At 72.4% G+C, this 52,122-nt stretch carries 58 protein-coding genes and 1 pseudogene; 24 read left to right on the forward strand and 35 right to left on the reverse strand.

Translation table 11 applies throughout. The features are described 5' to 3' along the window. The 4 genes from L332_RS30005 to L332_RS0114640 form a co-directional block, all read left to right on the forward strand. A partial coding sequence (locus L332_RS30005; protein WP_235045054.1) for a hypothetical protein occupies window positions 1-673 on the forward strand: 673 nt, incomplete at its 5' end. Continuing rightward, the gene (locus tag L332_RS17430) at window positions 667-1,215 is read left to right on the forward strand and encodes a hypothetical protein (protein WP_021009516.1); all 549 of its coding nucleotides are present in this window, start codon (window positions 667-669) and stop codon (window positions 1,213-1,215) included. The genes L332_RS30005 and L332_RS17430, both read left to right, overlap by 7 nt. A gap of 133 nt (window positions 1,216-1,348) precedes the next feature. Continuing rightward, entirely contained in the window at window positions 1,349-2,074 is a 726-nt protein-coding gene (locus L332_RS17435; RefSeq protein ID WP_021009517.1) for a maleylpyruvate isomerase family mycothiol-dependent enzyme, read from the forward strand. A 35-nt stretch (window positions 2,075-2,109) separates the two neighbouring features. Beyond that, on the forward strand, window positions 2,110-2,736 hold the full coding sequence (locus tag L332_RS0114640) for a DUF805 domain-containing protein (RefSeq protein ID WP_021009518.1): 627 nt from the start codon (window positions 2,110-2,112) through the stop codon (window positions 2,734-2,736). A gap of 33 nt (window positions 2,737-2,769) precedes the next feature. Here L332_RS0114640 and L332_RS17440 read toward each other — a convergent pair. The 5 genes and pseudogenes from L332_RS17440 to L332_RS17460 form a co-directional block, all read right to left on the reverse strand. Further along, a pseudogene (locus L332_RS17440) lies at window positions 2,770-3,753 on the reverse strand (NAD(P)/FAD-dependent oxidoreductase); the annotation flags it as partial. A gap of 31 nt (window positions 3,754-3,784) precedes the next feature. Then, on the reverse strand, window positions 3,785-4,222 hold the full coding sequence (locus L332_RS17445) for a methyltransferase domain-containing protein (RefSeq protein ID WP_021009520.1): 438 nt from the start codon (window positions 4,220-4,222) through the stop codon (window positions 3,785-3,787). Window positions 4,223-4,298: 76 nt separating this feature from the next. Then, window positions 4,299-6,824 carry an ATP-dependent Clp protease ATP-binding subunit gene (locus L332_RS17450; protein WP_021009521.1) on the reverse strand — a complete coding sequence of 842 codons (2,526 nt, stop codon included), beginning with the start codon at window positions 6,822-6,824 and terminating at the stop codon, window positions 4,299-4,301. Between the two features lie 95 nt (window positions 6,825-6,919). Then, window positions 6,920-7,429 (reverse strand): iron chaperone, encoded by a 510-nt coding sequence (locus tag L332_RS17455; protein ID WP_021009522.1) that lies wholly within the window; start codon window positions 7,427-7,429, stop codon window positions 6,920-6,922. A 30-nt stretch (window positions 7,430-7,459) separates the two neighbouring features. Beyond that, window positions 7,460-8,890, reverse strand: a complete 1,431-nt coding sequence (locus L332_RS17460) for a dicarboxylate/amino acid:cation symporter (RefSeq protein ID WP_021009523.1) — start codon at window positions 8,888-8,890, stop codon at window positions 7,460-7,462. Between the two features lie 168 nt (window positions 8,891-9,058). Here L332_RS17460 and L332_RS17465 point away from each other — a divergent pair, with 168 nt between their 5' ends. Next, entirely contained in the window at window positions 9,059-10,081 is a 1,023-nt protein-coding gene (locus tag L332_RS17465) for an LLM class flavin-dependent oxidoreductase (RefSeq protein WP_021009524.1), read from the forward strand. 60 nt (window positions 10,082-10,141) lie between these two features. On the opposite strand, the gene L332_RS17470 is transcribed toward L332_RS17465, so the two are convergent. Next, complete coding sequence (locus L332_RS17470; protein WP_021009525.1) at window positions 10,142-10,681, reverse strand: type 1 glutamine amidotransferase domain-containing protein; 540 nt, start codon at window positions 10,679-10,681, stop codon at window positions 10,142-10,144. A 94-nt stretch (window positions 10,682-10,775) separates the two neighbouring features. Here L332_RS17470 and L332_RS17475 point away from each other — a divergent pair, with 94 nt between their 5' ends. From L332_RS17475 to nrdF, 5 genes are all read left to right on the forward strand, one after another. Continuing rightward, window positions 10,776-11,492, forward strand: a complete 717-nt coding sequence (locus tag L332_RS17475) for a DNA alkylation repair protein (protein WP_021009526.1) — start codon at window positions 10,776-10,778, stop codon at window positions 11,490-11,492. 327 nt (window positions 11,493-11,819) lie between these two features. Continuing rightward, complete coding sequence (gene nrdH / locus L332_RS17480) at window positions 11,820-12,047, forward strand: glutaredoxin-like protein NrdH (RefSeq protein WP_021009527.1); 228 nt, start codon at window positions 11,820-11,822, stop codon at window positions 12,045-12,047. 25 nt (window positions 12,048-12,072) lie between these two features. Then, complete coding sequence (gene nrdI, locus L332_RS17485) at window positions 12,073-12,471, forward strand: class Ib ribonucleoside-diphosphate reductase assembly flavoprotein NrdI (protein ID WP_021009528.1); 399 nt, start codon at window positions 12,073-12,075, stop codon at window positions 12,469-12,471. Then, complete coding sequence (gene nrdE / locus L332_RS17490) at window positions 12,459-14,609, forward strand: class 1b ribonucleoside-diphosphate reductase subunit alpha (RefSeq protein WP_021009529.1); 2,151 nt, start codon at window positions 12,459-12,461, stop codon at window positions 14,607-14,609. The genes nrdI and nrdE overlap by 13 nt, the downstream gene beginning before the upstream one ends. A gap of 40 nt (window positions 14,610-14,649) precedes the next feature. Continuing rightward, the gene (nrdF, locus tag L332_RS17495) at window positions 14,650-15,765 is read left to right on the forward strand and encodes a class 1b ribonucleoside-diphosphate reductase subunit beta (RefSeq protein WP_021009530.1); all 1,116 of its coding nucleotides are present in this window, start codon (window positions 14,650-14,652) and stop codon (window positions 15,763-15,765) included. 70 nt (window positions 15,766-15,835) lie between these two features. Here the strand turns inward: nrdF and L332_RS17500 are convergent, their stop codons facing one another. From L332_RS17500 to L332_RS17515, 4 genes are read right to left on the reverse strand one after another with little or no spacing between them, the layout of a single operon-like run. After that, on the reverse strand, window positions 15,836-16,597 hold the full coding sequence (locus L332_RS17500; RefSeq protein ID WP_031223221.1) for an SDR family NAD(P)-dependent oxidoreductase: 762 nt from the start codon (window positions 16,595-16,597) through the stop codon (window positions 15,836-15,838). A gap of 57 nt (window positions 16,598-16,654) precedes the next feature. After that, on the reverse strand, window positions 16,655-17,866 hold the full coding sequence (glsA, locus tag L332_RS17505) for a glutaminase A (RefSeq protein WP_021009532.1): 1,212 nt from the start codon (window positions 17,864-17,866) through the stop codon (window positions 16,655-16,657). 58 nt (window positions 17,867-17,924) lie between these two features. Then, window positions 17,925-18,149: a helix-turn-helix domain-containing protein gene (locus tag L332_RS17510; protein ID WP_021009533.1), complete on the reverse strand. Its 225-nt coding sequence runs from the start codon at window positions 18,147-18,149 to the stop codon at window positions 17,925-17,927. Then, a complete protein-coding gene (locus tag L332_RS17515; RefSeq protein WP_021009534.1) occupies window positions 18,149-18,628 on the reverse strand; it encodes a DUF2975 domain-containing protein in 480 nt (159 codons plus the stop codon). The genes L332_RS17510 and L332_RS17515 overlap by 1 nt, the downstream gene beginning before the upstream one ends. Before the next feature lie 112 nt (window positions 18,629-18,740). Here L332_RS17515 and L332_RS17520 point away from each other — a divergent pair, with 112 nt between their 5' ends. From L332_RS17520 to L332_RS17540, 5 genes are all read left to right on the forward strand, one after another. Further along, window positions 18,741-19,820 carry a DUF998 domain-containing protein gene (locus tag L332_RS17520; protein ID WP_235045055.1) on the forward strand — a complete coding sequence of 360 codons (1,080 nt, stop codon included), beginning with the start codon at window positions 18,741-18,743 and terminating at the stop codon, window positions 19,818-19,820. Beyond that, a complete protein-coding gene (locus tag L332_RS17525) occupies window positions 19,817-20,374 on the forward strand; it encodes a hypothetical protein (RefSeq protein WP_021009536.1) in 558 nt (185 codons plus the stop codon). The genes L332_RS17520 and L332_RS17525 overlap by 4 nt, the downstream gene beginning before the upstream one ends. A gap of 3 nt (window positions 20,375-20,377) precedes the next feature. Further along, window positions 20,378-20,941 carry a DUF998 domain-containing protein gene (locus tag L332_RS17530; protein WP_081645972.1) on the forward strand — a complete coding sequence of 188 codons (564 nt, stop codon included), beginning with the start codon at window positions 20,378-20,380 and terminating at the stop codon, window positions 20,939-20,941. Further along, on the forward strand, window positions 20,938-21,150 hold the full coding sequence (locus tag L332_RS17535; protein ID WP_021009538.1) for a DUF5302 domain-containing protein: 213 nt from the start codon (window positions 20,938-20,940) through the stop codon (window positions 21,148-21,150). The genes L332_RS17530 and L332_RS17535 overlap by 4 nt, the downstream gene beginning before the upstream one ends. 64 nt (window positions 21,151-21,214) lie before the next feature. After that, window positions 21,215-22,039, forward strand: coding sequence for an SDR family oxidoreductase (locus L332_RS17540; protein ID WP_021009539.1), 825 nt, complete (start codon window positions 21,215-21,217; stop codon window positions 22,037-22,039). A gap of 3 nt (window positions 22,040-22,042) precedes the next feature. On the opposite strand, the gene L332_RS17545 is transcribed toward L332_RS17540, so the two are convergent. Next, window positions 22,043-22,774, reverse strand: coding sequence for an MBL fold metallo-hydrolase (locus L332_RS17545; RefSeq protein WP_021009540.1), 732 nt, complete (start codon window positions 22,772-22,774; stop codon window positions 22,043-22,045). A gap of 50 nt (window positions 22,775-22,824) precedes the next feature. Between L332_RS17545 and rmuC the strand changes: the two genes are divergently transcribed. The 3 genes from rmuC to L332_RS17560 all read left to right on the forward strand — a co-directional run bounded on the left by rmuC (window position 22,825) and on the right by L332_RS17560 (window position 25,644). Continuing rightward, complete coding sequence (gene rmuC, locus L332_RS17550; protein ID WP_021009541.1) at window positions 22,825-24,276, forward strand: DNA recombination protein RmuC; 1,452 nt, start codon at window positions 22,825-22,827, stop codon at window positions 24,274-24,276. A gap of 4 nt (window positions 24,277-24,280) precedes the next feature. Then, window positions 24,281-24,928 (forward strand): NUDIX hydrolase, encoded by a 648-nt coding sequence (locus tag L332_RS17555; protein ID WP_021009542.1) that lies wholly within the window; start codon window positions 24,281-24,283, stop codon window positions 24,926-24,928. Between the two features lie 89 nt (window positions 24,929-25,017). Next, window positions 25,018-25,644: a MarR family winged helix-turn-helix transcriptional regulator gene (locus tag L332_RS17560; RefSeq protein ID WP_021009543.1), complete on the forward strand. Its 627-nt coding sequence runs from the start codon at window positions 25,018-25,020 to the stop codon at window positions 25,642-25,644. Here the strand turns inward: L332_RS17560 and L332_RS17565 are convergent. The 9 genes from L332_RS17565 to idi are packed head-to-tail and all read right to left on the reverse strand — an operon-like array spanning window position 25,601 to window position 33,145. After that, complete coding sequence (locus L332_RS17565) at window positions 25,601-26,020, reverse strand: pyrimidine dimer DNA glycosylase/endonuclease V (protein ID WP_021009544.1); 420 nt, start codon at window positions 26,018-26,020, stop codon at window positions 25,601-25,603. The genes L332_RS17560 and L332_RS17565 overlap by 44 nt on opposite strands. Next, entirely contained in the window at window positions 26,017-27,546 is a 1,530-nt protein-coding gene (locus L332_RS17570; RefSeq protein WP_021064859.1) for an SDR family oxidoreductase, read from the reverse strand. The genes L332_RS17565 and L332_RS17570 overlap by 4 nt, the downstream gene beginning before the upstream one ends. Next, window positions 27,543-28,442, reverse strand: a complete 900-nt coding sequence (locus L332_RS17575; protein ID WP_021064860.1) for a prenyltransferase — start codon at window positions 28,440-28,442, stop codon at window positions 27,543-27,545. The genes L332_RS17570 and L332_RS17575 overlap by 4 nt, the downstream gene beginning before the upstream one ends. Beyond that, on the reverse strand, window positions 28,435-28,767 hold the full coding sequence (locus tag L332_RS17580) for a lycopene cyclase domain-containing protein (protein ID WP_021064861.1): 333 nt from the start codon (window positions 28,765-28,767) through the stop codon (window positions 28,435-28,437). Before L332_RS17580 ends, L332_RS17575 begins: the two co-directional genes overlap by 8 nt. Continuing rightward, window positions 28,764-29,102 (reverse strand): C50 carotenoid epsilon cyclase, encoded by a 339-nt coding sequence (locus L332_RS17585; protein WP_021009546.1) that lies wholly within the window; start codon window positions 29,100-29,102, stop codon window positions 28,764-28,766. The genes L332_RS17580 and L332_RS17585 overlap by 4 nt, the downstream gene beginning before the upstream one ends. Next, the gene (gene crtI / locus L332_RS30525; protein WP_021064862.1) at window positions 29,099-30,679 is read right to left on the reverse strand and encodes a phytoene desaturase family protein; all 1,581 of its coding nucleotides are present in this window, start codon (window positions 30,677-30,679) and stop codon (window positions 29,099-29,101) included. Before crtI ends, L332_RS17585 begins: the two co-directional genes overlap by 4 nt. Next, on the reverse strand, window positions 30,676-31,584 hold the full coding sequence (locus L332_RS30530) for a phytoene/squalene synthase family protein (protein WP_021064863.1): 909 nt from the start codon (window positions 31,582-31,584) through the stop codon (window positions 30,676-30,678). Before L332_RS30530 ends, crtI begins: the two co-directional genes overlap by 4 nt. Continuing rightward, a complete protein-coding gene (locus tag L332_RS17600) occupies window positions 31,581-32,600 on the reverse strand; it encodes a polyprenyl synthetase family protein (RefSeq protein ID WP_021009547.1) in 1,020 nt (339 codons plus the stop codon). Before L332_RS17600 ends, L332_RS30530 begins: the two co-directional genes overlap by 4 nt. After that, window positions 32,597-33,145: an isopentenyl-diphosphate Delta-isomerase gene (idi, locus tag L332_RS17605; RefSeq protein ID WP_021009548.1), complete on the reverse strand. Its 549-nt coding sequence runs from the start codon at window positions 33,143-33,145 to the stop codon at window positions 32,597-32,599. The genes L332_RS17600 and idi overlap by 4 nt, the downstream gene beginning before the upstream one ends. Before the next feature lie 61 nt (window positions 33,146-33,206). On the opposite strand from idi, the gene L332_RS17610 reads away from it, so the two are divergent. Next, complete coding sequence (locus L332_RS17610; RefSeq protein WP_021009549.1) at window positions 33,207-33,779, forward strand: MarR family winged helix-turn-helix transcriptional regulator; 573 nt, start codon at window positions 33,207-33,209, stop codon at window positions 33,777-33,779. Here L332_RS17610 and L332_RS17615 read toward each other — a convergent pair. After that, window positions 33,776-35,179: an ATP-dependent DNA helicase gene (locus L332_RS17615; protein ID WP_021009550.1), complete on the reverse strand. Its 1,404-nt coding sequence runs from the start codon at window positions 35,177-35,179 to the stop codon at window positions 33,776-33,778. The genes L332_RS17610 and L332_RS17615 overlap by 4 nt on opposite strands. Window positions 35,180-35,354: 175 nt before the next feature. Between L332_RS17615 and L332_RS17620 the strand changes: the two genes are divergently transcribed. Then, complete coding sequence (locus L332_RS17620; RefSeq protein ID WP_158316682.1) at window positions 35,355-36,167, forward strand: class II glutamine amidotransferase; 813 nt, start codon at window positions 35,355-35,357, stop codon at window positions 36,165-36,167. A 129-nt stretch (window positions 36,168-36,296) separates the two neighbouring features. Here the strand turns inward: L332_RS17620 and L332_RS17625 are convergent, their stop codons facing one another. The 6 genes from L332_RS17625 to L332_RS17645 form a co-directional block, all read right to left on the reverse strand. Beyond that, the gene (locus L332_RS17625) at window positions 36,297-36,515 is read right to left on the reverse strand and encodes a DUF3618 domain-containing protein (RefSeq protein WP_021009552.1); all 219 of its coding nucleotides are present in this window, start codon (window positions 36,513-36,515) and stop codon (window positions 36,297-36,299) included. Further along, the gene (locus L332_RS0114650; RefSeq protein WP_021009553.1) at window positions 36,512-36,991 is read right to left on the reverse strand and encodes a phage holin family protein; all 480 of its coding nucleotides are present in this window, start codon (window positions 36,989-36,991) and stop codon (window positions 36,512-36,514) included. The genes L332_RS17625 and L332_RS0114650 overlap by 4 nt, the downstream gene beginning before the upstream one ends. Continuing rightward, a complete protein-coding gene (locus tag L332_RS17630) occupies window positions 36,988-37,290 on the reverse strand; it encodes a hypothetical protein (protein WP_021009554.1) in 303 nt (100 codons plus the stop codon). The genes L332_RS0114650 and L332_RS17630 overlap by 4 nt, the downstream gene beginning before the upstream one ends. A gap of 129 nt (window positions 37,291-37,419) precedes the next feature. Continuing rightward, window positions 37,420-39,360 (reverse strand): M13 family metallopeptidase, encoded by a 1,941-nt coding sequence (locus L332_RS17635; protein WP_021009555.1) that lies wholly within the window; start codon window positions 39,358-39,360, stop codon window positions 37,420-37,422. A gap of 36 nt (window positions 39,361-39,396) precedes the next feature. Next, a complete protein-coding gene (locus tag L332_RS17640; protein WP_021009556.1) occupies window positions 39,397-39,834 on the reverse strand; it encodes a type II toxin-antitoxin system VapC family toxin in 438 nt (145 codons plus the stop codon). Window positions 39,835-39,858: 24 nt separating this feature from the next. Then, the gene (locus L332_RS17645) at window positions 39,859-40,110 is read right to left on the reverse strand and encodes a hypothetical protein (protein WP_021009557.1); all 252 of its coding nucleotides are present in this window, start codon (window positions 40,108-40,110) and stop codon (window positions 39,859-39,861) included. A gap of 77 nt (window positions 40,111-40,187) precedes the next feature. Between L332_RS17645 and L332_RS17650 the strand changes: the two genes are divergently transcribed. Next, on the forward strand, window positions 40,188-41,504 hold the full coding sequence (locus tag L332_RS17650; RefSeq protein ID WP_021064864.1) for an MATE family efflux transporter: 1,317 nt from the start codon (window positions 40,188-40,190) through the stop codon (window positions 41,502-41,504). 13 nt (window positions 41,505-41,517) lie between these two features. Here the strand turns inward: L332_RS17650 and L332_RS17655 are convergent, their stop codons facing one another. Both L332_RS17655 and L332_RS0114660 read right to left on the reverse strand, forming a co-directional pair. Next, entirely contained in the window at window positions 41,518-43,152 is a 1,635-nt protein-coding gene (locus L332_RS17655; RefSeq protein WP_021009559.1) for a hypothetical protein, read from the reverse strand. 4 nt (window positions 43,153-43,156) lie between these two features. Further along, on the reverse strand, window positions 43,157-44,215 hold the full coding sequence (locus L332_RS0114660; RefSeq protein WP_021064865.1) for an ABC transporter ATP-binding protein: 1,059 nt from the start codon (window positions 44,213-44,215) through the stop codon (window positions 43,157-43,159). Between the two features lie 77 nt (window positions 44,216-44,292). Here L332_RS0114660 and L332_RS17660 point away from each other — a divergent pair, with 77 nt between their 5' ends. Continuing rightward, window positions 44,293-45,471, forward strand: coding sequence for an MFS transporter (locus tag L332_RS17660; RefSeq protein ID WP_021009561.1), 1,179 nt, complete (start codon window positions 44,293-44,295; stop codon window positions 45,469-45,471). Further along, the gene (gene nucS / locus L332_RS17665; protein ID WP_021009562.1) at window positions 45,468-46,163 is read left to right on the forward strand and encodes an endonuclease NucS; all 696 of its coding nucleotides are present in this window, start codon (window positions 45,468-45,470) and stop codon (window positions 46,161-46,163) included. The genes L332_RS17660 and nucS overlap by 4 nt, the downstream gene beginning before the upstream one ends. A 27-nt stretch (window positions 46,164-46,190) precedes the next feature. Here nucS and L332_RS17670 read toward each other — a convergent pair whose 3' ends face one another. From L332_RS17670 to L332_RS17690, 5 genes are all read right to left on the reverse strand, one after another. Next, window positions 46,191-46,892, reverse strand: coding sequence for a hypothetical protein (locus tag L332_RS17670; protein ID WP_021009563.1), 702 nt, complete (start codon window positions 46,890-46,892; stop codon window positions 46,191-46,193). Window positions 46,893-47,055: 163 nt separating this feature from the next. Then, window positions 47,056-48,360, reverse strand: coding sequence for a glutamate-1-semialdehyde 2,1-aminomutase (gene hemL / locus L332_RS17675; protein ID WP_021064866.1), 1,305 nt, complete (start codon window positions 48,358-48,360; stop codon window positions 47,056-47,058). After that, on the reverse strand, window positions 48,357-49,361 hold the full coding sequence (gene hemB, locus L332_RS17680) for a porphobilinogen synthase (protein ID WP_021009564.1): 1,005 nt from the start codon (window positions 49,359-49,361) through the stop codon (window positions 48,357-48,359). The genes hemL and hemB overlap by 4 nt, the downstream gene beginning before the upstream one ends. Window positions 49,362-49,469: 108 nt before the next feature. After that, window positions 49,470-50,501, reverse strand: coding sequence for a serine hydrolase domain-containing protein (locus L332_RS17685; protein ID WP_021009565.1), 1,032 nt, complete (start codon window positions 50,499-50,501; stop codon window positions 49,470-49,472). A gap of 32 nt (window positions 50,502-50,533) precedes the next feature. Then, window positions 50,534-51,064 (reverse strand): AAA family ATPase, encoded by a 531-nt coding sequence (locus L332_RS17690; RefSeq protein ID WP_021009566.1) that lies wholly within the window; start codon window positions 51,062-51,064, stop codon window positions 50,534-50,536. 290 nt (window positions 51,065-51,354) lie between these two features. On the opposite strand from L332_RS17690, the gene L332_RS30955 reads away from it, so the two are divergent. Continuing rightward, window positions 51,355-51,681 (forward strand): recombinase family protein, encoded by a 327-nt coding sequence (locus L332_RS30955; RefSeq protein WP_021009567.1) that lies wholly within the window; start codon window positions 51,355-51,357, stop codon window positions 51,679-51,681. On the opposite strand, the gene L332_RS0114665 is transcribed toward L332_RS30955, so the two are convergent. Further along, the coding region (locus L332_RS0114665; RefSeq protein WP_041203775.1) for an IS3 family transposase at window positions 51,633-52,122 on the reverse strand (490 nt) is incomplete at its 5' end. The two genes, L332_RS30955 and L332_RS0114665, sit on opposite strands and share 49 nt — an antisense overlap.

Here is a 52,122-nt window from a genome sequence, read left to right on the forward strand (position 1 = left end):
GCGCTCAAAGAAGCTGAGGCACGTCGTTCCGTTGCCTCCGGGACGATTCGGGTTTAGGCTGACCACACCGAGCAAAGAGGCTATCGTGCGTCGTCGTCGTGTTGTAAGCGTCTTCGCGGGCTCTGCAGTGTTGCTTTTGCTTCTCACCGGAGGCGCCCTCGCGCCTACTGCCGATCCAGCCGGTGTTGCGGATGTTGGTACTCGTTCGACTACAACACCGATGGTTGTTCGTGGCTTCGACCGGGAGGTCGCCGCGGATCATGGCTTCGTGATACGCGAGGAGAATGGCACGCTCGTTTCTGCTCGCTCAAGCACGGATTCTGCCGCAGGCGCCGACGCGACCTCGTCGATGGCCCTGAATTCGTTTTGCGGCACGGCCTCTCTGGTGATCGCGCGGAATACTGGAAGCAAGATACGCATCACCACGGGATACGGCGTTTACGCAACCTCCGTGTATCACCGCTGGAATGTCGCGGGAGCAAGCAGCACCGGCACTTTCACCGAGCCCTTCAGCGGACTCAACGCTTCGACGACATGGACTGCAACCCACTACTACCAGTTCACTTACGGGGCCGCGCATGGCTTCGGCGAAGTCGCAACAAACTCGTACGTTCAACTGTGGAATGGCGCTCAGTGCTACATCTATGATCCACCTCCATACGACACATGGTGACCAAGATTGCAGTCGGTCCGCGCGGGAGCGGTGAGCCGCTAACAGTGGACGAGCGCTGTCCTGACGTCATCGTGCTGTTCTACGTGCGGCACGCGTGGGGCCTCGGAGACCGCCAAGTACCGATGGCGGACCCGGCGCCAGATACGACAAGGGTTCGCGCGCTGACCCCCGAGAACTCCTCGCTATGGGACGAGCGCTGGTGGAGCGTCTGGAAGTCCTTCCATCGATACGGTGCCATGCGCGACCGGTTCGGCAGCACATGGCAGGACCGCTTCGGCAGCGCCGGGATCGACATCGATGCGGTGCACCGCTGGAGAGACGCCCTGACGACGTGGCCGCCTCCGCCGTTGCGGCGGGCGCCGGAGTGGCTGGCGAGAGAGGCGGTACGGGCGGCACAGGCTCGGGGACTGACGCGCATCCTCATCGTGCCTTCATCTCAGCCCTGGTTCGAAACGCGCGATCACGGGGTACTGCTCGTCAGCCGCACACTGCGCACCGAACCGAGCGCCTTCCAAGAAGCGATCGACGCGTTCGGCCGATGAGCTCGCGTCTAGCGCCGCTCTCGAACGCCGCGTCCGCCTCGACGCTTTCACCAGCATTGGCTCGTCTCCACCGTTCGAACCTGGACCGCGTCGGCAGCCGAACGGCGTGTGCACTGTCGCGTAGCGTGCGGCCATGGACCACTTGAGCGCCCTCGCCGACCTGCAGGAGCAGTTCCTCGAGACGGCGCTGCGCGCGGATCCCGCGACGCCGGTGCCGTGGCTCGGCCGCTGGACGGTCGAGAAGCTCGTCGTCCACCTCGCGCGCATCCACCACTGGGCCGCGGGCCAGGCGCGGCGGCAGCAGGAGACCCCGCTCGGCCGCGGCCCCTTCGACGCGCCCGCGCTGTACGCCGAGTGCGCGGCGGAGCTGCGCGAGACGCTCGCGGAGCTCGACCCCGACGCGCCGGCGTGGACGCTGCTCGACGACGGGGTGCCGCGCGACGAGCGCACCGGGCCGCAGCCCGGCAGCACCGTGCGGTTCTGGCACCGCCGGCAGGCGCACGAGACGCTCGTGCACCTCTGGGACCTGCGCGCCGCGATCGGCGAGGACGTCGCGGCGCCGCCGGAGCGCTGGCTCGACTGCCTCCACGAGGTCGTGACCGTCATGCATCCCCGGCAAGTGCGCCTCGAGCGCGTCGCGCCGCCCTCGGCGGCGATCTCGTTCCAGCCCGAGGGCGCGGGGGCATCCCTCGCGCTCGCGGGAGCGCCCGCAGGCGCCGAGGCGGTCACGATCGCCGGGTCGTCGAAGTCGCTCGCGCTGCTCGCGTGGGGCCGCCTCCCGCTCGACGCACCGGGCATCGGCGTGCGCGGCGACCGCTCGCTCGCCGCGGCCGTGCTCGCGCAAGGGCTCACGCCGTAGGCGCGACGGCAGCCCTCGTGCGCCATGATGGCTGCGTGACGAGCACCACCACGAGCACCGCGGGCCTCCCGCCGGTCGGCCAGCCGCTGCACGGCGCCTCCTTCGGTCAGGCGATCAAGCGCTTCTTCCAGGGCTACGTGCAGTTCTCGGGCCGTGCGAGCCGCAGCGAGTTCTGGTGGGCGATGCTGTTCACGGGCCTCGTCTCGCTCGTCGCGCAGATCCCCTTCTGGATCGCGTACGTGCAGCTCATCGTGCGCACGATCGAGCTGCAGGAGCGCGGCGTGACCGCGAGCGCGGACCAGGTCGCGGGACCGCTCGGCGCGATGCTCGGCTGGCTCGCCCTCCTGCTCGTCGTCGGGCTCGCGCTGCTGCTGCCGACCTACGCGGCCATGTGGCGGCGGCTGCAGGACGCGAACTTCCACGGCGCGTTCGCGCTGCTGAGCATCGTCGGCTTCGGCATCGTGCCGCTCATCATGTGCATCCTCCCCTCCAACCCGGCGGGCGTGCAGTACGACCCCGCCTACCGGGCGATGTACGGGCAGGGCTACGCCCAGCCCGGACAGCCCGGGCAGCAGCTGTACGGACAGGAGCCGTACGGACAGGAGCCGTACGGACATCAGCAGCCGGGCCGGGGCTACGGCCCGCCGCCGGCGCAGGGATAGCGCCGACCGCCGCAGCCCTGAGCCGGACTGCGCTCACGCGAGCAGCGCAGCGACGCGCTCGGCGGTGCCCCACGAGAGCGTCATGCCCGAGCCGCCATGGCCGTAGGCCGCGATGGTGCGCAGCGCGCGGCCGGGCACCTCCTCGACGCGGAGCCGCTCCCGGCCCGGCCTCAGGCCGACGCCGCGCGACACGATCCGCTGCCCCGCGACGGCGGGCACGAGCCGCGCGCAGCGCTCGAGGATCGCCGCCTCCGTCGCGGGGTCGGGCTCGAGCGACGTCGCACCGAGCTCGTGCGTGCCGCCGAGCACGAGGCAGTCGCGGCGCGGCAGCACGTAGGTGAGGCCCGCCGGGTCCTCGTCGTCGATCACGAACTCGGTCACCCCGGGGTTCTCGACCCGCACGACCTGCCCGCGGATCGGCACGACGCTCGCATCGTCGCCGAGCAGCGAGCCCGACCGCACCCCCGCGGCGACGACGGCGACGTCGAAGGCGCGCGCGAGCGCATCCACGTCGTCGATCGCGCGCCGCTCGAACCGCACGCCGAGCCCGACGCAGCGCTCGCGCAGCCACGGCAGGTAGAGCGACATCGTCGCGAGCGGCACGGTGGTGCGGAGGCCCGTCGCCCCATCGGGAAGCCGGAACACGGGAAGCTCGGATGCGTCGACCTCGGTCGCGTCGACCCAGGCGGTCCAGGAGCGGTCGGGCTCGGGCGAGCGCTCGACGATGACGCCGGAGCGGAGGTCGATGCCCGCCGCCGGGTGATCGGCAGCGATCGCGAGGAAGCGCTCGAGGGTAACGGCGAGCATCGCGTCGACGGTCGCCGAGCGCTCCGCCGCGTAGGGGAACCAGACGGCGCCGGCGACCGCGGAGGTCGTCTCGAGCGGGTCGGCATCGGCGAGCACCGTCACGTCGCGCCCGGCGACCGCGAGCTCGTGGGCGATCGAGAGGCCGATGACGCCCGCGCCGATCACCGCGACACGATCGCTCATGCTGCGCTCCCGAGCCCCGCCGACGGATTCGGCTCGACGATACCTCGGCCGCGAAGCCTCACGCGGCCGGAGCGGGCTCGCTGTGGAGCCCGATCTCCTCGAGCGGGTCGCCGCGGTCGATGAAGAGGGATGCGCCGGGCACCGTCGCCGCGCGGAGCCGCTCCAGCGCCGCGGCCTCGAGCTCGGGGTGGCGCCCGTCGAGCGCGCCGACGCGGATCGCGACGACGAGATCGAACGGCTCCTCCCCCGCCTTGAGGTGGAAGCCCTCCGCGTTCACGACCCGGAACTTGAGGTTGCCCGCATCGGACTGCCGCTCGGCCGCCTGCACCGCCATCATCGAGCGGTCGACGCCGAGCACGAAGCCCTCGGGCCCGACGCGCTCCGCGATCGCGCGCGCGAGCGCGCCGGGGCCGCAGCCGAGCTCGAGCACGCGCATGCCGGGGCGTAGCGGCAGCGCGTCGAGCACCGCGGCGAGCCGGGCGGAGAGAGCGGCCATGGCGCCTCCTTCGTGTCAGGAGAGCATGGCGGGGGACACGCCGGGTGGCAAGCCCCCCTGCGGCCCGCGGTGCGGGTCAGGCCGCGGTCACCGCCAGTCCGTCGCCCTCCACATCGACCCGGATCGTGCCGCGCTCGAGGCCGCCGACGATGAGGTCCGCGACGCGGTCCTCGACCTCGCGCTGGATGAGCCGGCGCAGCGGCCGCGCACCGAACTCCGGCTCGTACCCGTGCTCCGCGAGCCAGCCGAGGGCCGCATCCGTCACCTCGAGCTCGAGCTCCTGCGCCGCGAGCCGCTCCCGCACGCGATCGAGCAGCAGCGTCACGATCTGCCGCAGCTCCTCCGGCTCGAGCTTCTGGAACAGCACGATCTCGTCGATGCGGTTGATGAGCTCCGGCCGCATCTGCTCGCGCAGCTTGCCCATGACCTTCGCGCGCAGCTCGTCGCTCGAACCCGTGCCGTCGCCCGCCTGGAAGCCGATCGGGCCGGCCTTCGACGCGAGGAACTCGCTGCCGAGGTTGGAGGTCATGATGACGACCGTGTTGCGGAAGTCGACCGTGCGACCCTGGCCGTCGGTGAGCCGGCCGTCCTCGAGCACCTGCAGCAGCAGGTTGAAGACATCCGGATGCGCCTTCTCGATCTCGTCGAGCAGCACGACCGAGTAGGGCTGGCGCCGCACCTTCTCGGTGAGCTGGCCCGCCTCGTCGTAGCCGACGTACCCGGGAGGGGCGCCGATGAGGCGCGCGACCGTGTGCCGCTCGCCGAACTCCGACATGTCGAAGCGCACGAGCGCGCGCTCCGAGCCGAACAGGCTCGACGCGAGCGCCTTCGCGAGCTCGGTCTTGCCGACGCCCGTCGGGCCGAGGAAGAGGAACGAGCCGATGGGCCGCGACGCGTCGCCGAGCCCCGAGCGCGACCGGCGGACGGCCTTCGCGATCGCGCTCACCGCATCCGTCTGCCCGACGACCCGCTCGTGCAGCTCCTGCTCGAGGCGGGCGAGCCGCTCGCGGTCGCCCTCGGTGAGCCGCGACGCGGGGATGCCCGTCGCTCGCGCGACGACCTCGGCGATCTCCTCCTCGTCGACCGTGCCGTCCTCGCCCGAGCCGGAGTCGATCGCGGCCTGGATCGCCGCGATGCGGTCGCGGATGCGGGTCGCCTCCTCGAACTCCTCGGCCTCGACGGCCTGCCGCTTCTCGTCCTCGAGGTGCTCGCGCTCCTTGACGAGCGCATCGACGTCGACCTTCGTGCCGAGCCGCAGCCGAAGCCGCGCGCCCGCCTGGTCGATGAGGTCGATCGCCTTGTCGGGCAGGAAGCGGTCGCTGATGTAGCGGTGCGAGAGCTCGACCGCGGCGCGGATCGCCTCGGGCGTGTACGTCACGCGGTGGTGCTCCGCGTAGGCGGGCGCGAGCCCCTCGAGGATCCGCACGGCGTCCTCGACGCTCGGCTCGGCGACGAGCACGGGCTGGAAGCGGCGGGTGAGCGCCGCGTCCTTCTCGATGCGGCGGAACTCGGCGAGCGTCGTCGCGCCGATCATGTGCAGCTCGCCGCGCGCGAGGCGGGGCTTCAAGATGTTCGCGGCGTCCATGCCGCCCTCACCGCCGCCGCCCGCGCCGAGGATCGAGTGCAGCTCGTCGATGAAGACGATGAGCTCGTCCTTGTGGGCGCTGATCTCCTCCATCGCCTTCGTGATGCGCTCCTCGAAGTCGCCGCGGTAGCGCGTGCCGGCGACCATCGCGGTCATGTCGAGGGCGACGACGCGCTTGCCGAGCAGCGACTTCGGCACGGTGCCGGCCTCGGTCTCGCCCTCGACGATCGCGCGCGCGAGCCCCTCGACGATCGCCGTCTTGCCGACGCCCGCCTCGCCGATGAGCACGGGGTTGTTCTTCGTGCGGCGCGAGAGGATCTCGATCGTCTGCTCGATCTCGTCGGCGCGACCGATCACGGGGTCGAGCTCGCCCGCGCGGGCGCGCTCCGTGAGGTCGGTGCCGAACTCGTCGAGCGTCGGCGTGGTCGAGCTCGGGTCGACCGCCTTCGACGGCCGCGCCTGCTGGGCCTCGATCGCGTCGCGCTGCGCCTGCGCGGCGGCGCGCTGCAGCGCATCGGGCGTGATGCCCGTCTCCTGCAGGAGCGCGCCGACGGCGCTGTCGCCCGCGACGATGAAGGCGAAGAAGAGGTGCTCGGGGTCGATGTAGCTCGAGCCGTTGGCGCGCGCGATCTGGTAGGCGTCGCGCAGTGCGCGTTGGGCGGATGCGGTGAGCGACGGCGGAGAGGGCATCTCACGATCCCCGTCGGCCGGCATCCGCTCCTCGACCGTCGTGCGCAGCGCATCCGTGTCGACGCCGACGCCCGCGACGGTCGCGCCGACCTGCGGCAGCTCGAGGAGCGCGTGCAGCAGGTGCAGCGCGTCGACCTCGGCGTGCCGGTGCTCGCGCGCGTACTCGACGGCGCTCGCCATGACCGAGCTCATGCGCCGCGAGACGAGGCGCGAGAGGTCGATCGAGCGCTGCGCCGGGACGCGCTGTCCTTGCAGGATCCGCGCGATGAAGTCATCGAAGGACCCGTCGCCGCCGAACCCGTAGCTCGGCCCGTAGATCGCGGCCATGTGCATCTCCCTGAAGTCGTCGTGTCGGACTTGAGTGTGCCCGACTCAAGTTTAGACAACGCTGCTGGGCGATGCGCATTCCCGACCGACCGGGATCAGCTGACCGCCTTCGCGACCAGCTCGGCGATCTGCTTGCGCACCTTCGGGGTGTCGGCCACGACCGCGTACGAGGTCGGCCACATGTCGCCGTCGTCGAGGTTCGCGATCGTCTGGAATCCGAGCGTCGAGTAGCGCTCGTCGAACTTCGACGCCTGCTGGAAGAACACGAGCACCTTGCCGTCGCGCGCGTAGGACGGGAAGCCGTACCAGGTCTTCGGGTCGAGGTCGGGCGCCGTCTCGGAGACGACCTCGTGCACCATCTGCGCGAGCGACTTGTCGGGCTCGGGGAGCCCCTCGATCGCGTCGAGCACGTCCTGCCGGTCGCGCTCCTTCTTGTTGCCGCCCTTGGACTGCCGCCGCAGCTCGGCGGTGCGGGCCTTGAGCGCCTCGCGCTCCTCCTTCGAGAGCGTGCCGTCCTCGGTCTTCGCCTCGGTCTTCGCCATGGGGATCCTCCGATCGTCGTCGATCGCGCGAGCCGCGATGCGCACCATCTTGCCGGTGCGCATCGCGGCTCGCTTCTCCGATCCTGCCCGGGCTCAGCGCGCCGGCACCGGCTCCCGGCGCTCATCGGGCTCCGCGCCCGACGGCGTCGACGCATCCGCCTCGGCCGCCTCGTCGGAGTCGTCGAGGAACGGGCCGTCGCCGCGCGGGCCGTCGTAGATCGCGCGGTCGAGGATGCCCTCGCGCTTCGCGACGATCGTCGGCACGAGCGCCTGGCCCGCGACGTTGACCGCGGTGCGGCCCATGTCGACGATCGGGTCGACGGCGAGCAGCAGGCCGACGCCCTCGAGCGGCAGGCCGAGCGTCGAGAGGGTCAGCGTGAGCATGACGGTCGCGCCGGTCGTGCCCGCGGTCGCGGCCGAGCCGACGATCGAGACGACCGCGATGAGCAGGTACTGGATGAGCGTCAGCTCGATGCCGAAGAACTGGGCGACGAAGATCGCGGCGATCGCGGGGTAGATCGCGGCGCAGCCGTCCATCTTCGTCGTCGAGCCGAACGGCACGGCGAACGACGCGTACTCGCGCGGCACGCCGAGGTTGCGCTCGGTGACGCGCTGCGTGAGCGGGAGCGTGCCCATCGACGAGCGGCTCACGAACGCGAGCTGCACCGCGGGCCACACGCCCGAGAAGTACTGGCGGATCGAGAGGCCGTGCGCCTTGACGAGCGCCGGGTAGACGACGAACAGCACGAGCGCGAGCCCGAGGTAGATCGCGCCGACGAACCACGCGAGCGTGCCGAGCTTCTCCCAGCCGTACTGCACGACGGCGTTGCCGAGCAGGCCGACCGTGCCGATCGGGGCGATGCGGATGACCCACCACAGCGCCTTCTGGATCACCTTGAGGGTCGACTCGGTGAAGTCGAGGAAGGGCTGCGCCTTCTTGCCGAGCTTGAGCGCGGCGATGCCGACGACGGTCGCGACGACGATGACCTGCAGCACGTTGAAGCCGACGGTCGAGCTGATGACGCCCTCGGCCGACTCGCGCGTCGAGACGGTGAGGCCGAGGAAGTTCTGCGGCACGAGGCCCGTGAGGAAGTCCCACCAGCCGCCGACGCGGCTCGGCTCGCCAGGCTCGAGCCCCGAGCCGTCGACGCGGGCGCCGGGCTGCAGCGTCACGCCGAGGGCGATGCCGATCGTGACCGCGATCGCCGCGGTGATCGCGAACCACAGGAGCGTCTGGCCCGCGAGCCGCGCGGCGTTCTGCACGCGGCCGAGCCGCGCGATCGAGGCGATGATCGCGGTGAGGATGAGCGGGACGACGGCGGTCTTCAGCAGCGCGACGTAGCTCGAGCCGATCGTGGCGAGCGTCTCGGCGAGCGGGTTGTCGGCGCCGTCGGCGCCGGGGCCGAGCTGCAGCGCGACGAGGCCGAGCACGACACCGAGCACGAGCGCGGCAGAGATCTGGAAGCCGAAGGATCCGAGGATCCGGCGAGCGCGCGAGGGCGCGGGCGCGTCAGTGGTGGGCACGGTGCTCCTAGGGATGCGGTGAGGGACTCGCGCGAGCCGGACCGGCTGGTGCGCAGATACAGTTATAGCGGTGATAACGTGCCGTTGTCACGTCGGTTGACACGCGGCGACCCGCGGCGGAGACGGGTCGCGCGGAATGCGCTTCCCCGCGCCGGGGTTCTCCCAAGCGTGCGCAAGCGGATCGGGTTCCTCTCCTTCGGGCACTACCGGAACGTCGTCGGCTCGCGCGTGCCGACGGCCGGCGACTCGCTCCGCATGCACGTCGAGCTCGCCGTCGCGGCCGAGGAGGCAGGCATGGACGGCGCCTGGGTGCGGGTGCACCACTTCGACAAGTCGCTCGCGACGCCCTACCCGCTGCTCGCGGCGATGGCTGCTCGCACGTCGACGCTCGAGCTCGGCACGGGCGTCGTCGACCTGCGCTATGAGCAGCCGCTCGCGATGACGGAGCTCGCGAGCGCGACCGATCTGCTCTCGGGCGGCCGACTGCAGCTCGGCATCTCGCGCGGCTCCCCTGAGCCGGCGATCGACGGGCAGGAGCGCTTCGGGCTCGGCCTCGAGGTCGGCGAGCGCTGGTCGGACGTCGCCCGTGAGCGCGCCGCGCACTTCCGCCGGGCGCTGCGCGGCGAGCCGCAGGCTCGCTCGGAGCGCGCGGCTCAGCTCGGCCAGGGCCCCGACCTGCCCGTCGAGCCGCGCTCGCCCGACCTCGCCGACCGGCTGTGGTGGGGCGCCGGCAACCACGCCTCCGGGCTGTGGGCCGCAGAGCACGGCTACCACCTGCTCTCGTCGACGCTGCTGACGCAGGACGACGGCCGACCATTCCACGTGCAGCAGGCCGATCAGTTGCGCGGCTACCTCGCCGCCTACGCCGAGGCGGGGCACCCGGTGCCGCCCCGCACCGCCGTGACCCGCAGCGCCTTCCCTTTCTTCTCCGACGACGACCGCCGCTACTTCGGGCTCGCCGACGAGCAGCGCGACGGCATCGGGCGACTGGAAGGCGGTGCGGTGCGCGGCGGCCCGACCTATGCGGGCGAGCCGGAGCACGTCGCCCGCCGGCTGCTCGCCGACGAGGCGGTGCAAGCGGCCGACACGCTGCTCTTCGCGCTCCCGAGCCAGCTCGGGCTCGACTACAACGCCCACTTGCTCGGCTCGCTCGCCGCCGTCGCGCGCGAGCTCGGGTGGCAGGAGGACTGACCCTCCCAAAGTGGCAGGAGCCGGCTGCCGCAGCAGGCAGCCGGCTCCTGACCGCTCCGGTCAGCGCTCGTGCGTGCCCTCGGCGAACTCCTCGACGATCTTCGCGTTGAACGCCGGCAGGTCGTCGGGCGTGCGGCTCGAGACAAGCCCCTTGTCCGTGACGACCTCCTCGTCGACCCACTCGGCGCCGGCGTTGCGCAGGTCGGTCTTGAGGCTCGGGTAGCTCGTGATCCGGCGGCCGTCGACGGCGCCCGCCTCGATGAGGATCCACGCGCCGTGGCAGATGACGCCGATGGGCTTGCCCGCGTCGGCGAAGCCCTTGACGAGCGCGACGGAGGCCTCGTCCATGCGCAGGTGGTCGGCGTTCACCACGCCGCCCGGGAGCACGAGGGCGTCGAAGTCGGATGCGCTCACCGACCCGGGTGACGCATCCACCACCTGCTCGTGCCCGTTCTTGCCCTCGATCGAGCCCTCCTTCGGCGAGATGAGCGTCGGCTCGCCGCCGGCGCTCTGCACCGCCTCCCAGGGGCTCGTGAGCTCGGAGTCCTCGAAGCCGTCCGTGAGCACGAACGCGACCTTCTTGCCGGTGATGTCAGCCATGCTGCCTCCTTCTCCACTGGTGTGCATCGGCGACGGTACGGGCCCCGCCTGAGCGGGCCTTGTGCGCGACCTGCACGGGTGCCAGCCTGGGCCCGTGCAGCCGGAGGGGGCGGACGCGCCGATCGCGCTCGTCGAGCGGTTGCGCGCGCTCGCGAGCCCGGAGCAGCGGGCCGCGCTCGAGCGGGCGCTCGCCGACCGCGCCGAGACCGCGATCCTCGGCGTGCGCATGGGCGCGGTGTTCGCCCTCGCGCGCGAGCACCTCGACGCGCCGCTCGACGTGGTGCGGGCGCTGCTGCAGCGTGCCGAGCACGAGGCGCGCGTGCTGGGCCTCAGCATCCTCGGGCAGCGCGCCAAGCGCGCCCGACGGGGCGACCCGTGGCTCGACGAGGCCGCCGCGCTCTACGTCGCCGAGCACGACCGGATCGTCTCGTGGGATCTCGTCGACCTCGCGGCCCCCTCCGTGCTCGGCCGCGCCACGATCGAGCACGGCACCGCGGTGCTCGACGACCTCGCGGCATCGGCCGACCCGCTCAGGCAGCGCAGCGCGCTCATGGGCTCGCTCCCGCTTGTGCGGCGCGGGCGGCCGGCGGAGGCGGTGCGGCTCGCCCTCGGGATGCTCGGCTCCCCCGCGGCGCAGCTGCAGCGCACGATCGGCGCCGTGCTGCGCGAAGTCGGCAAGGTCGATCGCGAGCTGCTGATCGGCGTGCTCGAGCGGGAGGCGCCGCGCATGACGGCGATCGCCCTGCGCTTCGCGACCGAGCGGCTCGAGCCGGCGGAGCGGGAGCGATTGAGGGCCCTGCGCGCGCGCTGAGCGGCATGTGGGCGGCCCGGCGTAGCGTGCCCCTCGAAGCCCCCGGAGGTGCCCGATGCCGACGCCGAACGACACCGGTGTAAGTCGCCGTCGGCGTGTCGCGAAGATCTTCCGGCCGACTCCCCACAGGGCGCGCGCCGACTCTCCACAGGCTTTTCCGCGTCGTTCCGCGGTGGGAATGACACCTGTGGAGTTCTTGTTGACCCAGGTGTGGAGAAACACACCATCTTGTGTCCTTGATCGCCGCCAGACCCCACATATAGTGGGAGCCCGGCCACGGCCGGACCACGAGACCCCAGCACCGGAACCACACCGAGGAGAGCGGCCATGACCGTCACCGTCTATTCGAAGCCCGCTTGCGTGCAGTGCACGATGACCACCCGCGCGCTCGACGCCCAGGGCATCGAGTACGAGATCTTCGACGTGACCGCCGACGACAAGGCGCTGCAGACGGTCAAGGAGCTCGGCTACATGCAGGCACCCGTCGTGATCGCCGACGAGCAGCACTGGTCGGGCTTCCAGCCCGACCGCATCAAGGCGATCATCGCGGCTTGAGCCGCGCCGCCGGCAGGGGGGCGCCGTGAACCAGGTCGTCTACTTCTCGAGCGTGTCGGGCAACACCGCCCGCTTCGTCGAGAAGCTCGGCCGGCCGGCCTCGCGCATCCCCCTGTACGCCTCCGACCCGCCGCTCGAGCAGCGAGAGCCCTACGTGCTCATCGTGCCGACCTACGGCGGCGGCGACGGCAAGGGCGCCGTCCCGAAGCAGGTGATCCGGTTCCTCAACGACGAGGAGAACCGCAAGCACCTGCGAGGCGTCATCAGCGCCGGCAACACCAACTTCGGTGCGGGCTACGGGCTCGCGGGCGACATCATCGCGCGCAAGTGCGACGTGCCGCACCTCTACCGCTTCGAACTCTTCGGAACCCCCGACGACGTGCGCGTCGTCAACGACGGATTGGATGGACTATGGCGACAGTGACGCCCGAGATGACGACGGGCAAGACGTCGGCGATGGACTACCACGCGCTCAACGCGATGCTCAACCTCTACGGACCGGACGGCAAGATTCAGTTCGAGAAGGACCGCGAGGCGGCGAACCAGTACTTCCTGCAGCACGTCAACCAGAACACCGTCTTCTTCCACTCGCTCAAGGAGAAGCTCGACTACCTCGTCGAGAACGACTACTACGAGAAGGAAGTGCTCGACCAGTACTCCTTCGAGTTCATCAAGTCGCTCATGAAGCGCGCCTACGGCTACAAGTTCCGCTTCCCGACGTTCCTCGGCGCCTTCAAGTACTACACGTCCTACACGCTCAAGACCTTCGACGGGAAGCGCTACCTCGAGCGCTACGAGGACCGCGTCGTGAACGTCGCGCTCGCGCTCGCCGCGGGTGACGAGACGCTCGCCGAGCACATCGTCGACGAGGTCGTGAACGGCCGCTTCCAGCCGGCCACCCCGACCTTCCTCAACGCCGGCAAGAAGCAGCGCGGCGAGCTCGTCTCGTGCTTCCTGCTGCGCATCGAGGACAACATGGAGTCGATCGGCCGCTCGATCAACTCGGCCCTGCAGCTCTCGAAGCGCGGCGGCGGCGTAGCGTTCAACCTCACGAACATCCGCGAGTACGGCGCTCCGATCAAGCAGATCCAGAACCAGTCCTCCGGCGTCATCCCCGTGATGAAGCTGTTCGAAGACAGCTTCTCGTACGCGAACCAGCTCGGCGCGCGCCAGGGCGCGGGCGCGGTGTACCTGCAGGCGCACCACCCCGACATCATGCGGTTCCTCGACACGAAGCGCGAGAACGCCGACGAGAAGATCCGCATCAAGACGCTCTCGCTCGGCGTCGTGGTGCCCGACATCACGTTCGAGCTCGCGAAGAAGGGCGAGGACATGTACCTGTTCTCGCCGTACGACGTCGAGCGCGTCTACGGCGTGCCCTTCAGCGACATCTCGGTGACCGAGAAGTACCACGAGATGGTCGACGACCCGCGCATCACGAAGACGAAGATCAACGCGCGCGAGTTCTTCCAGACGCTCGCCGAGATCCAGTTCGAGTCGGGCTACCCGTACATCATGTTCGAGGACACGGTGAACCGGGAGAACCCGATCGACGGCCGCATCAACATGTCGAACCTCTGCAGCGAGATCCTGCAGGTCAACACGCCGTCGACCTACGACGACGACCTCGACTACGTCTCGGTCGGCAAGGACATCTCCTGCAACCTCGGCTCGATGAACATCGCGCTCTCGATGGACTCGCCCGACTTCGGCAAGACGGTCGAGACGGCCATCCGGGCGCTCACCGCGGTCTCCGACCAGTCGAACATCGGCTCGGTGCCGTCGATCGCGCGCGGCAACGACATGAGCCACGCGATCGGCCTCGGTCAGATGAACCTCCACGGCTACCTCGGCCGCGAGCGGATCTTCTACGGCTCCGAGGAGGGCATCGACTTCACGAACATCTACTTCTACACGGTGCTGTTCCACGCGCTGCGGGCCTCCAACCGCATCGCGCAGGAGAAGGGCCGCACCTTCGAGGGCTTCGAGCGCTCGAAGTACGCGACCGGCGAGTTCTTCGACAAGTACACCGAGCAGGAGTGGAAGCCGGCGACCGCGCGCGTGCAGGAGCTGTTCGACAAGGCCGAGATCCACATCCCGACGCAGGACGACTGGCGCGAGCTCAAGGCGCTCGTGCAGCAGCACGGCATCTACAACCAGAACCTGCAGGCGGTGCCCCCGACCGGCTCGATCTCGTACATCAACAACTCGACGTCGTCGATCCACCCGATCGCGGCGAAGATCGAGATCCGCAAGGAGGGCAAGCTCGGGCGTGTCTACTACCCGGCGCCGTTCATGACGAACGACAACCTCGAGTACTTCCAGGACGCCTACGAGATCGGCCCCGAGAAGATCATCGACACCTACGCCGCGGCGACGCAGCACGTCGACCAGGGCCTCTCGCTCACGCTGTTCTTCAAGGACACGGCGACGACGCGCGACATCAACCGCGCGCAGATCTATGCGTGGCGCAAGGGCATCAAGACGATCTACTACGTGCGACTGCGCCAGCTGGCGCTCGAGGGTACGGAAGTGGACGGCTGCGTCAGCTGCATGCTGTGATTTCCTCACTTTTAGCGCGACAACGATGAAGGAACAGGACATGGACACCCAAGAGACGCAGGCGTCGGTCTTCGACGACCCCATCGACGCCCCGGCCCTCGCGGAGGAGGCCGGCCCGGCGATCGAGGCCGACCGCGCCGAGATCCAGGAGGCGCTCGACGGCGCCGTGCAGACCGAGGCGCAGAAGCGCCAGCACCGCCACAACCACCTCGTGCGGGCGATCAACTGGAACCGCATCGAGGACGAGAAGGACCTCGAGGTGTGGAACCGCCTCGTGAACAACTTCTGGCTGCCCGAGAAGGTGCCGCTGTCGAACGACATCCAGTCGTGGGCGACGCTCACCGAGGACGAGAAGCTGCTCACGATGCGCGTCTTCACGGGCCTCACGCTGCTCGACACCATCCAGGGCACGGTCGGCGCGGTCTCGCTCATCCCCGACGCGGTGACACCGCACGAGGAGGCGGTGCTCACGAACATCGCCTTCATGGAGAGCGTGCACGCGAAGTCGTACTCGTCGATCTTCTCGACGCTCGCGTCGACGAAGGAGATCGACGACGCCTTCCGCTGGTCGACGGAGAACCCGTACCTGCAGCGCAAGGCCGAGATCATCATCGGCTACTACGAGGGCGACGACCCGCTCAAGCGCAAGGTCGCCTCGACGCTGCTCGAGTCGTTCATGTTCTACTCGGGCTTCTACCTGCCGATGCACTGGTCGAGCCGCGCGAAGCTCACGAACACGGCCGACATGATCCGCCTCATCATCCGCGACGAGGCCGTGCACGGCTACTACATCGGCTACAAGTTCCAGAAGGGCTACGAGCAGCTCACGCCCGAGAAGCAGGCCGAGCTCAAGGACTACACGTACTCGCTGCTCTACGAGCTCTACGAGAACGAGTCGAAGTACTCGGCCGAGCTGTACGACCCCGTGGGGCTCACTGAGGACGTCAAGAAGTTCCTCCACTACAACGCCAACAAGGCACTGATGAACCTCGGCTTCGAGCCGCTGTTCCCGTCGACGGTCACCGACGTCAACCCAGCGATCCTGTCGGCGCTGTCGCCGAACGCCGACGAGAACCACGACTTCTTCTCGGGCTCCGGCTCCTCCTACGTCATCGGCAAGGCCGAGGCGACCGAGGACGAGGACTGGGACTTCTAGTCCACGACGATGGAGGGGCGGCGCTGCGGCGCCGCCCCTCCATCGTGCGCGCCGCGCATCCGCCGGCGGCTCAGGAGCGCAAGTACGACGCACCGTTGAAGTCGAGCACCCCGCCTGACGACCATGTCGCCGCCGGCGAGCTCAGGAAGAGCACCGCCGCGGCGACCTCCTCCGGCGTCCCGACGCGCCCGAAGGGGCTCTGCGCGCGCAGGTCCTCGCCCGCGGCGCCTTCGAGCTTCGCGCTCTGCCGCTCCGTGCTGACGAATCCCGGCGCGATCGTCGTCACGACGATGCCGTGCGGCGCAAGAGCCACCGCCATCGACTGCCCGAACGCGTGGAGCCCCGCCTTCGCAGCCCCGTAGGCGGGGAACTCCGGTTCGCCCCGATACGCGCCTCGGGATCCGACGTTGACGACGAAGCCAGGCGCTCCGCGGTCGATCAAGCGGCGCGCGACGAGGAAGGTCAGGTTCGCAGCGCCGAGGAGATCGACGTCGACGATCCTCCGCCAAGCAGCCTGCCACTGCTCGAAGCTCGCCTCGTCGACCCGATGGCGGACGTCGTCGGCGGGCGCCACAGCGGCGTTGTTGATGAGGATGTCGATCCCACCGAGCGCATCGTCGGCGGCCCGCAGCACCTCGGCAGCGCTCTCGGGATCGCCGATGTCTCCACCGACCGCGATGTGGCCGACGCCGGTCATCGAGCGGAGCGTCTCCTCCGCCGCGACGCTGTCGGAGCCGTAGTGGACCGCCACGCGGTCTCCTCGCTCGGCGAGAGCCCGAGCGATCGCACGTCCGATCCCGCGCGAAGCTCCTGTGACCAATGCGGCACCCATGGTTCCCCTCCTGCTCTCCGGATCGCGGTCACCGGCTCACGGCCTGCGCGCCTCGCGTCATCCGCCGAGCACGCTGTCGGGGTCGGTGACCCGCACGTCCCGACCGTCGGCGCGCATCCGCTCGACGGCCTCGGTCAGCAGGCGACGGCCGATCGCGCTCGCCGAGACGACGCGCGTCAGGTCCAGCACGACGGGCGAGCGATCGTCGGGGAGCCCCTCGAGCTCGCGCAGCGCCGCCTCGGCCGCGGCGAAGTGCATCGTGCCCTGCAGCTGCACCTCGCGCAGGCCGTCGCCGTCGGTGTCGGGCTCGACGACGCCGTAGAGCACGTGCGTCGCGACCTCGGGCGCGTGCATGAGGTGCAGGCCGAACTCGCTCGACATGCGCGCGAAGGCCTGCTCGCCGCGCACGCTCGTGCCGACGTCGTCGAGTCGCGGCGAGAAGGCGCCGGCGCCGATCTGCCCGGGGAGCGCGCCCAGCACGCCGCCCGAGACGCCGCTCTTCGCGGGGATGCCGACCCGGCTCATCCAGTCGCCCGCCGCGTCGTACATGCCGCACGTCGCCATGACGCTCAGCGCTTGCGTGCACGCCCAGACCGGCACGACCTGCTCACCCGTGACGGGGTTCCTGCCGCCGCCGGCGAGCGTCATCGCCATCACCGCGAGGTCGCGCACGTCGACGAGCATCGAGCACTGCCGGATGTAGCCGTCGACGGCGTCGTGCGGCTCGCCGTCGAGCTTGCCCTGCGAGTGGGCGAGGTAGGCGAGCGCGAGCGTGTGGCTCGCGACCGATCGCTCCGACTCGAAGACCGCGTCGTCGATCTCGAGCTCGCGGCCGGCGAACGCCGAGAGCCCCGAGCGGACGCGCTCGTCGCGCTCGGCGAGGCTCCACTCGGGATCGCCGATGAGCGCGTGCGTCGTCACGGCGCCGACGTTGATCATGGGGTTCCGCGGACGGCCGCTGCGCTCGAGCGAGATCTCGTTGAACGCGTCGCCCGAGGGCTCGACCCCGACGTGCTCGAGCACCGTCTCGATGCCGCGGTCGGCGAGCGCGAGCGCGTAGGCCAGCGGCTTGGAGATCGACTGGATCGTGAAGCGGTGCTCGGCGTCGCCCGACGCGTAGACGGTGCCGTCGGCGGTGCAGAGCGCGATCGCGAAGCGGTCGGGGTCTGCCTCGGCGAGCTCGGGGATCGAGTCGTGCAGCGCCCCGCCGTCGTCGTCCGCGCACTCGCGCAGCACCTCGTCGAGCAGCTCGGGCACGGGATTGCGCATGCCGGGAGGCTAGCGGCGACGGCGCCGTGGAACCTGGTGACGGGGCGGATGCGTCGGCTCAGCCCGACGCATCCGCCCCGTCGTCGACCCACTCGAGCAGGTCGCCCGGCTGGCACTCGAGCACCCGGCACATCGCCTCGAGCGTCGAGAAGCGCACGGCCTTCGCACGGCCGTTCTTCAGCACCGCGACGTTCGCAGGCGTGAGCCCGACGCGCTCGGCGAACTCCCCCACGCTCAGCTTGCGCTTGGCGAGCTCGACGTCGATCCGCACGACGATCGGCATCAGATCACCTCGTCGAGCTCGGCGCGGTAGCCGCTCGCCTGCTGCAGCAGGCCGCGCATGACGAGCATGAGCAGCAGCGGCAGGAGCGAGAGCACGACCGGGCCGAAGAGCGCCATCGGGATGCCCGGGTCGCGCAGCTCGGGCGTGAGGAAGACGACCGCGACGACGACGAGCGCGCCGGCCGCGAGCAGCGCCCAGCCGATCGCGAGCGCCCACACGATCGCGTCGACCCAGCGGTGCGCCTCGTCGCTGAAGATGCGGTCGCGCTGCACGAGCGTGAGCAGCCGCCAGATGCAGACGATGACCGCGAGCACCGCGACGATCACGAGCGAGAGCACCGCCTGCGCGCCGATGCGGAACCACAGCGCCTCGTCGGCGAGCTCGCCCGGCAGCGACAGCAGCAGGATGACGATGAGCCAGGCGGCGGCGAGCGCGAGCGCGACGCGGAGGAGCAGGACGATCCACGGGGAACGGAGCATGCATCGATCATCGTGCTATATCTATCGAAAGGCAATAGAAAGTGTGGCCAGCGATCAAGGTCGGACACCGGTCGACGCTCGCTCGAGGGTGCAGGGTGGTTCCATCGGTTGCGTGGAAGCCGTCCCAAGCGTGGAGCTGCGTCGCGAGGCGCAGGCGATCGCGGCCGCGTGGGGCTCCTTCGGCGCGGGAGCAGCGTTCGCGCTCGTGGCGCTGTGGGGCGATCCGCGTCCGATCGCCGGGGAGGGCTCGCTCGCGCTGCCAGCCGCGGGGATCGTCGCCCTCGTCGCGGCGGCGGCCTTCGCCCTCAGCACGCTCCTGCACCGCCGCGCCGAGACCCGCCCGATGCCGCCGTGGCAGCGCACGATCTCGCGCGTCTCGACGGTCGCGCTCACCATCGGCTTCGCGGCCGTCGCCTACCTGGGCACCCTCACGGGCGCCGAGATCCTCGCGCTCGGGCTGCAGGGGCTCGAGGCACCGGCGATCGGCGGCGCGCTCCTGACGGGCATCGCGAGCGCAGCGGGCGGCTGGCTCGCCTTCCGCGCCGGCATCGAGCTCACCACGCGCGACCTCGCGACGCTGCTGTTCGCCTTCCTCACGATCGGCACGGTCTTCGCGATGCTCACTGCCGCCGATCCGCGCTGGTGGGAGCGCCACTTCTCCGACCTCGGCGCGGGCAGCGGCGCCGGCTCGTGGGCCTTCAACGGCACGGTCGTCATCGCCGGGCTGCTCGTGGCCACCATCGGCGCGTACCTCGGCCGCGACCTGCATCGCTGGCTCGGCGATGCCGCGCTCGGCGGCATCGCGCGGGTGGTCGCGCTCTTCGCGCTCACCGGCATCGCGCTCGCGGGCGTGGGCCTCTTCCCCGTGCCGAGGGCACCGCTGCTGCACAACATCGCCGCGTTCGGCTCGCTCGGCCTCTTCGTCGCCTCGGCGGCCGCCGTGCTGCTCGTCATGCCGCGGCCGCCACGAGCGCTCATCCTCACGACCGCGGGCGCGGCCATCGCGATCGTCATCGCGCTCCTGCTGTGGCGCCCGCTCGCCGTCTACTCGGCCGCCGGCCTCGAGGCTGTGGCGGTCGGCATCGCCTTCGTCTGGCTCACGACGCTCGCGCGCACGATCGCCGCCGCCTCGCCCGACGCATCCCGCCCCTCCGCCGTGCCGCACCTCCTGCGTGCCAGGGTGGACGCTTGACCACGCGGCCGGCGCCGACCGACGCTCCCCCGCAGGGGCGGCGCGCCCGGCAGGAGCTCCAGGCGGTCGTCGCGGGCTCGATCGCGGGCGCCGCGGCCTTCGCGCTCGGCCTCGTGCTCATGGGCGAGGGGCTGCGCCCGATCGGCGGCAGCGCATCCGTCGCGCGCATCGCGGCGCTGACGACGGGCACGGCAGCCGCGCTGTCGTTCCTGGTCGCGAACCTGCGGTCGACGACGCCCATGCCGCGCCTCGGCGGCCATTGGAGCCGCGCGGTGCGGGTCGTCAGCACGATCGCGATCGCGCTCGTGTGCTTCGGGCTCGGCTACCTCGCGGCGCTCTCGGCCGGCGAGATCATGCAGGCCGGCTTCCGCGGGCTGCAGCTCGACCCCTTCGCGGGAGCGCTCGCGTGCGGGCTCGCGGGCGCCGCGGCGGCGTACCTGACGCATCCGCTCGGCCACGACGTCGGCACCCGCACGCTCGGCGCGCTCGTGCCGTCGTTCCTCGTCGTCGGCGTCATCTTCTCGATGCTCACCGCCTCGCAGGAGGACTGGTGACAGCTGCACTTCTCGCAGCTCGGCGTCGGGGGCGGCATCTCGGGCTTCGCCTTCAACATGACGCTCGTGCTCTCGGGCGTGCTCGTCGCGACGATGGGCGCGTATGCGCGCGGCGACCTCGAGTCGGCGACCGGCCGGGCGAGCACGGGCTCGCGCTGGGTCGGCCGGCTCATCGCGGGCATCGGCGTCTCGATGGTCTTCACGGGCCTCGTGCGCATCGACATCGCCGAGTGGCTGCACATGGTCTTCGGCTCGAGCATGGTGCTGCTGTTCTGCGTGCTGTGCGCGGGGCTGCCGTGGTTCGCGCCCCGGCTGCCGAGGTCGATCCACCTCGTGTCGATCGCGATGGTCGTCGCGACGATCGGCGCGCTGCTGCTGTGGGAGCCGGTCCGCTACTACAGCTTCACGGGCTTCGAGTTCGCCGCGTGCGGCTTCATCTTCGTCTGGCTGAGCGCATTCATCCGGGCGCTCGCGGCGGCTCGGAAGGATCGGGCGGATGCCGTCGGTCGGCCGAGCGGGCCGGCGGACTCGACATCGGCACCGGCAGGCGGCAAGGTGGGGTCATGAGCGAGAACGAATCGGCAGCGACGCACCCGCAGGACACCCCCGACGGCGTCGAGAGCGCCGAGGACGCCCAGCGCCGCAAGTTCCGCGAGGCGCTCGACAAGAAGAAGCTCGGCCACCACGGCCAGGGCATGGCGCCGCAGGGCGGCGTGCAGGGCGCGCACTCGGGCCCCGCGGTGCAGAAGCGCGTGCACCGGCGCAAGAGCGGCTGAGCCCCAGGGGTGCGATCATCGGGCTGATGCCGGGCAGGACCGGCACGGTTCGAAGGAGAGCACCTTGGCACGCACAGCGATCATCACGGGCGCCGCATCCGGCATCGGGCGGGCGACGAAGCAGCTGCTCGACGAGCGCGGCTACCGCACCGTCGGCGTCGACCTCGCGGGCAGCGACGTCGACGGCGACCTCTCGACGCCCGCGGGCCGTCGCGCGGCGGCCGACGCCGCCCTCGCCGCCGCGGGCGGTGAGGTCGACGTGGTGGTCGCGAGCGCAGGCATCGCTGCGCCGATCGCCAAGACCGTCGCCGTGAACTACTTCGGCGTCACGGAGTTCCTGGACGCCCTGCGGCCGGCGCTCGCGCGCTCCGCCGCACCGCGCGTCGGCATCACCTCGTCGTTCTCGTCGCTGCAGCCGACGTCGGCCGAGCTCGTCGACGCGCTGCTGGCCGGCGACGAGGCGAAGGCGCTCGAGATCGGCGGCGCCGCCGAGGCCCAGGGCCCGCAGGTGGGATTCATCAACTACAGCGGCTCGAAGCGCGCGATCAGCCGCTGGGCGCGGAGGGTCGCGCCGACCGCCGAGTGGGCGGGCGCGGGGATCGCGGTGAACTGCGTCGGCCCCGGCATCGTGGAGACGGCGATGACGGCGGATCTCATCCGCGACATGGGCGATGCGCTCGACGCGCAGCTGCCGATGCCGCTCAACTACCACGCGAAGCCCGAGACCGTCGCGGCGCTGCTCGCCTGGCTCGTGAGCGAGGAGAACACCCACGTCACCGGTCAGACGATCTACGTCGACGGCGGCGCCGAGGCGCTGCTGCGCGGCGATGACATCTTCAGCGCACTGCCCGACGTCGGCGGCGAGGCGCCCGGCGACGCGCCCGCGTAGGCGTCAGCCGGCCTCGGCCAGGTAGCTGAGCTGCGCCGCGGTCGACGCCTCGGCGGCGAACCGCACGTCCGGATCGAGGTCGGCGTAGACGAGGTCGACGACGTCCCCGACCGTGGCGTCGGCCGCGCTCGTGCCGAGCTCGCGCAGCGCCCGCCGCACCTGCTCGAGGCGCTCGAGCCGGTGCGCGCGGTACTGCCGCGCGATCGCGGCGACCGAGGGCAGCGGGTCGCCGTGGCCGGGCAGCACCTCGAGGTCGCCGAGCTCCTCGAGCTTGTCGAGGCTCGCGAGGTAGGGCGCGATCGCACCGTCGGGGTGCATGATCACGGTCGTGCCGCGGCCGAGGATCGTGTCGCCGGTGAGCACCGCGCGGTCCGGCACGACGATGCTGACGGAGTCGTGCGTGTGGCCGGGGGTCGCGAGGATCTGCAGCTCGGCGTCGCCGACGGGGATCCACTCGCCGTCGACGAGCGGCGAGCCACCGTGGCACTGATCGGCGTCGAGGCCGCGCAGCACCGCGCCGGTCGAGCGGGCGAGCTCGCGCGCCGCCTCCGTGTGGTCGGTGTGCTTGTGCGTCACGAGGATGAGCCGAGGCGCGAGGTCGACGAGCCGCTCGACGTGCTCCACGTCGGCGGGACCGGGGTCGACGACGACCTCGCCGCCGAGCACGTAGGTGTTGGTGCCGTCGAGGGTCATCGGTCCGGGGTTCGGTGCGACGATGCGCTGGATCTCCACCATGCGACCGAGGGTAGCCCCGGCATGTCAGCGGCATCTGGTGACATGGGGGCATGGAACCGCTCCTGGTCGTCGCCGCCGTCGTCGGCATGCTGCTCGCCGGCGCGCTCGGCGCGCTGCTCGGCTCGCGCGCCGGTCGTGCCGGCGCCGCCGCCGAGGCCGCGGCGAGCCTGGGCGAGCTCCACACCGCCCGCAGCCGCCTCGAGGTCATCGAGGACGAGCGTGAGCGAGAGCGCGACGTGACCGAGCGGCGGCATGCCGCGCAGCTCGAGGAGGTGCGCGCCGAGGCGGCGCAGCGCCTCGCCGAGGAGCGCGAGCGCGGCCGCGAGGCGCTCGCCGAGCTGCAGCAGGACGCCCAGCGCCGCGCCGACGAGTTCGCCAAGCTCTCGAGCGCAGCGCTCGAGCGCAACTCCGCCGTCTTCCTCGAGCAGGCCGAGGAGCGCTTGCGCCGCTCCCAGAGCGAGGGTGCCGCCGAGCTCGCGAAGCGCGAGCAGGCGGTGCAGCAGCTCGTCGAGCCGCTCTCGAAGTCGCTCGAATCGGTGCGCTCGGAGGTCACGGCCGCCGAGAAGGCGCGCGCCGAGGCGAACGCCGCGCTCGCCGAGCAGCTGCAGCTCATGCGGTCGAGCTCCGAGCGGCTCTCGACCGAGACGCGCCAGCTCGTCACGGCGCTGCGGGCACCGCAGGTGCGGGGCCGCTGGGGCGAGCTGCAGCTGCGGCGCGTCGTCGAGGCGGCCGGCATGCTGCAGCACGTCGACTTCACCGAGCAGGCGCACCACGTCACCGACGACGGCGCGCTACGCCCCGACATGCTCGTGCACCTGCCCGGCGACAAGCAGGTGATCGTCGACGCGAAGGTCGCCTTCGCGGGCTACCTCGAGGCGATGGAGGCGAGCGACGACGCGACGCGCGACAAGCGGCTCGACGCGCACGCGCGCCACCTCCGCGACCACATCGACCAGCTCGGCTCGAAGGCCTACTGGGAGGCGGTGCCCGGCAGCCCCGAGTTCGTCGTCATGTTCGTGCCCGCCGAGCCGTTCCTCAACGCGGCGCTCGAGCGCGACCCGACCCTCTTCGAGCGGGCCTTCGAGCGCAACGTCGTGCTGGCGACGCCCGCGACCCTCGTCGCGCTCCTGCGCACGGTCGGCTACACCTGGCGGCAGGAGCAGCTCGCCGGCGAGGCGCTGCAGGTGCTCGAGGTCGGCCGCGAGCTGCACAAGCGGCTCGGCACGATGGGCACCCACCTGACGAAGCTCGGCAGCAGCCTCAACCGCACGGTCGAGGCGTACAACGCCTTCAACGCATCCCTCGACCGCAACGTCGTGACCCAGGCGCGGCGCTTCTCGAGCCTGCAGGGCCTCGAACCGTCGCTCGAGCGGCAGCCGCCGCTCGAGGTGCTCGCGGTCGCGGCGCAGAAGCCCGACATGCACGCCGACGAGGCGATCCGCGACATGGCGCGCGCGGAGGCCCGGGATGCCGCGGAAGCGGGGCCCTCGGCGGTAGCGTGAGCGCGTGACCGAGATCCCCGTCGCCGCGACCCTCGTGCTCGTGCGCGACGGGCACGCCGGCGCCATCGAGGTGCTGCTGCTCCAGCGGCCCGACCGCGGCTCCTTCCCGGGCGGCTGGGTCTTCCCCGGCGGCCGCGTCGAGCCGGTCGACGAGGCGGCCGACGAGGAGACCACGGCGCGCAACGCCGCGGTGCGCGAGACGGCCGAGGAGAGCGCGCTCGTCGTCGACCCCCAGTCGCTCGTGCCGCTGTCGCAGTGGATCCCGCCCGAGCAGCTCGCGACGAAGTTCCACACCTGGTTCTTCGTCGCTCGCGCGCCCGAGGGCGAGCTGCGCCTGCAGCAGGCCGAGGCGATCGACGCGACCTGGATCCGGCCGGCGGATGCGCTCAAGCGGCACGGGAAGGGCGACCTGCGGCTCTTCCCACCCACGTGGGTGACGCTCGACACGCTCCTGCCGTTCCCGACCGTCGACGCGGCCCTCACCGCCATCGCCGGCCGCGAGCCGCAGCGCTACGCGACGAAGCAGGACCCCGCCCGCGCGCTCGCCATCTGGGAGGGCGACGAGGCGTACGACGGCGGTGCCGACTCCGAGGAGGGGCCGCGGCACCGGCTGCACGTCGGCGCGCTGCCGTGGCGGTTCGAGCACCGCTGACCGGCGTCGATGCGACTGCGTCGGCGGCACAGCGTCCTGAGCAGATGCTAAGCCTGGCGAACTATGAGCCGAAGTAGTACCATCGGTTCATGAGTGAGGTGGGGCGTGACGTCGATCGCGACCTCATGGACCCCCGCCGCCTCGACGCATCCGCCCGCCTCGTGCGCGAGCAGGGTCCGAGCGACGCCGAGGTCGACGAGATCACCGACCTCTTCCACGCGCTGCGCCGCTGGCACCGCACCTCCGCCGCGCACAGCGAGGCGAGCCGTCGCTACATGCGGCTCGGCGAGAACGACATGCGCGCGATCCGGTACGTGATGTCGGCCGGGCACGACGGCGGCATCGTGACCTCGTCGATGATCGCCGAGCACCTCGGGATCACGGGGCCGTCGGTGACGAAGCTGCTCGACCGGCTCGAGCACGGCGGCCACATCCGCCGCGAGCGGCATCCGCGCGACCGCCGCGCGCTCTCGATCGTCGTGACCGACGAGACCCGCGCGCAGGCGACCGCGTCGGTGGGCGCCGATCACGCGCGGCGCTACGCCATCGCCGCCGCGCTCTCGCCGGAGGAGCGCCGGGCAGCGACGAAGTTCCTGAGCCTGCTCGCCGACCTGCCGGTCGTCGAGCACCTTGCGGCCGAGTCGGAGGCATCGGCCCGCCGCGCGAACGCGACTAGGGGCGCTCCCACTCCGCGACCGGCCCCGGCTCGACCGTGAAGAGCGGATGCGGCACGGGACGACGGGCGTACCGGAGCCGCTCGGGCGTGCGCTTGGCGAGCTTCGCCCGCAAGTGGGCCCACTCGAACTCGAGCTGGCCCTCGGTGACCGTCATGCGGGGCGCGGGTCCCGGCATGTCGATGCGCGAGCGGTCGAAGCGGTAGCCGCGGGCCTCCGCGGCGTCGGCGACTCCGGCGAGGTAGGCGCCGATCGCCACGACCGGATCGGGCTGCTCCCGGAACCGCTGCAGCTGCGGGTGGCGGGTGTAGCCGCGCGTGCGGCCAGCGAGCACCGCTTGCGCGAGCAGCGCCTCTCGCCAGCACGCCGTGAGCCCCGGCCGATCGAGCAGGCCGGGGTGGAGCGACCAGATCCTCACGAGCGCGCCTCCGCCGCCGCGACGATGCGGCTCGCCATGACCTCGAAGATCACCTGGTGCGCGGGCACGAGCGACCACCAGTAGAGGCGACCGCTCAGCCCGCTCGGCAGGAACACCGCGCGCTGCCGGTAGTGCGCGCCGCTGCCGCGCGGGGTCACCTCGAACTCGATCCACGCGCGGCCCGGCACCCGCATCTCGGCGCGCAGCCGCAGCAGTCGCCCGCGCTCGATGCGCTCGACGCGCCACCAGTCGACGACGTCGCCCTCGCGCAGCGCCTCCGGGTCGCGGCGGCCGCGGCGCAGCCCGACGCCGCCGACGAGGCGGTCTGCGAGGCCGCGGATGCTCCACAGCAGCGGCACCGAGTACCAGCCGCGCTCGCCCCCGATCGACTCGACGACGCGCCAGACCGACTCCGGTGACGCATCCGTCGACCGCTCGCGCGCATCCTCGAAGACGGTCGATCCCGACCAGGCCGGATCGCTCGGCAGCGGATCGGAGGGGGCGCCCGCGGGGCTCGCCGAGCGCCAGCTCGACTCGATGTCGCCGGAGCGCTCGCGCGCGAGCGCGAGCCGCACGGCGTGCCGGTAGCCGGTGAGGCCGGCCGCGGGCGGCGGGATGACGGCGTCGATGCGGCGCTCCTCGACCACGCAGTCGTGCAGCAGCGAGCCGATGAGGGGCACGGCGATCGCGCGCGGGACCGGCGTGACGAGGTTGACCCACTGCGACGCGAGCCACGGCGTGAGCACCGGGAGCGGTGCGATCGGCCGCTGCGGCAGGCCCGCCTCGAGCGCGTAGCCGTTCATCACCTGACCGTAGCGCAGCACGTCCGGGCCGCCGATGTCGAAGGCGCCGTGCACCTCGCTCGGCACCGTGGCCGCGCGCACGAGATAGTGCAGCACGTCGCGCACCGCGATCGGCTGCACGAAGTTGCGCACCCAGCGCGGCGCGGGCATGTAGGGCAGCACCTCGGTGAGGTGGCGGATCATCTCGAAGGACGCGGATCCGGAGCCGATGACGATGCCCGCCTGCAGCACGATCGTGGGCACGCCGGAGGCCAGCAGCGTCTCGCCGACGGCGACGCGCGACGCGAGGTGCTTCGAGAGCCGCTCGCCCTCCGGGTGCAGCCCCGAGAGGTAGACGATGCGCTCGACGCCCGCCGCCCTGGCCGCGGCGGCGACGTGCCGCGCCTGCGCGAGCTCGGCGGCCATGAAGTCGCCGCCCGCGCTCATCGCGTGCACGAGGTGGAAGACGACCTGCTGGCCCTCGAACGCCGCGGCGAGGCCCTCGGGCTCCTCGAGGTCGCCGCGGACGACCTCGACCTCGTCGACCCAGGGAGCGTCGGCGAGCCGGCCGGGATCGCGCGCGAGCGCGCGCACCCGGTGCCCGGCGAGGGCGAGCCGCGGGATGAGCCGCCCGCCGACGTAGCCCGTCGCGCCGGTGACGAGCACCGAGCGGCGCTCCGCCTCGGGCAGCCGCTCGATCGGCGGCTCGGGCGCGAGCCGCGCCACGCTTGCGTGCGCGGTCATCGGCCGAGCATCGCCCACGCGATGCAGAGCATCGTGACGACGAATCCGCAGCCGTAGTTCACCCACAGGAAGCGGCGCCAGCCGCGGTTCGCCTCCGCGCTCGACGCGTCGGTGATCCTCCAGAACGGCGCGGCGAGCACGATGTACGGCACGGCGACGAGCGCCCCGAGCGACGCGGGCCAGGGCGCGAGCAGCATGAGCACGCCCGCGGCGGCCCACAGGGCGATCGCGAGGCGCACGGTCGCGCGGGCGCCGAGCACCGTCGCGATCGAGGCGATGCCGCCCTCGCGGTCGGGCACGACGTCCTGCACGGCGCCGAAGGCGTGGCTCGCCATGCCCCAGCAGAAGAACGCGACGAGGATGGCGACGAGCTGCGGCGTCCAGTCGGCGCCGGCGAGCACGAGGCCGTAGACGGCGGGGCTCACGAAGTGGGTGCTCGAGGTGATCGAGTCGAGCAGCGGCACCTCCTTGAAGCGCAGGCCTCGCGCCGAGTAGGCGACGACCGCGAACAGGCTCACGGCGAGCACCGCCCACGACGCCGGGCCTCCCATCGCGATGAGCGCGACGACGAACGGCACGGCGAGCCCGATCGACCACGCGAGCGTCGCGCGGTGCGTCTCGGGCGGCAGCAGCGCACCCTCCACGCCGCCCTTCCGCGGGTTCTTGGCGTCGGATGCGTAGTCGAAGACGTCGTTGATGCCGTACATCGCGAGGTTGTACGGCACGAGGAAGAAGAGCGTGCCGATGATCGTGCGGACGTCGACGGCGCCGGTGGTGAGCACCATCGCGGCGGCGAACGGGAAGGCGGTGTTGATCCAGCTCACCGGGCGCGAGGCGAGCAGCAGCCGGCGGGCGAGGCCGGGGCCGGTGACCGCGCCCTCGGCGACCTCACGCATCCGTCGCCTCCGACGCGTCGTCGCCCCTGCGCGCGGCCCGGCTCGGCAGCAGCGTCCAGATGGCGGCGGCGAGCAGCACGGCGATGAGCGCGTAGCCGAGGTCCTCGATCGGCGCGAGGGCGATGTGCGGGCCGAGGAGCTTCGCGTCGTCGTAGCGGAAGAGGTCGGCCGCGATCATGAGCGAGTCGAACACGATCGTGAGGGCGAGCACGATCGCCGCGGCGATCGCGAGCGCGCCCCAGCGGCGGCGGTCGCGGCGCAGCGCGAGCACGGCCGCGACGATCGAGGCGGCGAGCAGCGGCGCGAGCACGAGGATGTAGCTCACGCGCGCTCCTCGACCCGGGCGCGACGGCTCGCCAGCAGCCGCTCGCCGGCCGCGAAGGCGACGAGCGAGACGTAGGCGAGGAAGGCGATGAAGAAGAGCTCCTCGATCGGCAGGTGCGGCAGCACCTCGAAGCCGGTCATCCAGGGCGACGCGCCGAGCCGGAAGTTGCCGGTCGCGATGCACGCGAGGTCGGTGATGAGCAGCACCGCGGCGGTGCCGGCGACCGCGCCGAGCGCGCGCAGCGGGTCGGCGAAGAGCGCGAGCCGCCACCGCGCGTCGAGGAGGCCGACGCAGAAGGCCGAGACGACGATCGCACCGAGGTAGACGAAGCTCACGGCCGCTGCCCCGCCCGCTCGGGCTCGAGCGGCTGCAGCGGGCCGGTCGAGCGCTCGCCGCGCACGTGCTTCACCACGAGCTCCGCCGAGATGAGGCACATCGGCACGCCGATGCCGGGGACGGTCGTCGAGCCCGCGAGCAGGAGGTCGCGCACCGACGCGTGCTTCGTCGAGCCGCGCAGGAACGCCGACTGCCGGAGCGTGTGGGCCGGGCCGAGGGCCGTGCCGCGCCACGCGTCGAGGTCGGCCGCGAAGTCGGCCGGACCGACGGTGCGGCGCGTGACGACCCGCTCGGCGAGCCGCTCGATGCCCGCCCACTCGGCGATCTGCGCGATCGCGCGATCGGCGATCGCCTCGACCGCGGCGTCGCCGGCGCCGTCGACGCCGCCGCGGCCGAGCCGCGGGTCGGCCGGCACGGGCACGAGCACGAAGAGCGCCTCGTGGCCGGCGGGCGCGACCGAGGGGTCGGTGGCGGAGGTGCGGCTGACGTAGAGCGACGCGGGGTCGGTGACGCCGTCGGCCGGGTCGGCGGCGGGCGGGCCGAAGATGCGCCCGAAGCCGTCCTCCCAGTCGCGCGTGAAGAGCAGCGTGTGGTGCTCGAGCTCGGGCAGCTCGCCCTCGACGCCGAGCATGACGAGCACGGCGGAGGGGCCGGCGACGCGCTTCGCCCAGCGGCGTCGGGCGCGCTCGGCGACCCCGGGCACGTGCGCGAGCAGCTTCGTGTCGGTCGCGTGGCCGTCGGCGGCCGAGACCACGAGGTCGGCGTCGATGCGCTCGCCGCTCTCGAGCAGCACGCCGCGGGCGGCGCCCTGCTCGACGACGATGCGCCGCACGCGCGCGCCCGTGCGCAGCTCAGCGCCCGCCTCGCGCGCGAGCCGGGCCATCGCCTCGACGAGCACGCCGAAGCCGCCCTGCGGGTACCAGACGCCCTCGACGAGGTCGAAGTGGCTCATGAGGTGGTACATCGAGGGCGCCGACCTCGGCTCGGTGCCGAGGAAGACCGCCGGGTAGCCGAGCGCCTGCCGCAGCCGCACGTCGCGGAACGATCGCGCGACGCGGGAGTGCAGGGTCTCGACGAGCAGCCGCGCGAGCGTGGGCAGCCGGGTGCCGACGCCGACCCCCGCGAACGCGCCCGGCGAGTCGAAGCGGTTCGAGAGCAGCCCCGAGGTCGCGAGCTCGGCGGTCTCGCTCGCCGAGCGCAGGTAGCGCCGCAGCTCCTCCCCCGCGCCCGGCTCGATGCGCTCGAACGCCGCGATCGTCGCCTCGAGGTCGCCGGAGACCTCGAGCGGCTCGTCGACGCCCTCGTAGAGCACCTTGTAGGCCGGGTCGAGCCGCACGACGTCGACCTCCGCTTCGAGGCTCGAGCCGAGCATCCGGAACGCGTGCTCGTAGGGCTCGCGCATGAGCATCCACGAGGGCCCGGTGTCGAACGTGAAGCCCTTCGAGCGCCAGGTGCCGGCGCGGCCGCCGAGTGCCTCGCCCTGCTCGACGAGCACGACCTCGTGGCCGTCGCGCGCGAGCAGGCCCGCGCTCGCGAGCCCCGCGATGCCGCCGCCGATCACCACGATGCGGCTCATCGGGCCGGCTCCAGCCGCGCCTCGCGCGCGCTCGTCGCGCGGGCGACGCTCGCGCCGAGCGCGGCTCGGGCGACGATCGCCGCCTTCTCGGCGCTCGGCACGCTGATGCGGCGCCGGGGCAGCTCGTCGGCGGGGGTCGCGCGGATGCGTCGGGCGAGCGCCGCGAAGAGGCCGTGCGCGGCGAGCACGGCCGGGCGCGCCTCGCGCGGCAGCAGCGGCACGGTGTCGCGCGCGATGCGCAGCTCTCCCTCGAGCCGGTCGAGCACGCGGCCGACGGCCTCCTCGGTCGGATGCGCGGGATCGACGCCCGGCAGGTACGCGCGGCCCAGGCCGTCGGCGTCGGCGCCGATGTCGCGCAGGAAGTTCACCACCTGGAAGGCGGAGCCGAGGGCGCGGGCGCCGCGGTCGACGCGCCGCGCCTGGGCGTCGGGCAGCCGCCGGCCGCCGAGGAAGCAGCGCACGCACATGAGGCCCACGACCTCGGCGGAGCCGTAGACGTAGCTGCGCAGCTCGCGCTCGTCGCGGAACGCGACGGGCTCGAGATCGCGCCGCATCGCCGCGAAGAAGGGCGCGGTCTGGTCGGCCGTGATGCCGACCCGGCGGGCCGTCTCGGCGAAGGCGTGCACGACGAGGTCGGCGCTGAAGCCGGTCGCGACCGCGCGCTCCACCTCGCGCTCGAGGGCGTCGAGCACCTCGCGGCATGAGCGGGTGTCGAGGCCCGACTCGGCGCCGGGCCCGTCGACGATCTCGTCGGCGACGCGCACGAGGGCGTAGACGCTCGCGATGTCGCCGCGCATGACGGGCGGCAGCAGCCGGCTCGCGAGCCCGAACGATGTCGAGTACGCCTCGATGACCGTCGCGCTCGCGCGCCGGGCGGTGCGCGTGTAGAGGTCGAGGCCCGTCATCGTCCCCGCTCCACGCAGCGCGCGAGGATCTGCAGCAGCTCGTCGCGCACCGACTGCTCGACCGGGGCGGCGACGAGCAGCGCGCGCACCTCGTCGCCCCCATCCGCGATGCGGCGCTCGACCTCGTCGAGCGCGCCGCTGCCGCGCATGACGTGCCGCACTCGCGCGGCGGCGCCCTCATCGGCACCCGGGTCGCCGTAGTGGCTCGCGACGCTCGCCCAGGCCGGATCGCGGCTCGCGAGCGCCGAGAGCAGGGTCGGCGCTCCGGCGCGGATGTCGCTCAGCGTGCTCTTGCCGGTGATCGCCTCGTCGCCGAAGACGCCGAGCACGTCGTCGCGCAGCTGGTAGACCACCCCCATCCGCAGGCCGATGTCGCCGAGCGCGGCGATCGCGGCATCGTCGCGGCCGCCGAGCACGGCGCCGAGCTCGAGCGGAGCGCGGAAGGAGTAGTCGGCGGTCTTGCCCTCGAGGATGCGGTCGATCGCGGCGTGGTCGGGCGTCGCGCCGGCGAGCAGGACGTCGTCGTGCTCGCCCTCGGCGGCGCGCACCATCGCTCGCGTGACGATCCCGAGCACGCGCGAGCGCAGCGCGCTGGGCGCGTCGAGCGACCCGAGCGAGGCGATCGCTCGCACGAGCAGCGCATCGCCCGTGACGATCGCGGCGGCGAGGCCGAGCCGCTCGGCCCGCGCCGGCGCGAGGCCGGCCTCGGCGGCGAGATCGCGCGCCTCGCGCGCGACCGACGGCTCGCCGCGACGCTCCTCGTCGCCGTCGATGACGTCGTCGTGCACGAGCAGCGCCGCGTGCAGCAGCTCGATCGCCGCCGCGACGGCGACGACGGCGTCGCGATCGGCGCTGCGGCCGGCCGCAGCCATCACGAGTCGGGGGCGGAGCAGCTTGCCGCCGGCCGCGGCCCGGGCCGCCGCGGCCTGCACGGGGTGCGGACCTGTCGGCGCGGCGAGCTGCGCGATGCGCTGCTCGACCTCGGCGAGCAGCGTCGGCGCGTCGACGGCGGTCACGACGCACCCGCGAGCGCGTGGAGCTGCTCCGCCTGCAGCACGAGCCAGGGGCTGAACGCCCACGGCGTGGCGACGACGCTCGTGCGGAGGTCGTCGGGGTCGACCCACTGCCACTCGGCGACCTCGCTCGGCTCGGGTTCGAGCGGGCCCGCGATGCGGCCGACGAAGACGGGGCAGCGCTCGTGCTCCACGATGCCGCTCGCGTCGACCGCGCGGTACGCGAAGTCGGGCAGCACGAGCCGCAGGTCGCTCGCGCTCGTGCCGAGCTCCTGCTGCAAGCGCCGCTGCACGGCGTCCTCGAACGACTCCCCGGGCGCGGGGTGCCCGCAGCAGCTGTTCGTCCACACACCGGGCCACGCCTGCTTCTCGAGCGAGCGGCGCGTGATGAGGAGCCGGCCCTCGTCGTCGAGCAGGTAGCACGAGAACGCGAGGTGCAGAGGCGTCGAGTCGGTGTGCACCGTCGCCTTCGGAGCCGAGCCGATCGGCGTGCCGTCGTCATCGAGCAGCACGACCAGCTCTTCGTCGTTGAGCGGCGGGTTCTCCATGCCCCGAGAGTAGCAAACACTTAGCCATTGCAACTATGAGTTGTGGCAATAGAATGAGCGCATGCCGCAGACGCCGAACGAGGGTCCGCACGAGCGCGAGATGCTCGATCCGCGCCGCTACGACGTGTCCTCGTCGTTGGTCTCCGAGTATGGCTTGAGCGACGGCGAGGTGGAAGAGGTCATCGACCTGTTCGACGCGCTGCGGGGCTGGCACAGCGCATCCGAGGCGCAGAGCGAGGCGAGCCGGCGCTACATGAAGCTGAGCGAGAACGACATGCGCGCGATCCGCTTCATCATGGCGACGACCCGCGAGCAGCGCATCGTCACGTCGACGATGCTCGCCGAGCACCTGCGCATCACGGGGCCCTCGGTGACGAAGATGCTCGACCGGCTCGAGCGCGGCGGCCACATCCGCCGTGAGCCGCACCCGACCGACCGCCGCGCGCTCTCGCTCTTCGTCTCCGAGAGCACGCAGCAGACCGCGAACTCGACGGTCGGGCGCTACCACCTGCGCCGCTTCCAGGTCGCGTGCGAGATGTCGAGCGCCGAGCGCCGCACGGTGACGGCGTTCCTCCGCCGGCTCGCGGAGGTGCCGCTCCTCGACCCCGGCGCCGAGGCGCCGCAGCCGGGCTAGAACGGCAGCGGCCCGTCGGGCGCGAACGCCACCACGGCGCGGTCGCGGCCGTCCTCCTCAGCCGCCGTCTCGGCGGGCTCGGCACCGGCGGCCGGGGCCTCGCGCAGGTCGGTCGCGGCCGCTCGAGCCGCGTCGCGAGCGCGCACCTCGTGGATGAACCGGCGCACGCGCTGGTCGACGATGATGTCGCCCGGTCGCAGCGGCCGCGAGAGGTAGAGGCCCTCGAGCGAGGTCAGGCGCGAGAGCGCGACGTAGGTCTGGCCGGGCGCGAAGGCGCGCGAGCCGAGGTCGACGACCGCCTCGTCGAAGGTCTTGCCCTGCGCCTTGTGGATCGTGACCGCCCATGCGAGCCGCAGCGGGAACTGCGTGAACTCGGCGACGACGTCGCGCTTGATCTCCTTCGTCGTCGGCGAGTAGGAGTAGCGGTACTGCTCCCACACCGCCGGCTCGACCTCGTGCTGCTCGCCGTCGACCTCGACCCACACGGTGCCGCCGATGTCGACGACCTTGCCGAGCGATCCGTTGACCCATCGCCCCTCGGCGTCGTTGCGCAGGAACATCACCTGCGCGCCGAGCTTGAGCTGCAGCTCGACGTCGGCCGGGTACTGGCGGCCGCCGTAGTCCCCCGAGACCTCCGCGACAGCCGTCTTCGACTTCCCGGGCAGCTGCGCGAGCGCGCGGCCGTTGATGCGCGTGACGGTGTCGTTGCGGCTCGCGAGCGTCAGCACGTCGTCGGCGGGCTTGCGGGCGCCCGCGTCGTTGAGCAGCTGCGCGATCTCGGCGGTGACGGTGCCGTGCCGCACCGCGTTGAGCGCCATCTTGAACTCGAGGTCGGTCTGGCGGTGGATGTGCACGAGCTCGACGACCTCGAGCTCCGCCTCCTCGCACCACACGCGGGCGTCGAAGAACCACATCGATTCGTAGTGGTCGGCGAAGTAGGCGCGCTCCTCGGCGTCCCCCGGCACGGGCGCGAGCTGGTACGGATCGCCGAACATGACGACCTGCACCCCGCCGAACGGCACCGAGCGCACACCGCGAGCCTGCCGCAGCGACCGGTCGATCGCATCCATCAGGTCGGCGTTCACCATCGAGATCTCGTCGATCACGAGCAGGTCGAGCGAGTTCAGCATCTGCTTGAGCTCGGTGCGCTGCCGCAGGGGCGCATCCGCGATCACGCCGAGCGGCAGCTTCAGGAGCGAGTGGATCGTCTGCCCGCCGACGTTGAGCGCCGCGACGCCCGTCGGCGCGCACACGATGATCTGCTTGCGCGAGTGCTCGGTGAGGTGGCGCAGCAGGGTCGACTTGCCGGTGCCCGCGCGGCCGGTGATGAACAGGTGCCCGTCGCCGTCCTCGATGCGCCGGAAGATCGCCAGCTGCTCGGGGGTCAGCTCGACGTCCATCCCTCCATCCTCCCGCACCGGCGGCGCAACCGGGCCTGCACGCGCGGGCAGCTGTTGATGCGCCACGCCGTGGAACAGCGGGCCGCGACGCGCTGTTACCCACTGTGACGCCGCATCCGCACACCGTGCGCTCGCGTGCGCCATCATGGATGCCGACGGAAGAAGGGGGATGCGCATGTGCCGATTGCTCGCGCACGTCTCCCCCACCCCTGTCACGACGCAGAGCGTGCTCGGCGACGCGAGCTGCCACGAGTGGCAGCGCCTCGGGCGGCTGCACACCGACGGCTGGGGCACCGCGTGGCTCGACGGCGGCGAGGTGCGCCGCTACCGCGATGCGCGTCGCGGGCTCGACAACCCCGACCTCACCGATGCGCTCGGCGACACGCCCTCGCGCGCTCGGCTCACGCACCTGCGGCTCGCGACCGAGGGCTTCGCGACCCGCGTGCAGAACACGCACCCGTTCCGGGTCGGCGACATCGCGCTCGCGCACAACGGCTCGGTCGTGCCCTTCGCGCCGCTGCGGGCCAAGGTGACGGATGCGGAGCTCGAGCGGGTGGGCGGCGAGACCGACACCGCGGTGGTCTTCGCGCTCATCCTGCGGCAGGTCGACGTCGGCGTGCCGCTCTTCGACGCCGTGACGTCGACGGTCTCGCAGCTGCGGGAGGAGTTCCCGACGTCGGCCCTCAACCTGCTCGTGCTGAGCCCGGACGAGCTCATCGCGGTGCACGCGAACCAGGGCGCGCCGATCCCGCTCGAGCTCTTCGAGGAGTCGGGCCTCGGCGACGACCTGCCGGTCGACCACGTCGACCACTACTACCAGCTGTCGTGGCGGCGCTCGGAGGACGGCGCGATCGCGGTGACCTCGAGCGGGCTCACGGGCGACGGCTGGAACCGCATGCGGCCCGAGACGGCCGTGCGCATCGACCTCTCGACGCTGCACGTCGAGCGCCGCGAGCTGCGCGAAGTCGCCGCGGCCCACGTCGCCTGACGCTGCCCCCGCTCCTGCGGCGACCGCGCCCGGCGTCGAGCGGCGCGACTTGAAGCGGAGCCGATCCCGGCGCGCGGACCCGAGATCTCGGCTCCCGATCCCGAAACGGGGTCCGGATCGCGAAGCGCGCTAGCGGCGGCCGAAGATCGCCAGGGCGATGCCCCCGACGATGAGCACGGCGACGCCTGCCGCCGCGGCGATCCAGGGCGTCGGGTCCTCGTTGTAGGAGTCCTGCGCCCGGCCGACGACGCGGTCGGCGACCTTCTTGGGGTTGACCCGGTCCTCGATCTCGTTGAGGTGCTGGCGCAGCTGCTCGCGCTGGCGATCGATCTCGCGCTGCTCGGTCATCGCACGTCCCCCTCGACCCTCGTCGCTCCGCTCGCGCCCGTCGTCCGCGCCGCGGTCGGCAGGTCGTCGAGCGGGTCGGTGCCGTCGGCCGCGTGCCCGAGGCCTCGCACCATGTTCACGTCGTCCTTGATGCTGTCGACGGCCTGGAGGTCGCCAAAGTCCTTGTTCTTCTTGATGAGCTGGATCCCCACGAGCGCGAGGATCGCCAGGATCACGAGCAGCACGGCCGAGACGATGAGCGCCGAGAGCCACGGCGCGAACGCCTCGTTGAGGCCCTGGTAGCCCGCGTAGAGCAGCCAGCTGAACAGGAAGATGGCCACGACGCCGGCCGCCGCGAGCAGCGCTCCGCCGACCCCGACGCCCTTCGCCTTCTCGGAGAGCTCCTCCTTGAGGTGCCGCACCTCCGCCTTGGCGAGGTCGACGATCATCTGCGGCGTCTCCGCCAGGAGATCGCCGAGCGACTTGCGCGGCGTCATGACACGTCCTCGGGGCGCGCGATCTCGGTCGTGCCGCCGTTGCCGCGGCCGCCCTTGCCCTTGCCGCCCTTCGAGACCTTGCTCATCGCGTCGCCCGCGACGCCCTTGGCCTGCTCGACGAGCTTCGGCGCCTGCGTCTCGACCAGGTGCTGCACCTCGTGGCGCTGCTTCTTGACCGTCGGGTTGTTCCAGACCTTGTCGGCCGCGCTGGCGATCTGCTCGTAGCGCTGGCGACCGGCCTTCGCGCCGAGCACGTACCCGGCCCCGAAGCCGATGACGAGAAGGATCCTGCCGCGCATGTTCGCTCCTGCCGTTGGGGGGTGCCAGCCGTGCTGGCCTCGTGCCTGTTCACGATACCCAGCAACGCCGGGTCCGCGCTCCCAGGTTCCGCTCGGGCGACGCGAAGGAAGTCCCGCGTCGCCGCCCGCTCACCAGATGGTGACGCGGGCCTCCGGGTCGAGCCACAGGCCGTCGCCGGGCTGCACGTCGAAGGCCTCGACGAACGCATCCAGGTTCTTCACCACCTGGTTCGTGCGGTGCTCGTTCGGCGAGTGCGGATCGATCGACACGAGTCGCACGGCCTCCTCCGGGCGGATCTTGATCTGCCACGCCTGCGCCCACGAGAGGAAGAAGCGCTGCGCACCCGTGAGCCCGTCGATGACGGGTGGCTCCTCGCCCGCGAGCGAGTGGAGGTAGGCGCGCCAGGCGATGCCGAGGCCGCCGAGGTCGCCGATGTTCTCGCCGATCGTGAGCGCGCCGTTCACCTTGTGGCCTGGCGCCGCGACGGGCTCGAGCGCGTCGTACTGCGCGATGAGCGAGCCGGTGCGCAGCTCGAAGGCCTTGCGGTCGTCGTCCGTCCACCAGTCGATCAAGCGGCCGTCGCCGTCGTACTTCGAGCCCTGGTCGTCGAAGCCGTGCCCGATCTCGTGCCCGATGACCGCGCCGATCGCGCCGTAGTTCGCCGCCGCATCCCGCCCCGCGTCGAAGAACGGCGGCTGCAGGATCGCGGCGGGGAAGACGATCTCGTTGAAGCCCGGGTTGTAGTAGGCGTTGACCGTCTGCGGGTTCATGAACCACTCGTCGCGATCGATCGGCTTGCCGATCTTCGCGAGCTCGCGGTCGTGCTCGAAGCGCGTCGCCGCCTGCACGTTCGCGACGAGGTCGTCGCCGATCTCGAGCGCGGAGTAGTCGCGCCACTTCGCCGGGTAGCCGATCTTGGGCGTGAACTTCTCGAGCTTCTCGATCGCGCGGCGGCGCGTGTCCTCGCCCATCCACTCGAGGCCCTCGATCGACTCGCGGTAGGCGATCACGAGGTGCTCGATGAGCACGTCCATCGCGGCCTTCGCCTCCGGCGGGTAGTGCCGCTCGACGTAGATCCTGCCGACCGCGTCGCCGAGCAGGCCCTCGACGAGCGAGACGCCGCGCTTCCAGCGCTCGCGCTGCTCGGGCGCACCCGTGAGCGTGCGGCCGTAGAAGTCGAACTGGTCCTTCGAGATCTCGGTCGTCAGGTAGCTCGCGAACGAGCGCAGGATGCCCATGCGCAGCCACGTGCGCCACTCCGGCAGCCGCTCGTCGACGAGCATCGACTCGAGCCCCTCGAAGAAGCTCGGCTGCCGCACGACCGCCTCCTCGAACGCGCCGTCGGGCGCGTGGACGGCCCGCAGCCATGGCCGCAGGCGCTCGTAGCGCTCGACCGGGCGCTGCAGGTTGTAGGTCTTCTCGTCGTCGCGGGACGCGACGCGGTCCCAGTGGTGGGATGCGAGCTCGGTCTCGAGCGCGAAGACGGCGGCCGCGTCGGCGTCGGCCTGGGCAGCGCCGAGGTGGCCGAACATCGTCGTCAGGTGGGCGAGGTAGGCCTCGCGCACCTCGGCGAAGGACTCCTCGCGGTAGTACGACTCGTCGGGCATGCCGAGGCCGCCCTGGTTCATGTGCACGAGGTAGCGCGTGGGGTCGCCCGGGTCGGTGTCGACCCACACGCCCGTGAACCCCGGGCCGCCGATCGACTCGAGCTCGCCGAGCAGCGCGAGCAGCTCGTCGATGCTCGAGACGGCCTCCGCGCGCTCGAGCAGCGGCCGGATGGGCTCGATGCCCTTCGCGTCAGCGGCCTGCTCGTCGAGGAAGGAGGCGTAGAGGTCGCCGACCTTGCGGGCGTCGGTGCCCGGCTCGGCGTCCTGCATCTCGATCACGATCTCGCGCACCGCGGCCTCCGCCTCCTCGGCGAGCACCGCGAACGAGCCCCAGCGGGCCTTGTCGGCCGGGATCTCGGTGCGCTCGAGCCAGCGCGAGTGGACGTGCATGAACAGGTCGTCCTGCGGCCGGACCTCGTCGTTGAAGTCGTCGACGGGCAGGCCAGAGGGCAGGGTCGTCATGCGCCCCAGCCTATTGGCGCGCTCGACGCCCGGCGCTCAGCGCAGCAACTGCTCCGGCGTCCGCCACTTGACTCCCTCGAAGCGGGAGAAGTCGTTGTCGTACGAGACGATGTCGGCGCGATGCTCGAGCGCAAGCGCCACGAGGTGCGCATCGTTGACGAGGTTGCCGCCGCGGCCGACTCCGCGCAGCGCCCGCAGCAGGGCTCGCGCATGCTCGGGGCCGGGCGCGACCGCACGACCACCGGGCGCAGCCAGCCACTCGTCGACCTGCTCCATCGCGTCGTCGATCGTGAGCGGCTGCGGGAAGAGGCCCTCCTTCGTCGCGAGCCGCACGAACGCGAGCAGTGCGACCCACGAGAGGCCGACCGTGTCGCCGCCGCCCAGGGCGCGATCGAGCCAGCGCTTGGATGCCTCGTGGTGCGGGGCGTCGGCGTTCACCGCGTACAGCAGCACGTTCGCGTCGACGATCCTCACCCGCCGCTCCTCACTGGACGTTCCTCATTGGCCCGCCCGCATCCGGCGGATCAGCTCGGCGTCCTCGTCCTCCGCCGCGAGCTGCAGCGCTCGATCGAGATCGATCGCCGGCCTCCCCATCGATCGAGCGCGCGTCTCGAACGGCGGGGCGCTGCCCTGCTGCGCTCCGGCGCGGATCGCATCGTTGAGCGCGCGCTTGAACGAGACGCCGCGCTCCGCCATCAACCGGCGCACGAGCGACTCGGTATCAGGGTCGAGGGTCACCGTCGTCCGCATGGTGACAGCATATCGTCACCACGCATGATGCCTTGCTGTCGAAGAGCGGCGAGGCACAGGCTCGCTAGCGTGGACGGGTGCGGGTGAAGGCGGATGCGCTCGATCGGGAGATCCTGCGGCTCGCGGTCCCCGCGCTCGGCGCCCTCATGGCCGAGCCCGCGTTCTTGCTCGTCGACACGGCGCTCGTCGGGCACCTCGGCGCCGAGCAGCTCGCGGGCGTCGGCATCGGCGCGGCGGTGCTCTCGACCGCCGTGGGCCTGCTCATCTTCCTCGCCTACGGCACGACACCCGCGGTCGCACGGCTCGTCGGCGCCGGCGACCGGCCCGCCGCGATCCGCGCGGGCATCGACGGCATCTGGCTCGCGATCGTCGCGGGCGCGGTGCTCGTCGCGGCCACGCCGCTCGCGGGGCCGGTCGTCGGGCTCTTCGGAGCCGCATCCGCCGTCACCGAGCACGCGGCGGTCTACCTCGGCATCTCGATCCTCGGGCTGCCCGCGATGCTCATCGTGCTCGCCGCGACGGGGCTCATGCGCGGCCTGCAGGACACCCGCACGCCGCTCGTCGTCGCCACCATCGGCTTCGCCGCGAACGCCGCGCTCAACGCGCTGCTCATCTACGGCGCCGGGCTCGGCGTCGCGGGCGCCGCGCTCGGCACCGTCATCGCGCAGTGGGGCATGGCGGCGTTCTTCCTGTGGTTCGCGGTGCGGGAGGCGCGCCGGGAGGGCGTGCCGCTCGGCATCCACTGGGGCGACCTCGGCCGCACGGCCTCGACGGGCGGCTGGCTCTTCCTCCGCACCCTCTCGCTGCGGGCGGCACTGCTCGCCACGACGGTCGTCGCGACGCAAGCGGGCACCGCGACGCTCGCCGCGACGCAGATCGCCTTCACGCTCTTCTCGACGCTCGCGTTCGCGCTCGACGCGCTGGCGATCGCCGGGCAGGCGATGCTCGGCAAGGCGCTCGGCGCGGGCGACGTCGCCGAGGCCCGCGCGGTCACGCGGCGGCTGCAGGCGTGGGGCGTGGGGTTCGGATGCGTCGTGGGCGCCCTCCTGCTCGCGGTCGCGTGGGTGCTCGGTGGGGTCTTCACCTCCGACCCCGCGGTGCTCGAAGCGCTGCCGATCGCGCTCGTGCTGCTCGCGCTCGCGCAGCCGATCGCGGGCTTCGTCTTCGTGCTCGACGGCGTGCTCATCGGCGCGGGCGATGCGCGCTACCTCGCGCTCACGGGCGTGCTGAACCTCGCCGTCTACCTGCCGCTCCTGCTGCTCGCGCTCCTGCCGGGCGTCGATGCGCTCGCCGTCATCTGGGCGGCGTTCTCGTTCGGCTACCTCGGCGCGCGAGCGACGACGCTCGGACTGCGGGCGCGCTCCGACGCGTGGATCCGCACGGGCCGGCGCTGACGCATCCGCCCGGTCAGACGACCGCGTCGCGGCGCGAGAAGCGCAGCGCGGCCGCGGCGAGGAGCGCCGCCGCGATGGCGGCGAGCCACCGGGAGCCCGTCCAGTCGGGCTCCGCGGCGAGCGGGTTCGCGATCCAGTGGAAGGGGCTCAGGACCTCGATCCACTCCCATGGCTCGCCGAAGAGCGGCGCGAAGTCGCCCGCGAGCATGAGGCCGACGAGCAGCACCCAGCCGAGCCACGCGACCGCCGCCGGCACGAAGGCGACGATCGCCGCGCCGACGGCGAGGTAGACGGCGACGAGCGGCACGTGGGCGCCGGCGATCGCGACGAGCTGGCCCCAGCGGTCGTCGCCCGCCGCGCTGAGCGAGGCTCCGGCGACGGCGGTGAAGGAGGCGAGAGTCGCGAGCCCGGCGACGGCGCCGACGAGCAGGTGGCTCGCGAGCCAACCGGTGCGGCGCACCGCGGCGGCGAGCACGAGCTCGCCGTGCGCGAGCTCCTCGTGGCGGAGCCGCAGCGCCGCCTGCATCGCGGCGGCGCTCGCCATGAGGCCGATGAACGCGGCGAGCGCGCTGAGGAAGACGCCCTCGGTGTCGTCGCCCTCCGCGCCGAGCGTCGAGACGATGCGGGACAGCCCCGGATTGTCGGCGAGCGCGCTCGCGACGACGGGCGCGAGCCGGCCCGCGATCGCGCCGACCGCGGCGGCGACGAGCACCCAGGCGAGCCCTGCGCCGAAGAGCAGCCGCGCGGTGAGCCCGAGCGGAGCGCCGCCGGGCGCGGTGCCGAGGATGGCGCCACCCGCTGCGCGCCCGCCGCGCTCGGGCAGGAGCGACCCGCCGAGCTCGCGGCGCGACTCGAGCAGCACGACGAGCGCGCCGAGCACGAGCGCGGCGGCGGGCAGCAGCAGGAGCGGCGTGGCATCCGGCGACCACGGCGGGTCGGCGAACGGATGCGCCTGGGCGCCCCAGCCGATCGGCGAGAGCCACACGGGCCAGGCCGCCTCGACCCGCGTGAGGTCCGCGCTCGGCTCGCCGAGCGCATCCCCGATCCCGCGCACGAGGAACCACGCGCCGACGACGATCGCGGCGGCGCCGTTCGCCGCGCGCGACGTCGGCAGGGCTTGCGCGGCGAGCAGCCCGACGAGCAGCGCGAGCGCCCCGACGCCCGCGAGCGCCGCCGCCATGAGGAGCGAGCCCGTCGCGTCGAGGCCGAGCGCGATCGAGACGGCCGCGGTCGCGCCGCACACGACGGCGAGCTCGACGGCGCCCGCGAGCAGGGTCGCCGCGAGCGGCGCCCACCGGCCGACCGCCGTGCCGCGCACGAGCTCAGCCCGGCCGGCGTCCTCGTCGCCGCGCGAGTGCCGCACGGCGAAGGAGGTCATCATGAGGCCGACCATCACGGCGAGGTAGGCGAAGGTCGAGACGAACATGACCGCGCCGAGGCCGATGCCGGCGGGCGCACCGCGCAGCAGCAGGAGCGCCGGCTGCGCCGCGAGCAGCGCGACGAGCCCGCGCCGGGACTCCTCGTCGAACGCCGCTCCGACACCGCCGACGACCGCGGCCCAGAGCCCGGCGACCCCGATCACCCAGAGGGCGAGGCTCAGCCGGTCGCGGCGCAGTGCCGCGGCGAGGAGCAAGCGGGTGCCGTCCACCGCCTCACTCCGCGTGTCGACCGCGGCGGCGCGCGGCAGGCTCCGGCCCCGCCGACGGCAGGACGCCCGTCGAGGCGATCGGGCCGGTCAGCTCCTCCGGCTCGGCGAGCGCCTCGACGTCGGGCGCGAGCAGCTCCTCGCCGTGCCGCTCCCCCTTCGCGCGCTCCGAGCGCGCGCGATCGACGCGCTCCGCGTCGCCGTAGTGGCGCAGGAAGAGCTCCTCGAGGCTCGGCGGCGTGAGGGTGACGGCCTGTGCCTCCCGCTCTCCGAGCCAGCGGAGCACCGCGGGCACGTCGTCCGGCGCGACCGAGCCGCGCACGCGCTCGCCGTCGACGGCGACGTCGACGATCGGCACGCCGATGGGCGCGGGACCGCGGTAGGCGACGACCGCGTGCCGGAGGTGCCGCAGCTGGTCGAGCGAACCGCTCTCGACGATCCGCCCGTCGCGGATGATCGAGACGACGTCGCACAGGCGCTCGACCTCGCTCAGGATGTGGCTCGAGAGCAGCACGGTCGCGCCGCGCTGGGCGACCCGGCGGATCTCGGCCTGGAAGACGCTCTCCATGAGCGGGTCGAGCCCGCTCGTCGGCTCGTCGAGGATGTAGAGGTCGGCCTCGCTCGCGAAGGCTGCGATGAGCGCGACCTTCTGGCGGTTGCCCTTCGAGTAGGCCTTCGCGCGCCGGCGCGGGTCGAGGTCGAAGGCCTCGATGAGCCGGGCGCGGTCGGAGGCGGGGGCCCGGTGGCCGCGGAGGCGCGTGAGGGTGTCGATCGCCTCACCGCCCGTGAGGCCGGGCCAGAGCGTCACGTCGCCCGGCACGGTCGCCACGCGCCGGTGGATCGCGACTGCGTCGCGCCACGGGTGCATGCCGAAGACGCTCGCCTCGCCGCCCGTCGCACGCAGCATCCCGAGCAGCACCCGGATCGCCGTCGACTTGCCGGCGCCGTTCGGGCCCAGGAAGCCGTGCACCTGCCCCTGCTCGACGACGAGGTCGAGCCCGTCGAGCGCGCGCACGCGCCCGAATCGCTTCTCGAGCCCCTGCGTCTCGATCACCGGCCCCGGCACGCCGCCGACGCTACTCCCCCGGGGCGCGACCGTCACGGGCTGCCGTGCCCCGGGCCCGGCACGGCAGAATGGGGCGAGTGCACTCCGTGACCGCCTGGCGCAACGCCGTCTTCGCCGCCTTCTTCGCGATGGGGTTCGGCTACGCGAGCTGGATGGCGCGAGTGCCGCACGTGCGCGACATGCTCGACGTCTCGACCGGCGAGATGGGCATGCTGCTGCTCGGCATCTCGATCGGCTCCGTGACCGGCCTGCTCATCGCGAGCCACGTCATCCATGCCCTCGGCACGCGGCTCGTCGTCTCGATCGGCATGATCGCCGTCTCGGTGGGGCTCTCGACCGCCGGCTGGGCCGCCGACGCGGGCATCGCCTGGCTCGTCGTCGGCGGGTTCATCCTCGGCGGCAGCCTCACCGGCATGACCGACGTCGCGATGAACATCTCGGGCGCCGCGAACGAGCGCGCGCTGGGCAAGCCGATCATGCCGATCTTCCACGCCTTCTTCTCCTTCGGCACCGTCGCGGGCGCGGGCCTCGGCGCGCTGTGCGAAGCGCTCGGCATCGGCGTCGGGTGGCAGGCGACGGGCGTCGCGCTCCTCACCGCCGCGCTCGGCATCACGATCTACCGCTACCTCCCCGCCGACACGGTCGCCGAGCACGAGGAGCCCGTGACGCTCCGCGAGCGGCTCGCGGTCTGGAAGGACCCGCGCACGCTCATGCTGGGCCTGCTCGTGCTCGGGATGTCGCTCACCGAGGGCTCGGCGAACGACTGGCTCGCGCTCACGATGGTCGACGGCCACGGCTTCTCGAACGAGGGCGGCGCGATCATGCTCGCGCTCTTCCTCACCGCCATGACGGGCGGCCGGCTGCTCGGCGTCATGCTGCTCGAGCGCTTCGGCCGCGTGCCGGTGCTGCGCGGCACGGCCGCCCTCGCCGCGATCGGCCTGCTGCTCGTCATCTTCGCCGACCAGCCGGCGCTCGTGGTCGTCGGAGTGCTGCTGTGGGGCGTCGGCGCGAGCCTCGGCTTCCCCGTCGGCATGAGCGCCGCCGCCGACGAGCCGCGCCTCGCCGCCGCGCGCGTCGGCACCGTCTCTGCGATCGGCTACATCGCCTTCCTCGCCGGGCCGCCGCTGCTCGGCCTGCTCGGCGACCTCGTGGGCCTCCGCCTCGCGATGCTCGCCGTGCTCGTCTTCGTGCTGCTCTCGCTGCTCACGAGCCACGTGGCTCGCGAGCGCACCCCGACCCCCGAGGAGTCCCGATGAGGATCGTCGTCGCCCGCTGCTCCGTCGACTACGCCGGCCGGCTCTCGGCCCACTTGCCGCTCGCGCCGCGCGTGCTCATGCTCAAGGCCGACGGCTCGATCCTCGTCCACTCCGACGGCGGCTCGTACAAGCCGCTCAACTGGATGAGCCCGCCCGCCGTGTTCACCGCATCCGAGCCCGACGACGAGCAGCGCGCGGCGGGCATCACCGAGGTGTGGACGGTCACGCACCGGAAGACCGGCGACTCGCTCATCGTGTCGGTGCACGAGGTGCTCTCGGATGCGTCGCACGAGCTGGGCGTGGATCCCGGGCTCGTGAAGGACGGCGTCGAGGCGCACCTGCAGGTGCTGCTCGCCGAGCAGATCGAGCGGCTCGGCGATGGCTTCGAGCTGTGGCGGCGCGAGTACATGACCCCGATCGGGCCGGTCGACATCCTCGCGCGCGACGCCGAGGGCGCGACCGTCGCGGTCGAGATCAAGCGGCGCGGCGAGATCGACGGCGTCGAGCAGCTCACGCGCTACCTCGAGCTGCTCAACCGCGACCCGCGCATCGCGCCCGTCACGGGCGTGTTCGCGGCGCAGGAGATCAAGCCGCAGGCGAGGACGCTCGCCGAGGACCGCGGGATCCGCTGCGTCGTGCTCGACTACGACGAGATGCGCGGCATCGACTCGGGGCACGCGCGGCTCTTCTGAGGCCTCGGCGGCCGAGCCGGCCGGGGTCTAGGCGGAGTAGGGGTCGATGCGCTCGCGCCAGCCGGCGGGGCTCTGCGGCGGCTCGTCCTCCCGCGAGGCGTACGGGTCGACGCGGTCGGGCGCGGGGGCGGATGCGGCGGGCACGGGATCCTCGCGCGACGCGTACGGCGTGACGTGGTCGGGCATCCGGCCGCCCGGCTCGGGCAGCGCGTCCTCGCGCGACGCGTACGGCGCCACGCGCTCCGGCGCGGGCGCGGAGCCGGCGGGCACGGGGCCGTCATGCGACGAGTAGGGCTCGACGCGCTCGCGCCAGCCCGCCGCCGGCGGGGCGCCGCCGAAGTCCTCGTCGACGAACGGCGCCGACGAGGGCACGGCGAAGGCCTGGCCTGCCTCGCCGAACGGCTCTTGCGGCTCGCGCTGCTGCGCTGCATCGGACTGCGGCACGGTGACCTCCCACGGCTCCGGCGGCGGACTGCTGAAGCTGACGGCGAGCGGGTGCTCGGCCGGGCCGGCGGGCTCGGGCCGCTCGAGCCGCAGGCCCGCGGCGTCGGTGCGCGTGCCGCACTTGGGGCACTGGAGCGCGGCGACGCGGCCGTCCTCGTCGACGTCGACGACGCATCCGCCGATCACGACGTCGCCCGCGTCGGCCACGTCGGCGATCGTGCCGTAGCCCCAGACGATCTCGCGCATGGCGGTGCCGCACTCGGGGCACGCCGACGCCTTCGCCATGCGCACACCGTAGTCAACCCGCGCGCAGCCCACCACCCTCGCGAGCGCAGAGTTCCGGCACTCTGCGCTCAGCGGGGCGCGGAATCGCAGAGTTCCGGCACTCTGCGCCCAGCGGGGTGCGGAATCGCAGAGTTCCGGCACTCTGCGGAGCGCAGAGCGGGCGCTAGGCGATCGTCGCGGCGGCTGCCGCCCTCGCGGCGGCGGGGAGCGCCTCGACGATGCGCGCGAGCGGCTCGTCGCCGTGCGCCGCGGTGACGAACCACGCCTCGAACACGCTCGGCGGCAGGCTCACGCCCGCGTCGCGCATCGCGTGGAAGAACGGCGGGTAGCGGAACGCCTCCTGCTGCCGCACCTCGTCGAAGCTGCGCGGCGCCGTCTCGGCGAACGCGACCGAGAAGAGGCTGCCGACCCGGCTGATCGAGTGGGCGACGCCCTCGGCCCGCAGCGCGTCGGCTAGCGCCGCCGTGATGGTGTCGGCGGCGGCGTCGAGCCGCCGGTAGACGTCGTCGGTCGCGAGCCGCAGGGTCGTGAGGCCCGCCGCGACCGCGACCGGGTTCCCCGAGAGGGTGCCCGCCTGGTAGACGGGGCCGAGCGGCGCGAGCAGCTCCATGAGGTCGCGGCGGCCGCCCACCGCGGCGAGCGGCATGCCGCCGCCGATGACCTTGCCGAAGGTGAGCAGGTCGGGCGCCTCGTCGCCGCTCCAGCGCTCGATGCCCCACATGCCGGCGGCGTCGACGCGGAAGCCCGTGAGCACCTCGTCGCTGATGAGCAGCGCGCCGTGCGCGTGCGCCGTGCGGGCGAGGAAGCCGTTGAAGTCGCCGTCGGGCTCGACGACGCCCATGTTGGCGGCCGCGGCCTCGACGATCACCGCGGCGATGCGGTCGCCGTGCTCGGCGAAGACCGCCTCGATCGCGTCGCGGTCGTTGTAGGGCACGACGAGCGTCGTCGCCGCGACGGCCTCCGGGATGCCGGCGGAGCCGGGCATCGCGAGCGTCGCGAGGCCGGAGCCCGCCGCGACGAGCAGGCCGTCGGAGTGGCCGTGGTAGTGCCCGTCGAACTTCACGAGCAGGTCGCGGCCCGTCGCGCCGCGCGCGATGCGGATGGCCGTCATCGTCGCCTCGGTGCCGGTCGAGACGAGCCGGAGCCGCTCGACCGGGCCGACGCGGCGCTCGACCTCCTCCGCGAGCAGCGCCTCGGCGGGCGTCGAGGCGCCGAACGAGAGGCCGTGGCTCGCGGCGTCCTGCACCGCCTCGATCACCTCGGGGTGCGCGTGGCCGAGGATCGCGGGGCCCCAGCTCGCGACGAGGTCGACGAGGTCGCGACCCTCGGCATCCGTCACGTAGGCGCCGTGCGCGCGCACGAGGAACGAGGGCGTGCCGCCGACCGAGCCGAAGGCCCGCACGGGACTGTTGACGCCGCCGGGGATGGCGAGCTTCGCCCGCTCGAACAGCTCGGCGTTCGTGCTCATGAGCGTGCCCCCGTCGATCCGAGCCCCATCGTGCCGAGCAGCTGCGCCTGCTCGATCGCCCAGTAGGTCAGCACGACGTCGGCGCCCGCGCGCACGATGCTCGTGAGGCTCTCGGCGATCATGCGGTCGCGGTCGATCCAGCCGTTCGCGGCGGCGGCCTCGACCATCGCGTACTCCCCCGACACCTGGTAGGCCCACACGGGCACGTCGGATGCGGCGGCGACGTCGGCGAGCACGTCGAGGTAGAGGCTCGCGGGCTTCACCATCACGATGTCGGCGCCCTCGGCGATGTCGAGCAGCGCCTCGCGGAGGCCCTCGCGGCGGTTCGCCGGGTCCTGCTGGTAGGTCTTGCGGTCGCCCGTCAGGCTCGAGTCGACGGCCTCGCGGAACGGCCCGTAGAGGGCGGTCGCGTACTTCGCCGAGTAGGCGAGGATCGCCGTGTCGACGTGGCCCGCGTCGTCGAGCGCCGCGCGCACGCGCTCGACCTGGCCGTCCATCATGCCGCTGAGGCCGAGGATCTGCGAGCCGGCCTCCGCCTGGGCGATCGCCATCGCCGCGTAGCGCTCGAGCGTCGCGTCGTTGTCGACCGAGCCGTCGGCCGCGAGCACGCCGCAGTGGCCGTGGTCGGTGAACTCGTCGAGGCACAGGTCGGTCTGCACGACGGTCGCGTCGCCGAAGCGCTCGGCGAGGAAGGCGGTCGCGCGGTTCAGGATGCCGTCGGGCTCGGTCGCGCCCGAGCCCACCGCATCCTTCTCCTGCGGCACGCCGAAGAGCATGATGCCGCCGACGCCCGCCTCGACCGCGCGCTCGACCTCCTGCGCGGCCGAGTCGAGCGTGTGCTGCACCTGGCCGGGCATCGAGCCGATCGGCCGCGGCTCGGTCAGCCCCTCAGCGACGAACATCGGCAGCACGAGCTGCGCGGGGTGGATGCGGGTCTCGGCCATGAGGCGGCGCATGGGAGCGCTCTGCCGCAGCCGGCGGGGGCGGATCGTGGGGGACATCCCCTCCAGGGTACTCTCGCCGCTCCGCGCGGACCGGGGCGCGGTTGCGCCGACAGCGCACGCGCCGGGGGAAGCAGCGCTGCGACCGCCCGTCGTCGAGAACGCCGGTCAGCGGTCGCCGAGTGCTCCGCCCAGCTCGGCGTCGACCGCGTCGCCGAGCGCGCCGATGAGGCGCCAGCCGCCCTCGGAGCTGTTGCCGAGCACGCTCACCGTCGTCCGGGCGGCGACGAGGTGCGTCGAGCGGAAGGAGGCGCCCGCGTCCCAGCCCTCGAGGATGAGCGCGTCGTGCGTGCCGTGGAGCCAGAAGCCGAGCCCGTAGCGCTTCTCCTCCTCCGGCACGTCGTGGCGCGGGCGGATCATCTCGTCGACGGTCGCGCGGGCGACGATCCGCCCGTCGAGCAGCGCGAGCCAGAAGCGGTGCAGGTCGTCGGCGGTCGTGAAGATGCCGCCGTCGCCGTTGCCGAGGATCGGCAGGTGCAGGGTGTTGACGAGGTCGCCCTCGTCGTCGATGTAGCCGCGCGCCGCGTCGGCGGGCAGCGCGTTGAGCGGCGGGAAGCCCGTGCGCTCGAGCCCCGCCGGCTCGAGCACGAGTCGGCGCACGGCGTCGTGGTAGGTCTCGCCCGTGACGCGCTCGAGCACGATCGCGAGCACCATGTAGCCGCCGTTGCAGTAGGCGAAGCGCTCGCCGGGCGCGAACTTCTGCGGCTGGCCGTCGAGCATCGGCAGGAACGCCTCGGCGGTCGTGAGCGAGTGCGCGGGCACCGTCAGCACGTAGTCGGCCGGCTCCCAGTCGGAGTCCTCGTCGAGGTAGTCGCCGATGCCGGAGGCATGACCGAGCAGCTGCTCGATCGTCACGCGCTCGTCGATGAGCGGGAGGTCGTCGCCGAGCAGCTCGCGCACGGGCTGATCGAGCCGCAGCTCGCCCCGCTCGACGAGCCGCATGATCGCGAGCGCCGTGAAGCCCTTGCCGCCGCTCGCGATCGCGATGCGCGCGTCGGCACGCATCGGCACGCCGAGCGCGCGGTGCAGGTGACCCGCGACGAGCTCGAGCGTGCGCTCGTCGCCGACGTCGATCGTCGCGACGCCCGTGAACGAGCCCTTCGCCACCGCCTCGTCGAGCGCTCCCTGATCGGTGTGCATCGTGTGCCTCCTGCTGCCGTCGAGCGCCCACGCTACCGCCGCGCCGCGCCGGCGGCGTCGACGGGGCGGTCGAGCAGCCGTCCGTCGGCGATCGACCAGCGGCGCGTGAGGCCGAGCCGCTCGAGGAAGGCCTCGTCGTGGCTCGCGACGATGAGCGCCCCGCGGTGGGCGGCGAGCGCCTCGACGAGCCGGTCGGTCGAGTCGAGGTCGAGCGAGTTCGTCGGCTCGTCGAGCAGCAGCAGCTGCGGCGCCGGGTCGGCGAGCAGCAGCCGGGCGAGCGCGAGCCGGAACCGCTCTCCGCCCGAGAGCTCGCGCGCGCGCTGGTCGGCGCGCGCGCCGCGGAACAGGAACCGGGCCAGCTGCGCCCGCACATCCTGCGGCGAGCGGCCGGGCGCCGTCTCGCGCACGGCATCGACGAGCGTCGCGTCCTCGTCGTCGAAGCGGATGCGCTGCGGCAGCATCGCGGTCTCCCGGATGCGGTGCGTGACCTCAGCGACGGGCGCGGGCGCCGGCTCGGCAGCGACGACCGCGGCGATCGCCTCGAGCAGCGTGGTCTTCTCCACTTGGTGTATCTGACGCACCTAGTCAGTGGAGGTGATCGGCATGGATGTCGAACGCAAGAAGAACGTCGTGGCGTACGTGCGGGTGGCCCGCGCGCGAGCCGTTGGCGGGGATGCAACAGCACAGCGACGAGCCATCGAGCGTTACTGCCGCGAGAACAACCTAGTCGTCGCAGCGACGCTGCAGGCAACCCGCCTGGCAGTCGATCGGTCCTCGAAGGAGGTGCTTCGCGCACTGGCGCGATGCCCCTTCGATGTGTCCTTGAGGCAGGGCTCCGATCGGGGCGGTCGTCATGCTCTCTAGGGCAACAACGAGCAGCACCGGGACGATTACGGAGCAGGTGCTGGTCTATCTGAGGATCAGCGAGGACCGCACCGGGGAGGAGGCCGGGGTCGAGCGACAGCGAGACGACTGCCTCTCGCTGTGCGCCCGGCTGGGCCTGGACGTTGCCGAACCCGACGTTTTCTTGGACAACGACACGTCCGCCTACCTCGACAAGAAGCGACCGGACTTCGCGCGAATGCTCGCCCGGATCAAGCTCGGTGAACCGTCCCCGGTTCTCTGCCGCTCCTATGCGGGTGCCAGCACCGGGTGTGATGGCGTTTCGAGGTCAGCGTAGTACGCGGCCTCGAACTCCTCGGGAGGGACGTCGCCGAGGGTGGAATGCAGGCGCCTGGCGTTGTACCAGTCGACCCATTCAGCGGTGACCCATTCGACGTCCTCCAGCTGCTTGAGCGGACCGGTCCGGAAGGGCGAGTCGTCGCGAATCGCTTCGGTCTTGAACAGCCCGATCGTCGACTCGGCGAGGGCATTGTCATACGCGTCGCCGATCGAGCCGATCGACGCAGCGATGCCCTCCAGGGCGAGCGTCTCGGCGAAGCTCACGGACGTGAATTGAGACCCGGCATCGCTGTGATGGACCAGTCCGTCGAGCGCCGGGCGGCCGGCTCGGTCGCGCCGCCACAGGCCCATCCGCAGCGCCGTGGTCACCAACGGCGTCGTCTTCGTGGTCGCGGCCTGCCAGCCGACGATCGCGCGTGAGAAGCAGTCGATCACGAAC

The organism is Agrococcus pavilionensis RW1 (assembly GCF_000400485.1).
In the GTDB taxonomy this organism is placed as follows: Bacteria; Actinomycetota; Actinomycetes; order Actinomycetales; family Microbacteriaceae; genus Agrococcus; species Agrococcus pavilionensis.

Bases quoted from the DNA above. Each gene is read 5' to 3' on its own strand.
- L332_RS17430 (WP_021009516.1), top strand. From the start codon at position 667: ATGGTGACCAAGATTGCAGTCGGTCCGCGCGGGAGCGGTGAGCCGCTA.
- L332_RS17435 (WP_021009517.1), top strand. From the start codon at position 1,349: ATGGACCACTTGAGCGCCCTCGCCGACCTGCAGGAGCAGTTCCTCGAG.
- L332_RS17445 (WP_021009520.1), bottom strand. From the start codon at position 4,222: ATGGCCGCTCTCTCCGCCCGGCTCGCCGCGGTGCTCGACGCGCTGCCG.
- L332_RS17450 (WP_021009521.1), bottom strand. From the start codon at position 6,824: ATGGCCGCGATCTACGGGCCGAGCTACGGGTTCGGCGGCGACGGGTCC.
- L332_RS17455 (WP_021009522.1), bottom strand. From the start codon at position 7,429: ATGCGCACCGGCAAGATGGTGCGCATCGCGGCTCGCGCGATCGACGAC.
- L332_RS17470 (WP_021009525.1), bottom strand. From the start codon at position 10,681: ATGGCTGACATCACCGGCAAGAAGGTCGCGTTCGTGCTCACGGACGGC.
- nrdH (WP_021009527.1), top strand. From the start codon at position 11,820: ATGACCGTCACCGTCTATTCGAAGCCCGCTTGCGTGCAGTGCACGATG.
- nrdE (WP_021009529.1), top strand. From the start codon at position 12,459: ATGGCGACAGTGACGCCCGAGATGACGACGGGCAAGACGTCGGCGATG.
- nrdF (WP_021009530.1), top strand. From the start codon at position 14,650: ATGGACACCCAAGAGACGCAGGCGTCGGTCTTCGACGACCCCATCGAC.
- L332_RS17500 (WP_031223221.1), bottom strand. From the start codon at position 16,597: ATGGGTGCCGCATTGGTCACAGGAGCTTCGCGCGGGATCGGACGTGCG.
- glsA (WP_021009532.1), bottom strand. From the start codon at position 17,866: ATGCGCAATCCCGTGCCCGAGCTGCTCGACGAGGTGCTGCGCGAGTGC.
- L332_RS17510 (WP_021009533.1), bottom strand. From the start codon at position 18,149: ATGCCGATCGTCGTGCGGATCGACGTCGAGCTCGCCAAGCGCAAGCTG.
- L332_RS17515 (WP_021009534.1), bottom strand. From the start codon at position 18,628: ATGCTCCGTTCCCCGTGGATCGTCCTGCTCCTCCGCGTCGCGCTCGCG.
- L332_RS17535 (WP_021009538.1), top strand. From the start codon at position 20,938: ATGAGCGAGAACGAATCGGCAGCGACGCACCCGCAGGACACCCCCGAC.
- L332_RS17545 (WP_021009540.1), bottom strand. From the start codon at position 22,774: ATGGTGGAGATCCAGCGCATCGTCGCACCGAACCCCGGACCGATGACC.
- rmuC (WP_021009541.1), top strand. From the start codon at position 22,825: ATGGAACCGCTCCTGGTCGTCGCCGCCGTCGTCGGCATGCTGCTCGCC.
- L332_RS17560 (WP_021009543.1), top strand. From the start codon at position 25,018: ATGAGTGAGGTGGGGCGTGACGTCGATCGCGACCTCATGGACCCCCGC.
- L332_RS17570 (WP_021064859.1), bottom strand. From the start codon at position 27,546: ATGACCGCGCACGCAAGCGTGGCGCGGCTCGCGCCCGAGCCGCCGATC.
- L332_RS17575 (WP_021064860.1), bottom strand. From the start codon at position 28,442: ATGCGTGAGGTCGCCGAGGGCGCGGTCACCGGCCCCGGCCTCGCCCGC.
- crtI (WP_021064862.1), bottom strand. From the start codon at position 30,679: ATGAGCCGCATCGTGGTGATCGGCGGCGGCATCGCGGGGCTCGCGAGC.
- L332_RS30530 (WP_021064863.1), bottom strand. From the start codon at position 31,584: ATGACGGGCCTCGACCTCTACACGCGCACCGCCCGGCGCGCGAGCGCG.
- idi (WP_021009548.1), bottom strand. From the start codon at position 33,145: ATGGAGAACCCGCCGCTCAACGACGAAGAGCTGGTCGTGCTGCTCGAT.
- L332_RS17610 (WP_021009549.1), top strand. From the start codon at position 33,207: ATGCCGCAGACGCCGAACGAGGGTCCGCACGAGCGCGAGATGCTCGAT.
- L332_RS17615 (WP_021009550.1), bottom strand. From the start codon at position 35,179: ATGGACGTCGAGCTGACCCCCGAGCAGCTGGCGATCTTCCGGCGCATC.
- L332_RS17620 (WP_158316682.1), top strand. From the start codon at position 35,355: ATGTGCCGATTGCTCGCGCACGTCTCCCCCACCCCTGTCACGACGCAG.
- L332_RS17625 (WP_021009552.1), bottom strand. From the start codon at position 36,515: ATGACCGAGCAGCGCGAGATCGATCGCCAGCGCGAGCAGCTGCGCCAG.
- L332_RS0114650 (WP_021009553.1), bottom strand. From the start codon at position 36,991: ATGACGCCGCGCAAGTCGCTCGGCGATCTCCTGGCGGAGACGCCGCAG.
- L332_RS17630 (WP_021009554.1), bottom strand. From the start codon at position 37,290: ATGCGCGGCAGGATCCTTCTCGTCATCGGCTTCGGGGCCGGGTACGTG.
- L332_RS17635 (WP_021009555.1), bottom strand. From the start codon at position 39,360: ATGACGACCCTGCCCTCTGGCCTGCCCGTCGACGACTTCAACGACGAG.
- L332_RS17645 (WP_021009557.1), bottom strand. From the start codon at position 40,110: ATGCGGACGACGGTGACCCTCGACCCTGATACCGAGTCGCTCGTGCGC.
- nucS (WP_021009562.1), top strand. From the start codon at position 45,468: ATGAGGATCGTCGTCGCCCGCTGCTCCGTCGACTACGCCGGCCGGCTC.
- L332_RS17670 (WP_021009563.1), bottom strand. From the start codon at position 46,892: ATGGCGAAGGCGTCGGCGTGCCCCGAGTGCGGCACCGCCATGCGCGAG.
- hemL (WP_021064866.1), bottom strand. From the start codon at position 48,360: ATGAGCACGAACGCCGAGCTGTTCGAGCGGGCGAAGCTCGCCATCCCC.
- hemB (WP_021009564.1), bottom strand. From the start codon at position 49,361: ATGTCCCCCACGATCCGCCCCCGCCGGCTGCGGCAGAGCGCTCCCATG.
- L332_RS17685 (WP_021009565.1), bottom strand. From the start codon at position 50,501: ATGCACACCGATCAGGGAGCGCTCGACGAGGCGGTGGCGAAGGGCTCG.
- L332_RS30955 (WP_021009567.1), top strand. From the start codon at position 51,355: ATGCTCTCTAGGGCAACAACGAGCAGCACCGGGACGATTACGGAGCAG.